Raw genomic sequence first — 57,671 nt, 5'->3', positions numbered from 1 at the left:
ACTATAAATAGTTAACCAAAGAACTTCCATACTCGCTATAAAAATACCACTTACAAAAAAGAAACCATAATATAAAGTTGAAGAAAGATTAAAAATACTTTTTGAATCACTAGGAAAATAATACTTCCCTATTACTTTCAGAATTATCAAAACTATACACCAAGAAAAAACACCATACTTAAAAGTTAGTTTAATAAGTATTGATTTAAATCTTTTACTCTTAGAAGACCTGACAAAAACAATCAAAGGGATTACGAAAAGAGACAACCAAAAAAGATTTTCAATAAACCAAAGATGGTTTACATCTAATCGAGACACAATACTAAAGTAACTTTCAAAAAATGAATTATGCTCATCATGATTTTCAAAATAGGTTTGTGGAGGAATTAATACCAATACACCAAAAATTAATGGAATTAATAATCGTAGACTTCGTTCTTTTACAAAGTGAAACCAGTGTCTTTTCGAAAAGGCAAAAATAGTTCCTACTCCTGAAATTAAGAACAGTAATGGTAAACGAAACTGTTCAAAAAAAACCATAAGATCATCAAGTAATTTACTTGATTCTTCATTCATAATATAAAAATCGTCACCATTAAAAGGCATGCAAACATGATGAACAAAAACAGTAAGAACTGAAATTACACATAACCAATCTAAATCGTATCGTCTTTTAGTTTTCATAAATATTTAATTATATCTGTACGAAACTAGCTACGATTTAGGTGTATGCAACAGGTTATTTAAGAATTGGGACGACTAACAAAAGAAATGTTATGAGTAACAAGCTAAGATTTTAAACCATTTAATTGAGCTTCAAACTTTGAAATCATAGACCTTGAAACCGGAACAATTTCAGTATGGTTTTTTAATACTATTTTATAGCCTTATGTATTTCCTTTAATCAATGCTATTTTATTCAAGTTTACAAGAAAAGAACGATGTGTTTTACAAATAAATGCAAATTCGGATAATTGGTTTTCTAAACTTTTCAATGTTAATCTCTTTAAAGACTTACCATCAGACAAGAAAATCTCTGTATAGTTTTTGTCGGATTTAGCATATAAAAAATCACTTAAGGTTAAGTCAAAATCATCACTCTTTACTGAAGTTATAATTTTTATAGTCTCATCTTCATTATGCGGTACAAATAATAAATGATGAGTTAAATTTCTACTACGCTTGTTATAGATATTCTTTAATCTCTCAATATTTACTGAAGTTATAATGAACAACAATAAACTTCCAACCAACAAGGTATTTCTTATTTCCTCAACTAAATAACTGAATGACCAATTATCGTCTTTATCATAAATAACATCCCTGATAAGAAATTGTCCTACACCAATAATGATTAGAAGAATTAATAAAAATAATAGTTCATATTTAACTAACCAATCATCACTTTTACTTCGAAACCCATTTAAAACTAAAACTAATATTAAAAAAACTATAAATGAAGCTAATGAGTGAATAAGAGAGATTATAAAGTAAGGATATTTTAGCTCTTGAAAATTAACTTCAAATGGCTCAAATAAAAAACTAAATACTGTAGAGAGTATTAAGATTACCATACCTAATACCAAAGCATTTTTGAAATTATAGTAATAGGGGTATTGATTGTTTAAAAACTTATTCACTTTATTCTTACTTTTCATGCAAAATAAAAAAAGGTGCACAAACAACATGTTGTACACCTTTTTTATATTGTAATAACTGATATACTACCAGCTTGCTTTCTTTACTCCTGGAATTAATCCTTGGTTAGCCATTTCACGGAAAGTAACACGTGAAATTCCGAACTGACGCATATATCCCTTAGGACGTCCAGTTAGCTTACAACGATTGTGCATTCTAATTGGTGATGCGTTTTTTGGTAACTTTTGTAATGCTTCATAGTCTCCAGCTTCTTTTAAAGCTTTTCTCTTTTCTGCATATTTAGCAACCATTTTAGCTCTTTTGCGCTCACGCGCTTTCATTGATTCTTTAGCCATCTTATTAATTCTTTTTAAATGGTAATCCTAATTCTCCTAATAATGATTTAGCTTCTTTATCAGTACTTGCAGATGTTACAAAAGTAATATCCATACCACTAATTTTTTTCACTTGATCAATATTAATCTCTGGGTAGATGATTTGTTCAGTAATTCCTAAATTGTAATTACCTCTACCATCAAAACCATTTGCTTTGATACCGTTAAAGTCTCTTACACGTGGTAAAGAAGCGGTAACTAATCTATCTAAAAATTCGTACATTTTATCTCCTCTTAACGTAACTTTTGCTCCAATAGGCATTCCTTTACGTAATTTGAAGTTTGCAACGTCTTTCTTAGAAATGGTAGGTACTGCTTTCTGACCAGTAATCGTAGTTAACTCATCAATAGCATATTCTATTAATTTCTTATCTGCTATAGCTGCACCAACACCTTTACTTACAACTATTTTTTGTAATTTAGGTACTTGCATTACATTGCTATAACCAAATTCATCAGTAAGAGCTTTGATAACTCTGCTCTTGTACTCTTCTCTTAATCTTGGTACGTAACTCATTGTTATATTGCTTTATCTGATTTTTTTGATACTCTTACTTTTTTATCTCCTTCCACTTTATATCCAACTCTTACAGCTTCCCCGTTTTCGGTTAAAGCTACGTTTGATATGTGTAATGGAGCTTCTTTCTTTACAATTCCACCTTGAGGATTAGCAGCACTTGGCTTAGTGTGTTTAGACACCATGTTTACACCTTCTACTACTACTCTATCCTTGTCTTTAAGAATTTGTAAAACTTTTCCTTCAGATCCTTTGTGATCTCCTGCTATAACTTTAACAGTATCTCCTGATTTAATTTTAAATTTTTTCATTTTAAAATCTGATTTTATAACACCTCAGGTGCTAATGATACTATTTTCATAAATTGTTTCTCACGTAATTCACGAGCCACAGGTCCGAATACACGAGTACCTCTCATTTCCTCTGAAGGATTTAAAAGTACACAAGCATTGTCATCAAATCTGATATATGATCCGTCTTTACGTCTAACTTCTTTCTTAGTACGAACAACAACTGCACGAGATACTTGACCTTTCTTTACAGTTCCGTTAGGAGTTGCAGATTTAACTGAAACTACAATTTTATCTCCAACGCTAGCGTAACGCTTTTTTGTTCCTCCTAAAACTCTAATCACTAAAACTTCTTTTGCTCCAGTGTTATCTGCGACTTTTAATCTTGATTCTGTCTGTAACATATTATTTAGCTCTTTCTAGGATTTCTACTAATCTCCAACGCTTAGATTTACTCATAGGACGTGTTTCCATGATCCTTACAGTATCTCCTTCGTTGCAATCGTTATTCTCGTCATGTGCAACGTACTTCTTAGTCTTTAATACGAACTTTCCGTACATTGGGTGCTTTACTCTTTTTACCTCGTTTACAACGATAGATTTCTCCATCTTGTTACTAGATACTACACCGATTCTCTCTTTTCTAAGATTTCTTTTTTCCATCTTTAAAACTGACTAGAATTATTGTAATTCTCTTTTAGTTAACTCTGTAGCAATTCTTGCTACAGTTTTTCTTAAGCTACGTAACTCTAATGGGTTTTCCAATGGAGTTATGGCGTGTGCCATCTTAAGATCAGTATAATTTTTCTTCAACGCCCCTAGCTTTTCTTGTAAGTCAGCTGTTGATAATTCTTTAATTTCTGATTGTTTCATGATCTAATAGAATTAAGCGTTATAATCAAAATCTCTTGCTATTACAAACTTCGTTTTCACAGGAAGTTTCTGCGCTGCTAAACGTAAAGCTTCTTTTGCTATTTCCATTGGTACTCCACCAATTTCAAACAAAATTCTACCTGGTTTTACAACTGCTACAAAGTGGTCTGGTGCTCCTTTACCTTTACCCATACGTACCTCTAACGGTTTCTTTGTTATTGGTTTGTCTGGGAAAATTTTAATCCAAAGTTGCCCCTCTCTTTTCATATAACGAGTTGCCGCAATACGAGCTGCCTCAATTTGACGAGAGGTAAGTAAGTTCTGGTCTAATGATTTGATACCAAACATTCCGTTAGAAAGTTGAGTACCTCTACCAGAGTTACCTTTCATATTTCCTTTCGCCTTCTGTACCTTACGGTATTTTACTCTTTTTGGCTGTAACATTGTTAATTTCTTTTAAAAATTATTTTCTTCTGCGAGGTTGACGTTTACCACCACCTTTGTTTCCACTACCTTTTTGCTTAGATAGTCCAACTAATGGAGATAATTCACGTTTTCCATAAACCTCACCTTTCATAATCCATACTTTCACACCGATTCTTCCGTATGTAGTATGTGCTTCAACAAGTGCATAATCGATATCTGCTCTGAAGGTAGAAAGAGGAATTCTTCCTTCTTTGTAATGCTCAGAACGTGCCATTTCAGCTCCGTTTAAACGACCTGATAATTGCACTTTAATTCCTTCAGCATTCATTCTCATTGCAGCAGCAATTGCCATTTTAGTAGCTCGCTTATAAGAAATTCTGTTTTCGATTTGACGTGCGATACTAGCAGCAACTAATTTTGCATCTAATTCTGGACGTTTGATTTCGAAAATATTGATTTGAACTTCTTTACCTGTAATTTTCTTAAGCTCTTCTTTTAACTTGTCTACCTCTTGACCTCCTTTACCAATAATGATACCTGGACGTGCAGTAGTGATAGTAACGGTTACAAGTTTTAAAGTACGCTCAATAATAACTCTAGATACACTTGCTTTAGATAATCTAGCATATAAATACTTTCTTATCTTATCATCTTCAGCAATCTTATCTCCGTAGTCATTTCCACCATACCAGTTAGATTCCCATCCTCTGATAATTCCTAAACGATTTCCTATTGGATTTGTCTTTTGTCCCATTTCTACTTTGATTAATTACTGTTATTTTTAGTTCCTAACTCTAAAGTTACGTGATTAGAACGCTTACGAATTCTGTGTGCACGACCTTGTGGAGCTGGTCTTAACCTTTTTAACATACCTGCGCTATCAACACAAATTGATTTTACGTATAATCCAGCATCTTCAATACTTGCATCTTCATTTTTAGCTTGCCAGTTAGCAATTGCTGATAATAATAACTTTTCTAAGTTACGTGATGCTTCTTTTGAACTGAACTTTAAGATTTGTAAAGCTTTTTCTACTTCTACTCCTCTTACTAAATCTGCTACCAAGCGCATTTTTCTTGGTGATGTAGGACAATTAGTTAACTTAGCGAAAGCTCTTGACTTTCTAGCTTCTTTTAACTGTGTTGCCATGTTATGTTTACGACTTCCCATAATTTCCTACTATTTTTTACCTTTATTTTTTGCACCAGCGTGTCCTCTAAATGAGCGTGTTGGTGAAAATTCGCCTAATTTATGACCTACCATGTTTTCAGTAACGTAAACTGGCACAAACTGACGTCCGTTGTGAACTGCAATTGTTTGTCCTACGAAATCAGGAGTAATCATACTTGCTCTAGACCAAGTTTTGATAACTGACTTACTACCTGCTTCTACGTTAGCTAACACTTTTTTCTCTAATTTATAGTGAACGTAAGGTCCTTTTTTTAATGATCTTGCCATGGTTTATTATTTCTTTCTACGTTCTACGATATACTTATTACTAGCTTTGGTCTTTGATCTAGTTTTATATCCTTTAGCAGGAATACCGTTTCTAGATCTTGGATGCCCTCCAGAAGAACGTCCTTCACCACCTCCCATTGGGTGATCAACAGGGTTCATTCTTACTGCGTTTGTTCTTGGTCTTCTTCCTAACCATCTACTTCTACCTGCTTTACCTGAAACTAATAATTGGTGGTCTGAATTAGACACTACTCCAACTGTAGCCATACAAGTTAATAAGATAAGTCTTGTTTCACCAGAAGGTAATTTAACTGTTGCATATTTTCCTTCTTTAGCAACTAACTGAGCAAAAGCTCCTGCAGAACGAGCCATCACAGCTCCTTGACCTGGGTGTAATTCAATACAAGAAATGGTAGTTCCTAAAGGAATTTCGCTTAAATACATAGCGTTCCCTACTTCTGGAGCTACTTCCTTTCCTGAAATAATTGTTTGCCCTACTTTTAATCCGTTTTGCGCAATTACATAACGTTTTTCACCATCAGCATAACTAACTAATGCAATAAATGCAGTACGGTTTGGATCGTACTCAATAGTTTTTACTGTTGCAGGAATACCTTGCTTATCTCTTTTAAAATCGATAATACGGTATTTTTGTTTATGACCTCCACCGATGTTACGTGTAGTCATTCTACCCTGGTTGTTTCGACCTCCAGATCGTTTTTTCGGAGCTAATAAAGATTTCTCCGGCTTATCAGTAGTAATGGTGTCGAACCCATTTACAACTCTAAAACGCTGACCTGGTGTTATTGGTTTTAATTTTCTAACTGACATTCTGTCTTTTCTTAAAGATTGTTATAAAAATCAATAGTTTCTCCTTCAGCTAACTGAACGATTGCTTTCTTGTATCCACTTGTTAACCCAGTAACTAAACCTTTTTTAGTGTATTTAGTTTTTCTTTGTGCTGGATAATTCATTGTTTTTACAGATTCAATCGCTACACCATAAGCAGCTTCTACAGCTCCTTTGATTTCTAATTTGTTAGCTTTCTTATTTACAACAAATGTATAACGGTTGTTTAACTCGCTATCATTTGTAGCTTTTTCTGTAATAATAGGTTTAATTAAAATACTCATCTTCTTCCCTATTTACTTAAATTAGACTCAATTCCTTCTAGAGAGCTCTCAGCAATTACCACTGTATTAGCATTTAAAACGCTGTATGTGTTAATACCTGAAGCATCTACTACTTTAGAACCTTTTAAGTTACGAGATGATAAGTAAACATTTTTACTTTCTTCACCTAATACGAATAAAGACTTTTTAGTGTCTAATTCTAAAGCTTTTAAAACATTGATAAACTCTTTAGTTTTTGGAGCTTCAAAATTGAAGTCTTCAACAACTACTAAATTGTTTTCTTTCGCTTGAATACTTAAAGCCGATTTACGTGCTAAACGCTTTAAGTTTTTATTTAACTTAAAAGAATAACTTCTTGGTCTAGGACCGAATATACGTCCTCCACCTCTAAAAACAGGAGATTTGATACTTCCTGCACGAGCTGTACCAGTTCCTTTTTGTTTTTTAATCTTTCTTGTACTACCAGCAATCTCAGCTCTTTCTTTCGATTTATGAGTACCTTGTCTTTGATTAGCCAAATACTGCTTAACATCTAAATAAATCGCGTGATCATTTGGCTCAATTCCGAATACCTCGCTAGAAAGTTCAACTTTTCTACCAGTATCTTTTCCTGTAATATCTAATACTGCTACTTTCATTATTTCTCGATAGTTACATAAGAGTTTTTGTGACCAGGAATTGCTCCTTTTACAACGATAAGATTCTTATCTGCAACCACTTTTAAAACTCTTAAATTTTGAACTTTTACTTTGTCTCCACCCATACGACCTGCCATACGCATTCCTTTGAATACTCTTGCAGGGTATGATGCTGCACCAATTGAACCTGGAGCTCTTAAACGGTTATGTTGACCGTGAGTTGCTTGTCCAACCCCGCCAAAACCATGACGTTTAACAACACCTTGAAAACCTTTACCTTTAGAAACCCCTGATACATCAACGAATTCTCCTTCAGCAAAGTGTTCAACAGTAATTGAGTCACCTAATTTGTACTCACCTTCGAATCCTTGGAATTCAACGACTTTTCTTTTAGCAGATGTACCAGCTTTTTTAAAGTGACCATCTAAAGCTTTGTTAGAGCTTTTTGCTTTTTTGTCATCGAAACCAAGTTGTAACGCGTTATAGCCGTCAACCTCTTCGGTTCTGACTTGGGTAACAACGCAAGGACCTGCTTCGATTACTGTACAAGGAATATTTTTCCCGTTTTCATCGAATAAGCTGGTCATTCCTACTTTTCTTCCTATTAACCCAGACATATTTGTTAATTTTCAGACGATTAGATATTTTTATCCAGCGCGTCTATTAATAAAATAATTTTTGAAACAAATGTTTCCTTTTTTTCCTTTGTGTTTTCAAAAAAAAAGAGCGAAAACACCTTCACTCTATGAATTTGTTTTTACCGTTTTTCCTTCGCGAAACCCTCAGGACATGTTATTTCTGAATACATTCCAGAAATTTAAACACCCCGAAACCAAAATTTCGGTGTGCAAAAGTATAAAAAACTTTCGGCTTAACAAAATTAAACCGAAAGTTATTGATTTACTTATACTTTAATCTCAACTTCAACTCCACTTGGTAACTCAAGTTTCATTAGCGCATCAATAGTTTTTGAAGAAGAACTATAAATATCTAACAATCTTTTGTAAGCAGATAATTGAAATTGCTCTCTTGATTTTTTGTTTACGTGTGGTGAACGTAATACTGTAAAAATCTTTTTATTTGTTGGTAAAGGAATTGGTCCGTTTACTACAGCACCAGTACTCTTTACTGTCTTTACGATTTTTTCAGCAGACTTGTCTACTAAATTATAATCGTAAGACTTTAACTTTATTCTAATTTTTTGACTCATCTTAATTAACCTTTAGCGTTTGCGATTACTTCTTCTGAAATGTTACTTGGAGTTTCTGCATAGTGAGAGAATTCCATTGTAGAAGTTGCTCTACCTGAAGATAATGTTCTTAAAGCAGTAACATATCCAAACATTTCTGATAAAGGAACGATAGCTTTTACTACTTTAGATCCAGCACGATCGCTCATATCGTTTACTTGTCCTCTTCTTCTGTTTAAGTCTCCAACGATGTCTCCCATGTTCTCCTCAGGAGTTAACACTTCTAATTTCATCATTGGCTCCATAATTACAGCTCTTGCAGCTTTAGCAGCAGCTTTATAACCTAATTTCGCAGCTAATTCGAATGATAATTGATCAGAATCTACAGGGTGGAAAGATCCATCCTTTAAAGTAATCTTCATCGAATCCATTTCGTAACCAGCTAAAGGACCATTTTTCATTGCTTCTTTGAATCCTTTCTCTACAGAAGGTACAAATTCTTTAGGAACGTTACCTCCCTTAATAATAGATTCAAATTGTAATCCTGTTACACCTTCTTCTGCAGGCTCCATTGTAAATACAATATCTGCAAACTTTCCACGTCCTCCAGATTGCTTTTTATAAACCTCTCTGTGATCTGCCGTAGCTGTTAATGCTTCTTTATATTCTACTTGTGGTTGCCCTTGATTTACTTCAACCTTAAACTCACGTTTTAAACGATCTACAATAATATCTAAGTGTAACTCACCCATTCCTGAGATTACAGTTTGTCCTGAAGCCTCATCTGTTTTCACTGTAAATGTTGGGTCTTCTTCAGCTAATTTTGCTAAAGCCATACCTAACTTATCTACGTCTGCCTTAGTTTTTGGCTCAACAGCGATACCAATTACTGGATCTGGGAAGTCCATCGATTCTAAAACTATTGGATTCTTTTCATCTGATAAGGTATCTCCAGTTTTAATATCTTTAAATCCTACAGCAGCTCCAATATCACCAGCTTCAATAAAATCGATAGCGTTTTGCTTATTAGAGTGCATTTGGTAAATACGTGAAATACGTTCTTTTTTGCCTGAACGGTTGTTTAACACATAAGAACCAGCGTCTAAACGACCAGAATAAGCACGGAAGAATGCTAAACGTCCTACGAAAGGATCGGTAGCAATTTTAAATGCTAAAGCCGAAAATGGCGCTTTTGCATCTGGCTTACGAGTTTCTTCCTCTCCAGTATCAGGGTTAGTACCAATGATATTATCTCTATCAACAGGAGAAGGTAAATAACGACATACAGCATCTAATAAAAACTGAACCCCTTTATTTTTGAATGAAGACCCACATACCATAGGAATGATAGACATATCCATTACAGCAGCTCTTAGTGCAGCATGCACTTCTTCTTCTGTAATTGAATCTTCATCTTCCATGTATTTCTCTAACAAGTTTTCGTCATAAGCAGCAACCTCTTCGATTAACTTACCACGTAACTCACGAGCTTCTTCTTTTAATTCTTCTGGAATATCTACAACATCAAAAGTAGATCCGTAGTTATCATCATGCCATACAATTGCACGGTTTTTCACTAAATCTACAATTCCTTTAAAATCTGCCTCATCACCAATATTTAATACAATTGGCACTGCGTTAGACTTTAACATATCCTTTACTTGCTGACAAACTGCTAAAAAGTTCGCTCCTTGACGGTCCATTTTGTTAACGAAACCGATACGAGGTACTTTGTAGTTATCTGCCAAACGCCAGTTAGTTTCAGATTGTGGCTCAACTCCGTCTACTGCAGAGAATAAGAACACTAATCCATCTAATACACGTAACGAACGGTTTACCTCTACGGTAAAATCAACGTGACCTGGAGTATCAATAATATTAAAATGGTATCCTTTAGCATCAGCAGTAGGCTTTCCATTTTCCGTTGGGAATTGCCATGTACAAGTTGTAGCCGCAGAAGTAATAGTAATACCTCTTTCAGCTTCTTGCTCCATCCAGTCCATCGTAGAAGCTCCATCGTGAACTTCTCCAATTTTATGAGATACTCCCGTATAGAAAAGGATACGCTCCGTTGTTGTTGTTTTACCAGCATCAATATGAGCAGCAATACCGATATTTCTTGTATATTTTAAATCTCTTGCCATTTCTTATTAAAATCTAAAGTGTGAGAATGCTTTATTTGCTTCAGCCATCTTGTGAGTATCTACTCTTTTCTTAACAGCAGCACCTTCTTCTTTCGCAGCAGCTAAAATCTCAGCAGCCAAACGTTGTGCCATTGTTTTTTCATTACGCTTACGCGCATAAGAGATCATCCATTTAATCGCCATAGAAACCTTACGGTCTGGACGAATTTGCATTGGAATTTGGAACGTTGCTCCACCAACACGGCGAGAACGAACTTCCACGTGAGGCATCACGTTAGATAAACCATCTTTCCACACTTCTAAAGCCGACTTTTCTTCGTCAGTTTTCTTTTCATTTACGATATCCATTGCATCGTAAAACACTTTGAACGCTACAGATTTCTTACCGTCCCACATTAAGTTATTCACAAAACGTGTAACTAATTGATCATTGAATCTAGGATCCGGTAACAAAACTCTTTTTTTAGCTCTTCTTTTCCTCATGTCTTTACATTAAAAAAGTTACTAATTATTTTTTACTTTTTGTCTTTTGGGCGTTTTGCACCGTACTTAGATCTACGTTGGGTTCTACCCTCAACTCCTGCAGTATCTAATGCTCCACGTACCACGTGATATTTAACACCTGGTAAATCTTTTACCCTTCCACCTCTAACTAATACTATCGAGTGCTCTTGCAAGTTGTGTCCCTCTCCTGGAATATACGCGTTGATTTCGTTACCATTTGTTAACCTCACCCTTGCTACCTTACGCATTGCTGAGTTAGGTTTCTTAGGTGTAGTGGTATACACACGCGTACAAACTCCACGTCTTTGTGGACATGCTTGTAAAGCAGCCGATTTACTCTTCTTAGTTATTTTGGCTCTTCCTTTACGAACTAATTGTTGAATAGTTGGCATACTAAATTATTACTTGTTTTTAATTTGTACTTAAATTACTCTAATTTTAAGAGTGTGCAAATGTACGATAATTTTCTATTTATTCAAATATCAATAAGTTATTTTTAAAATCTCCACAAAAAAAACCTTAAAATCAATCCTCCCACATTATTCCACCCTTCTATTTACACCTAAATCAGTAAGGCTTTAAAAAAAACAAACAAACTACCACATATATGTTAAAAAAATAAACATTCCCCAAAACAAAAGACACAACAATGAATTTTAAACCAAAAACAAATATCTAATTTTAAAATATTCCAATATTTTTAGAACATTTTAACAAATACCTTGTTTTTTTAAGTTTTATTTATGACTTTTGACTCAATTAATTCAAATAATTACATAATGAAAACAAAGTTTAATGGAATTTTAACGCTACTCCTAGCGTTAATTGTGCAAATATCCTTTGCACAAGAAAAAACAATTTCAGGTACAGTTTCTGATGGAACAGGACCCTTACCTGGAGTTAATGTATTAATAAAAGGTACCACGACTGGTGTAGAAACTGATTTTGATGGAAAGTTCTCTATCAAAGCAAAAACTGGCGATGTACTTGTTTTTAGTTTTGTAGGAATGAAAACTGTTGAAAAATCAGTTGGAACTTCCAACACTTTTAACATCACTATGGCTAGTGATAATGTACTTGATGAAGTTGTAGTGACTTCTTTAGGTATAAAAAGAGAGAAAAAATCACTTGGTTACGCATCACAAGAAGTAGGTGGTAAAGAAGTATCTACTGTTAAACTTAACAACGTTGTTAACTCTTTAAGTGGTAAAGTAAGCGGTGTTCAAATTAAAGCCAACAACAACTTTGGTGGATCTGCAAACTTCTTAATTCGTGGTGTAAGCTCATTCACAGGAAACAACCAACCTTTATTTGTTATTGACGGTATTCCAATGTCTAACAGAATTAACAACTCTGCAAGACAATCAGGTGGTAGTAAAGGTTACGACTACGGTAACGCAGCTTCAGATATCAACCCTGATGACGTTGAATCTATCAACATTTTAAAAGGTGCTGCTGCATCTGCTATTTATGGTTCACGTGGTGCTAACGGTGTAGTAATCATTACAACTAAAAAAGGAAAACAAGGAAAATCTAAAATTTCTATTAACTCAAGTACTACAATAGGAACTATAGACAAGAGTACTTTCTTAGAGTACCAAGATGAATATGGTGCTGGTTACGGACCATACTACGGAAGTACTGGATACTTTGAAGACATTGATGCCAACGGTGATGGGATAGCTGATTTAGTTGTTCCAACGTATGACGATGCTTCTTATGGTGCTCCATTAGACGGTAGACTAGTATACCAATGGGATGCTTTTGTTCCTGAACACAGAAATTACCAAAAAGCAACTCCTTATGTAGCAGGTAAAGCAACTCCTGCTGAATTTTTTGAAACTGCTTTTCAATACAATAATTCTGTTTCTTTTACAGGAGGTAATGAAAGAAGTACGTATAGATTAGGATATACTAATTACGATGCAACAGGTATGTTACCTAATTCAAAAATCAACAAAAATACTTTTAATGTTAATGGTACATTAAAAGTATCAGATAAATTCAATGTTGGTTCTAATGCTACCTTTATTGCACAAAGAACAAGAGGAAGAAACTCTACTGGTTATAGCGACAACTTAATGTCTCAATTTAGACAATGGTGGCAAGTAAATGTTGATGTAGATGAACTTAAACAAATCTACAATCAAACAGGAAAAAACTACTCTTGGAACAGTGAAGCTGGATTACCTACTTCAGGAGTATCTGGTGGGTCTGCATTACAGCCACACTATTGGGATAACCCATATTGGACACGTTATAAAAACTTCCAAACAGACAGAAGAAACCGTTTCGTAGGAAACGTTAACGCTACCTACTCTGTAACTGATTGGTTAGATGCAACAGTAAAAGCATCTGTAGATACTTATTCTGAATTAAGAGAAGAAAGAAGAGCTAATGGCTCAGTAGCAACTCCGTTTGGTATTTTAGGAGATGATGAAGCTTCTGGATATGACAGAATCGACATACGTTTTTCTGAATACAACTACGACTTCATGCTTAACTTCAATAAAGATTTAACTGAAGACCTGACATTAACAGGTGTATTAGGTATGAACATAAGAAGAGATAGCTACGACTACTTACACCAATCAACTGCTGGTGGTTTAACTATCCCTGGATTATATTCTTTAAGCAACTCTGCTAACCCAAATCCAAAACCTGTTGAAACTTTATCTAAAAAAGCTGTAAACGGTTATTACGTACAAGCTAACTTAGGCTACAAAGACATGCTTTTCTTAGACTTTACAGATCGTTATGACATATCTTCTGCTTTACCTGCTAAACACAATGGATACAACTATTTCGCAGTAAGTTCTAGTTTCATCTTTTCTGAATTTTTAAAAGATGCTACTTGGCTTAGCTTTGGTAAGATTAGAGGAGGTTATGCAGAGGTTGGTAACGACTTACCTGCTAATAATATTTTTGACACATACACAGTTTTAAATAACTTTGGTAGCTCAGCTTTATTCTCTTTCCCAGGAACAAAACAAAACGCCGACTTAGTTCCTGAAAGAACTAATGAAATAGAGTTTGGTTTAGAAACAAGACTTTTCAACAGCAGATTAGGATTTGACTTTACATGGTATAGAAAAAGAACTGAAGATCAGTTAATGCCAGTATCTACAACAACAGCAACAGGTTTCTCTCAAAGATGGGTTAACGCTGGTACTATGCAAAACAAAGGGTTTGAGCTTGGACTAAAAGCAACCCCTGTTTCTACTGATAATTTCAAATGGGATATCGGTGTAAACTGGGCTAAAAATGAAAACTCGGTTATTGAACTATACGGAGATCAAACAAACTTAGTATTGAACTCATTCCAAGGAGGTATTTCTATCAATGCTACTATTGGTCAACCTTACGGAACAATTAGAGGTACAGGATTTAAATACCACGACAACGGTCAGAAGATCGTAGATTCTAATGGATATTACAAAGCTGTAGCAGACCAAGTTATTGGTAACATCAACCCAGATTGGACTGGAGGTATCACAAACACGTTTACCTACAAAGACTTATCTTTAAACTTCTTGATTGATATTCAAAAAGGAGGTGATGTTTACTCTTTAGATACGCACTACGGACAAGGTACTGGTTTACCTTACTACACTGCTGGTTTAAACGAATTAGGAAATCCTAAAAGAGACCCTGTTTCAGCTGGTGGAGGTATCTTAAACGAAGGTGTATTAGAAGATGGTACTCCTAATACTACAAGAGCCCCTGCTGATTATTACGGAGGTGCATACTACTGGGGTAATGCTGACAGAAACCCTGCAGCTTTAACTATTTATGACGCTTCTTATGTAAAGTTACGTGAATTAGCTCTTACCTATAAACTACCTGTAGATAATTTATTTAATGGAGCTATAAGCAATGCGAACCTATCTTTAATCGGTAGAAACTTATGGATTATTCATAAAAACGTTCCTTTTGCTGATCCAGAATCAGGTTTAGGTGCAGGTAATGCTCAAGGTTATTTATCTGGTTCTTTCCCTACTTTAAGAACAATAGGTTTAAACTTAAACTTTGAATTTTAAAATAAAATAGAATGAAAAAATATATAATATCAGCTATCAGTTTATTCCTTGTTTTTACTTCATGTGAAGTAGATGAAGGCTTAAACATAGACACGAAAAGTCCAACTACAGTTCCTGCTAGTGGTTTATTTACCAACGGTACTAGAAACATGTTTGACTTGATGAACTCAACGAGTGTAAATAATAATGTTTTTAGACTTTACGCTCAATACTTTGCTCAAACAACATACCCAGATGAAAGCCAGTACAACCAAGTAACAAGAAATATTGGAGGAAGCATTTGGAATACTATGTACAGAGATGTTTTACAAGATTTAAAAGGTGCTAAAGAACTAGCCACTAAGGAAGCAGAAGGAGATCAAGTAGCCTTACAAGACTTGCCAGCAAAACTTGCTCAAATTGATTTTGTTCAAGTATATGCTTACTCTGTATTGGTTGATACATTTGGTAACGTGCCTTATACCGAAGCTTTAGACACAAATAACCCAACACCTGTATACGATGATGCCGCTACTATTTATACCGACTTATTAACTAGACTCGATAATGTAATAAGCGACATAAATACTGGTAATGGATTTGAAGCTACACAAGACCCTATTTACCAAGGAGACATGTCTAAATGGCTAAAAGCAGCTGTATCTTTAAAGTTAAGATTAGCAATGCGTTTAGCAGATAGCAATGCTACATTATCACAGCAAAAAGCTGAAGAAGCTGCCTCTGCAAGCCTTATCTTAGCGAATGCTGATAACTTTGGTATTAAGTACTTAGAAGCGGCTCCTAACACAAATCCTTTATGGACTGATTTAGTACAAAGTGGACGTACTGATTATATCGCTGCAAACACTCTTGTTGACGCAATGAACCCATTAAACGACCCTAGATTAGGATCTTATTTCGAACAATTAGGTGGTGTTTATGTGGGTGGTACTTACGGTAGTGCTAACTCTCCAACTGGGGGTTCAGCTATTTCTGACTTAATGAAAACTCCAGACTTACCAGGTAACATCATAACTGCTGCTGAAGTAAACTTTTTATTAGCAGAAGCTGCAGCTAGAGGGTATACAGTTTCTAATACTACTGAAGCTTACTACAATGAAGGAATTACACAATCTATCTTAGAGTGGCAAGGTTCAGCAACTGATGCTACAACGTATTTAGCTCAGGCAAGTGTAGCTTATCCAACAGCTGCCGGAGACTGGAAACAAAAAATTGCTACTCAAAAATGGATTGCAATGTATAACAATGGTTTTGAAGGATGGACAACTTGGAGAATATTTGATGCTCCAACTTTAAATGCTCCTGCAGGAATGAGCCTTAGCGACATTCCTACAAGATTTACTTACCCTGTAGTTCAGGCACAGCTTAACAACGAAAATAACGCTGCTGCTGGAGCCGCTATTGGTGGTAATTTCAAAACAACAAAGTTATTCTGGGATTTAAACTAAAAAATAACCCGCTAAAAATTAAGCTGTTAGTTTGCAAACTAACAGCTTTTTTTTTATCTTTAGTTTTTAAAATTGACTTTGTAATTAATCCCTGTTTTTATCCTAAACTTAAATATTCTTATAAAAGACCTCCATACTATAAACTAACCAAAACAGTTTTATTTCATTTTAAATCAAAAGACTGATTAACTCACAAAAACAAAAAACTTAACTATTAAATAATCACATATGAAAAAAGTAATTGCTATTCTAGTTTTAATAATATCTCAATTCTCTTTGTTTTCTCAAACAAAAAATTGGAACACATCTGCTGGTACTAACCCAAGAAGCCTAAATTTTAAAAATGGTGTTTTTAATAATAACATGGAATATTTTGCCATGGCAAAGGTTTCAGACAAAAATAGCACCGACTATTACAAAAATGCAACTGGCCAATATTACCTCAGCAAAGATTGGGAAAAATGTCGAGTAGTTACCAAAGACAATAAAGATTATGTTTTCAATACTTGTAACTACAACATATATGACAAAAGGTTTGAATATATTATAGACAACACAACCTTCTTTTTAAAAAAAGATCAGGTATCCTCTGTTTTTATCAATAAAATGAAGTTTGAACCATCAACACTGAAAATTGAGAACGATAATAACTATTATCGACTTATATACGCCTTTAACAATAACCTTAAACTTATAGAACTTTACAAGCTAAAGAAAAAAAGCATTCCCTCTTCATCTAGTTTAGGATTGTATGTTAATAAGGTAGAAAAGAAAGTTAAAAAATTTATACTAAAAAATGATGAACTTATTCTTTTACCTAAGTCTAAAAAGAAAATATTAAGCTTGCTTGGTAAAAAATATGAGAAAGAAAAACACAAAAAACTAAATATTAACAAAGAAGAAGATCTTATCACACTAATAAAGTCATAAAATCGCACCTAAATTTAAACGAATATATAGTTACTGAGTACGTTGTTTTATTTTTCTTGTACTAACTAAGGCAACTATGATTCCTTTAATATTTTTTAATTCCTTAAGAAAAGGTACACTTTTATAGTAATATCTTCTTATAAAACCACAAGTGTTATTAATATCTATTCTAAAAATGAACTTCTTTTGTGTTAAAAAATTGTTTATTTAAGATATATTTATGATTTTAGCGCTTAATTAATTCAAATAATTACATAATGAGAACAAAGTTTAATGGAATTTTAACGCTTCTTTTGGCGTTAATTGTGCAAATATCCTTTGCACAAGAGAGAACGATTTCAGGTACTGTTTCAGATGAATCTGGTCCATTACCGGGGGTTACGATTTTAAAAGAAGGTACTACACAAGGTACTGAAACAGATTTTGATGGAAATTATTCTATTCAAGCAAAGACAGGAGATATTCTTGTTTTCAGTTTTGTTGGTATGAAAACTACCAAAAGAACTGTTGGAGCTTCAAATCAAATTAATATTGTATTAGAAACAGACAATTTACTAGAAGAGGTAGTTGTTGTAGGTTATGGTACCACAACTAAAAAAGCTTATGCTGGTACAGCTGCTGTTATTGATACAGAAAACCTTGAAGCTAAATCATTTTCAAACGTATCTCAAGCTTTAGCGGGTGAGGTTGCTGGTGTAACTGTAATTAACACATCTGGTCAACCAGGTACCGTTGGTACAGTTCGTATTCGTGGATATGGTTCTCCTTTAGGAAACAGAAGTCCTTTATACGTTATTGACGGTGTTGCATTAGGTAGTCAATTTAACTTAAACTCAATCAACCCTGCAGATATTAAAAGTACTACTGTTTTAAAAGATGCAACGGCAACGGCTATTTATGGGTCGAGAGGAGCTAATGGAGTTATCTTAATTACTACTAAGTCTGGAACTTCTTCGGCTGAATCATCTTACATTGAAGCTGATGTAAAAACAGGGGTTAACTTTCAGTCTATAGCTAGATATGATGTTGTTCAAAGCCCAGAAAAATATATTGGTTTAGTATGGGAAGGATTATACAACAGAGGTGTTGGTGCAGGAGAAGCTGATCCAGTAGCCTATGCTAATGGATTATTATTGTCTGATAATGGTATTGGTTCTGGTTACAACATGTGGGATGCTGCAACTGCGGCTGACTTAATTGACCCAAGTACGAGAACTGTAAGACAAGGAGTTAACAGATTATTCACTCCTGAAAAATTTGCTGATGAGGCTTTTGGTACTGGAATCAGAACTGAAGCCAACTTAAGATTAGGTGGTGGTTCAGAGAAATCTAAGTACTTCTTCTCTATGGGATATTTAGATGACGCTGGGTACTCTATAAACTCTGATTATAACAGAATCACTACTAGATTAAACTTAACTTCTGATATCAAAGATTGGTTAGAAGTAGGGGTTAACATGGGATATGCTTATTCAGAAACTAATAACAACGGACAAACTGTTGGTTCAGAGAACTTATTTGAGTTTGCTGATAAAATGGCTCCAATTTATCCAGTTTTTGCTAGATACCCTAATACTGGTGACTTAATCCCAGATCCTGTTTATGGAGGTGCTCAATACGATTATGGTACGCCAACGGGTACTACCAATGGTTTTACAAGAGCAAGACCTAACGCAAACTTATTAAACCCTATCGGTTCGGCTGTTTTAGATATTAACAGAGCTGAAACTCATGCCTTAAATGGTAATGTTAATGCTAAATTTAAATTATCAGATGAGTTCACTTTTGAAACTAGATATGGTGGACAGTATTCATTTGATAGATTTGCTTCTGCTGATAACCATGTATATGGTACAGGAGCTAATAATAATGGAAACTTATTCTTGAGAGATCGTATCAGATGGTCTCAAACATTCACACAGTTATTACGTTTTGAGAAATCTTTTGGAGATCATAATTTCGATGCTTTAGTTGCACATGAAACTTTTGAATACAGATTTGAAGAATCTGGTCAAAATAAACAAGAAGTTATTGTTCCTGGTTTATTAAACTTAGATAACTACTTAATCTCTGCTAGTCCTGCTTATGGTTATAAAAATGGTTCTGCTATAGAATCTTACTTTGGTCAGGTAAACTATAACTACTTAAACAAATATTACTTAACTGGTTCATTAAGAACTGATGGTTCTTCTCGTTTCATTAAAGATAAGTGGGGTGTATTTGGTTCTGTAGGTGCTTCTTGGGTAATTAGTGAAGAGGACTTTATGTCTAACAGTATTTTCTCTTACTTAAAAGCTAAAGTTTCTTGGGGTGTTACTGGTGATCAAGATGGTGCTGATGCAACTGACGCATTTAATGTGTTTGGTTCAGACGTTGCAGGTGGTAGACTAGCATTATTCGAAACTACACCTGGTAGAGATGAGTTAACTTGGGAAACTTCAAGAATGTTACAAGGAGGTATTGAAGCTTCTTTAGGTAACTATTTAGACGCTAATTTTGATTACTATAGAAAAAATACAGATAACCTTTTCTTTAACCAAAGAGTTGGTCCTTCTGCTGGATTTTCTTCAATCTTAGTAAATGATGGTGAATTATTAAACGAAGGTTTTGAATTTGATGTTACAGGTCACATTATTAACAAACAAGATTTTAAATTAGATTTATCTGTTAATGGAGAAATCTTAAATAACGAGTTTGTTACGTTACCATTAGACCCTACAACTGGTAAGCAAAAAATCATTGATGAAAACTCTAGTTTAGATGGTGCTTATGCATATGCTCCTGGAAGATCTATGTTTGATTTCTATATGAGAGAATGGGCTGGTGTTGATCCTGCTGATGGTGCTCCAATGTGGTACCAATACTATGATGATAAAAATGATAACGGTGTCTTAGATGCTGGTGAAGGAGATTTTTCAACTCTTGAAAATGGAGACGCTTCTTCTACAAGTTCATTATATGAGTATGAGAAGTTATCTTCAAATACGAATATTAAAAGACAAGTTACCAAGACTTATGCTGATGCAACTCAAGTATACTTAAACAAGTCTTTTATTCCAGACTTAAGAGGTTCTTTTAGATTATCAGGTAAAGTTAAAAGCTTTGACTTCTCTACTCAGTTTACTTATAGCTTAGGTGGATATGCTTACGATGGTCAATATGCTGAATTAATGAGTGATCGTTTTGGTGCCGCTGGTAATAATTTTCATAGAGATATATTTAACAGATGGCAACAACCAGGAGATGTTACTGACGTTCCTGCTTTAACAGATAACTTTATTACAAACGGTACATCTCAATCTTCTAGATTTATTACTAGTACAGATTATATTGCTTTAAACAATGCTAGAGTTGGTTATACAGTTCCAAGTAAGTTTATGGGAGAATCTGGAATTGACAATATCAATATCTGGGTTTCTGGAGATAACTTGTACTTAAATAGTGCAAGAAAAGGATTTAATCCAAGTGTAAGAGAAAATGGTAGTTCTGCTAGACGAATTTATGCTCCAGCAACAACCGTTACTTTGGGGGTAAGAGTTAAATTTTAAAAAATTTACAAAATGAAAAAAATATTAAATATAACTTTATTAGCAGCAGCTTTAAGCATCTCTTTTAGTTGTAGCGATGAATTATTACAAAACAATGGAGTTTCAGGTGAATCTCAGCCTACTGATGAATTCACTAATGCTCAATTAGAGCAAGGAGCTTTAACAAACGAAGAAATACCAGCAGCATTCATTACTGGTATATATGCCCAAATGTTCCAAACTGGTACAGGTGGTACTAACTTGAACCATGATGATTTTGGTCAAAAGGGATATGATATTTACGGAGATATGCTTTGTGGTGACATGGCTTTAAGTGTAAGTACTTATGGTTGGTACCGTTCAGAAATCACTGAATTTCAAGCTCCTTTAGACTTCACTAGAGGTAGAAACAGAATGGTATGGAGATATTACTACAGACTTGTTAGATCTGCTAACAACGTAATTCAAACTTTAGGAGGTAATGATTTTACTCCTGAGACTGATTTTAACAAGCATGCAATGGGACAAGCTTTAGTAATGAGAGCACACTCTTATTTCTACTTGACTCAATATTTCCAAAAAGAATATAATGCAACTGAAGAGATTTTACCTTTATACATTGAACCTATCGGATCTAATCTTCCAAAATCTACTGCTTCTGAAGTATATGATTTAATGGAGAAAGACTTAACAGATGCTATTACTTTATTAAATGGATTTAATAGAACTGATAAAGTTCAAGTTAACCAAGATATTGCTAAAATGATGTTAGCTTATGTTCTTGGTGCTAAAGGAGGTAGAGATGCAGAAGTAGCTACATTAACTCAACAAGTTATTAACTCAGGAAACTATACAATGTTAGCTTCAGGTGAAGTTACTAACGGTTTTAGTGACTACGCCTCTCCAAGTTGGATGTGGGGTGTAGATCTTACTGAGACAAACGAACTAGATTTAGTTTCTTGGTGGGGGCAAATTGATGCTTTCTCATATAGTTATGCTTGGGCTGGAGATTATAAAGCTATTGATTCTGACTTATATGCTGCTATCCCTAATGACGATACTAGAAAAGGTCAATTCTACAATGTTTCAACTAGTGGAAGATACTTACAGCCATTATTCAAGTTTTTTGCTTCTAGCGAAATTGGAGGTACATCAAGAACTGTAACTGCTGACTACGTATACATGCGTATTGAAGAAGCTTACTTATTAAATGCTGAAGCAAATGCAAAGAGTGGTGCTGAAGGAGCTGCTAGAACATCTTTAAAAGCTTTAGTGGAAAGAAGAGTTCCTGATGCTTCTTATATCGATGGATTAACTGGTCAAGCTTTATTAGATGAAATTTACTTACAAACTCGTATAGAATTATGGGGTGAAGGTAAGAGTTTCTTAGCAATGAAGCGCTTCAAAGCTACCACTTCAAGAGGTGCTAACCACCTTTCTTTTGTAGGTGAAGCTATACCATACAATGATGAGAGAATGCAATTTGAGATTCCTTTAGATGAGATTCAAAACAATCCATTTATCTCAAACCAAAACCAATAAACAACTTTTTTTAAAAGCCACTAATCCTAATAGGGTTAGTGGTTTTTTTATTTCTCAAACCAATAACTATAAAACTCAATAATTATGAAAAACATAAAATTACTATTTCTAGCTATAGCTGCTAGCTTTTCTTTAACTAGTTGTGAAGACGAGGTTGAACCTCTAAATACGAACTACATTACTTTTAGCAAACCTTCTTATTCTACAGGTGTTGATGTTGGTTCTACTACTACTTATGATGTGACCATTTACACAGCTAATCTCACTAGTTCTGATAGAACTTTTACTGTTTCTGTAGATATGGAGGCTACTAATGCTGATGCTGGTTCTTATACTGTACCTAGCTCAATAACTATTCCTGCAAATCAAAATGAGGCTACATTACCTGTTCAATTATCTGATGTTAATCTTGGTATTGGAGTTAATAAATTAGTTTTAAACTTTGGTACTGAAGCTGGACTTTCAAACGGTGGCTCAACAACAATTAATTACATACAAAATTGTACTGAAATAACAGGAACATTAGATATTGTTTTTGATGGATACGGTAATGAAACTAGTTGGGAAATTTTAGACTCATTAGGAGGTGTTGTTGCCTCTGCTGATTTAGGAACATATAGTGAAGGACAAGCTTCTGCCTCTATACCAGTAACACTATGTGCTGGAAGAAACTTTACCTTTGTTATTAATGATGACTACGGTGATGGTTTAAGCTATCCTGCAAATGGTACGTATACACTTACTATAGGGGGTGTTGTTAAGGCTTCAGGTGGAGGAGATTTTGGTTCTTCTGAATCTACAGACTTTGACACTAACTAATAGTTAAGTTATTTTAAAATAAAAAAACCACCTCACTTGAGGTGGTTTTTTTATACCACAAAATCAACTACATTTGCAGTATGGAACAAAACACAAACATTTTTGGTATTAGAGCCATTATAGAAGCCATAGAAAGTGGTGCTTCTATTAACAAAGTATATCTTCAAAAAGGCTTAAGAGGTGATTTATTTTTTCAATTAGACAAACTTCTTAAAAAAAACAAAATATCTACTAGTGTAGTTCCTACTGAAAAACTTGATCGCTTATCTAAGCATAATAATCACCAAGGTGCAGTAGCCAAAATTTCTCCAATAGAATTTTGTGATTTAGAAAGTTTAATAGAAGAAACTTTAAATGCTAAAACTACTCCTCTTTTCTTATTACTAGACCAAATTTCTGATGTAAGAAATTTTGGTGCAATTATTAGAACTGCTGAATGCACTGGTGTTAACGGAATTATCATCCAAAAAAGCGGCAGTGCTCCTGTAAATGCTGAAACTATTAAAACTTCTGCTGGTGCTGCATTCAAAGTACCTATCTGTAAAGTAGATCATATTAAAGATGCTATTTTTCAATTGAAAGCCGCTGATATTAAATTAGCTGCTGCAACTGAAAAGACAGAATCTTCTATTTTTGATGTCGATTTCAATCAACCCATAGCTATCGTAATGGGATCTGAACACAAAGGTGTAAGTAATTCTGTGTTAAAAATGGTGGATTACAAGGCTAAACTACCTCTTTTAGGAGAAATAGAATCGTTGAATGTTTCAGTAGCCTGTGGTGCTTTTTTATATGAAACAGTAAGACAACGCTTATAAGTTAAGAATCCTGCTTTTAGCAGGTTTTTTTATTCTTCCTCTTTGTAAACATAGTTATACCTTATTTCTTGTAACTCTACTTCTTCTTCAATTGGTGGTATATAATTTCCATGTTCATCAAACATCTCATCAAACTCCGTTTTAGAAAACTCAAACTTTTCTCTTACGATTCCTTTTCTTCTATACAATAAAGAAAGAACAAAACCGGTTATTAATCCAGATAAATGCCCTTCCCAAGACATTCCTTCTTTTATTGGAAGTACATACCACACCATACTTCCATATAAAAAAATGGTAATAAAAGAAACAGCTACTAATCTGTAATTCCTTTTTATAATTCCACTAAAAAGCACAAAGCTAAAAAGTAAATATACTATGCCACTTGCTCCAATATGATATGACTCTCTAGCGATGATCCAAGTTAATAATCCAGTCACAAGCCCTCCATATATCAAAACTTTTGCTGCTACTTTAGTATAAAAATAAAAAAGGCATGCAGAGAGCACAAATAAGGGAACAGAATTGTTAAAAAGATGATTGGTATCACTATGTATAAAAGGCGAGCAAAAAACCCCTTTTAAACCACTAAAATTTCTTGGAAATATTCCTAATTTATTAAAATTCCATCCAACTTTTATTTCCAACCAGTAAACAAACCATATTGTAAAAACAAATAGTAGAGGAATGGTAAAAACAGCCGGAGAAAATTTTAAATGTTCTTCAGTTTTCATACAATTGAAAGTAACAAAAATAAATCCAAAGTAGCATTTCTGAAGTTCTGTCATAAATCTTTGTTATTTTTACATTATGAATCAACCTTTGGCAGAAAGAATCCGTCCACAAAATTTAACTGATTATATCAGTCAACAGCATCTAGTAGGTGAAAATGGTATTTTAACCAATCATATAAAACAGGGAATTATTCCTTCTTTAATTTTATGGGGACCTCCAGGAATTGGTAAAACAACCCTAGCAAATATTATTGCAAATGAATCTGGACGTCCATTTTATACTTTAAGTGCTATTAGCTCTGGCGTAAAAGACGTTCGTGAAGTAATTGAAAAAGCGAAGAAAAGCGGTGGACTCTTTACACAGAAAAACCCAATTTTATTTATTGATGAAATTCATCGTTTTAGTAAATCACAACAAGATTCTTTATTAGGAGCTGTAGAAAAAGGCTGGGTAACTTTAGTTGGTGCTACTACTGAAAACCCTAGTTTTGAAGTAATACCTGCCCTACTCTCTCGCTGTCAGGTGTATATTTTAAATTCTTTTGATAAAAATGATTTAATTGCCCTATTGCATAGAGCTATGGAGAGAGATGAAATTATTTCTCAAAAAAAAATCAGTTTGAAAGAAACAGATGCACTACTGCAAGTTTCTGGAGGTGATGCTCGAAAGCTCTTAAATATTTTTGAGTTATTAGTTGCCGCTGAGGATAAAATCGAAGTTACCAATGAATTGGTACTATCTAAAATTCAGAAAAATACCGTTCGATATGATAAAACTGGTGAACAACATTATGATATTATTTCTGCCTTTATAAAGTCTATAAGAGGTAGTGATCCCAACGCTGCTGTTTATTGGTTAGCTAGGATGATTGAAGGAGGAGAAGATGTGAAGTTTATTGCTCGTAGAATGCTTATTGCTGCTTCTGAAGATATTGGTAACGCTAATCCCACAGCGTTGATTTTGGCCAACAATACATTTCAAGCTGTTTCTGTTATTGGCTATCCAGAATCTCGGATTATTTTGAGTCAGTGTGCTGTATATTTAGCGAATTCAGCAAAAAGTAATGCCTCGTATATTGCAATAGGTGAAGCACAAAATTTGGTCAAAACTACAGGAGATTTATCAGTTCCCTTACACTTAAGAAACGCCCCTACCAAATTGATGAAAGATTTAGCATATGGAAAGGAATACCTTTATTCACATAACTATGCGGGAAATTTTATAAATCAAGAATTCTTACCAGAGGAAATTAAAAACACAAAACTATACGAACCGGGTAACAATGCAAGGGAAAATCAGTTCAGAGAATTACTAAAAAAACGTTGGAAAGATAAATACAATTATTAAAAAAAGAGAGTTAGGCAACTCTCTTTTTGTATTTTCAATTAAAACTTTATTTGATATTTCTTAGTCGTTTTTATACCGTTCTTATAACATTCTACATACCAAGAATCTCCATTTTTGTATAAGATTCCGTTTTTATCTTCAATCACAAATACGTTTTTCACATTAGTTTCTAATACTTTGTAAACAACTTCTGGTTTGATATTTACTAACTGAAACCCATTAATTATAGATTGAGCATATAATGTGCTTTCTGAAGTCTTTTTTTCTTCAAGATCAATGTTTTTAGGCTCCATAACTTCAACAGTAGGAGCTAACTGAACTTTTTCTTTACTTTTTACTATATCTACATCTTTTGAAGGAGTATACTTATACTGTAGCTCTCGTATAGACTTAAATGCATTACGAATGGCTTCGTGATATGCTTTTTTATATTCCTTCTCTTTACTTTTACCCATTTGAGATCTGAATACTACTTTATTATAACAATCTCTTAGTTCTACAATGTTTTTTGTTATAAACATACCCGAATCATCTTTAACAACACCTGTCAATGCCAAACATCTATTATCTACTACATCTGCTGGTAAGCTTTCATCTTCTAAAAAAGCTGTAAACCCATATTTATTAAATAAGAATTTTGTTAATGAGCTTATTTGGTATTTATCTCTTCCTTTCACAAAATCAAACTTAGTAGGTACTATAACGTACTTATAGTTATGAATAGGTTTTTGAGCAAAACATGTGGTTGTTATAAATAATGCTATAAAAAGTATTTTTTTCATTCTATTCTATTTATTAAGTGTAATTGTTCTATTTGTTTATAAACATTTCTTTAATTCTGTCAGGGTAGCTACTTGTTGAATTTCTTTTGCTTTTTTTTCTTTTGAAAAGTGTATTGCCCACATTCCAGCATTTATGGCTCCTAACACGTCCGCTTCATAACTATCTCCAATCATTACTGATTGTTGGGCCTCTGCTCCTGCCTTATGTAGTGCAAATTCAAAAACTTTGGGGTTGGGTTTTTTAACCCCAACGCACTCAGAAGTAATTATTTGTTTGAAAAATTGATGAATTCCCGATTTTTTTAATTTTAAGTTCTGTATTTCTTTAAAACCGTTTGTAATAATATGCAAATGATACTTCTTTTCTAAATACTGTAACACCTCTATCGCCCCTTCAAACAAGTAGTTATAATTCGGTAAATAACAAATATAATCTTCTGATATTTCGCTAATTAAACCATCTGAAATTGTATAATTTAAACAATCAAATGTTTCTTTTAACCTACGATATCTTAATTCTGATTTTTCTATTCTATCCTCTCTGTACAGTCTCCAATACTTTAAATTTACAGGAACATACGCTTCTAAAAACTCATCTATTGCAATGATTATTTTTTTTTCTTTAAAAATTTGTTCAAATGTAAGTTTAGAATTCCTATCAAAATCCCATAGTGTATGATCTAGATCAAAAAACAAATGTTGTATTCCTTTTTCTTCGTTATACATTACTTACTATTTTAAGTGTTGAATTGTATAACCTACTCCATCCCCTCCATCTTAAATAGTTACTCAAACTTTCATTATGGAACACTGTAATAAAAGTACCATTTACTGATTTTACCTCATTTTTTAAATCCCTAACTTTTCCTAAAGACTGTTTAGGTGTTAGCTTCATATAATCGTTTAATGTTGCATCCATTAGTGCAAAAGGGAATATTTTTAAAGGGGTTTGAATTTCAAAATCTAAGTCATAAAAATAAAATGGAGTACAAGTGCTGGCACGAAATCCTACATGTGTTGCATATCCCATTGAGTAGTCTTCCTCTATTTCTAAATCTATTAATTGTTGATAGGTTTCGGGTAGCGATACTCGTAAATAATGTTGTCTTGAACGCTTGATAGGCATATTGGTTATTGTTTCTAAACGTTCTTTTTCTTTTTTTAACATTACAGAATCATTCATGGTGTAATATGAAGGGTGCAACCCTACCCTAGCATAATCAACCATGTCTTTTATTAGTAATTTAAATTTTCTTTTGGAAGCAGACACATTGGTATCAAATGTTGTGTAATCGCCTATGAGAAAGAAAAAAATAGTTTTCACATCATGGGTTCTCTTCAACTCAAGAATTTTCTGAAAGGTATCGAAAGGGTCTTTTTTAATATTAAAAAGTACAGCAAATCGATCCCAAATAGTAAAAACCTTTAATTGGGAAACATCTTTTAAAAAGCCACCTATTGTTCTTACAAAACTTTTATGTCTATATGCGTAGGCATTATCAACATCAATCGTTGATAGGTATTGAAATGTTCTTGTTGTATGTTCAAAATCAGGAAACTTTTGTTTTAGAGTCTCTAAAAATTTAAATGCCCAAATATCAACCAAAGGTTTTTCTAAGAAATTATTTTGATAAGCGATACTCTCACTTGCAGTGAATCTTCCATGTTTGTCTTTTATGTGTGGTAAATATTCTTCATATCGTGAAATTAAAAAGAAACTGGCAGCAAAAATATCAAATGGAATTTCTGAAGCTTCTACAGTAGCAAAGAAGCAGGGAACTTCATCCCATTTTTGAATAATTATCTCTACATCTTTTATCCCTTGCTGAAACAACAACTCATTACTCTGAACAAAAAACTCCTTACCCAAAGGTACATTTGTATATGAAAACTTAGGTCCATTATAAGCTACAAACTCTTCTACCTTACCTGTAAAATCGATTTGAACTTGTAAAATACGGGTGAAAATGTGTTTGAAAATATAACGTACTCTCGGAGTAACTTTATGGGTATAAATAAGTATCATAAACAGTAAATAGTAATCGTAATACGATTATAAAATTCCTTCATCTGCAAAGCTAAAATACGCTTTTTCAGTAATTATTAAGTGATCTAATAATTTAATCTCTAAAGTTACTCCTGCTTGTTTAATCTTCTCCGTAATCTCAATGTCAGATTTACTAGGCGATAATTTTCCTGAAGGATGATTATGACAAACAATCACTCCTACTGCTGAAAGCTCTAATGCTCTTTTATACAACAGCCTTACATCTACTAAAGTAGCGGTGAATCCTCCTTTACTCAATTGATGCTTTGCTAACACTTTGTTTGAGTTATTAAGATATAGTACCCAAAACTCTTCATATTGTAAATCACCGATAAGAGCTTGCATAATTTTTACAACATCAATGGAACTCTTTATTTTAGACACACTTGTTCTCTCTTCAAATAGCCTTCTTTTACCAAACTCTAGGGCAGTTACTACAGAAATCGCTTTCGCCTCGCCTATTCCTTTAAACTTCATCAACTCTTCCACCGATAGTTTTGCTAAAGCATTAAGATCATTATTTACCGACAACAATATTCTCTTAGCTAAAGCCACTGCACTTTCATTTCTATTTCCTGAACTTATTAAAATTGCGATTAGCTCAGCATCAGACAATACTGTTTTTCCTTTAGACATTAGTTTTTCTCTTGGTCTATCATCTAATGCCCATGACTTTATAGATATTTTTTCCATCTTTTTCCTTTTTTATAGCTCGATACATTATTTTATTACGTTACAGTTCGTTAATTACTTTTTCTTATAGACCTATAAATATAATTCATTTTTTGCACAACCAAAAGAAGCACAGTATCTTTGCACTCTATCTTTTTTAATTTTTAATATGAAGATTATCATAGCCGGGGCTGGAGACGTTGGTTTTCATTTGGCTAAACTCCTTTCTTACGAAGCGCAAGACACATATGTAGTCGATTTTGATGGTGAAAAATTAGAATATCTAAACAATCATTTAGATGTTATCACCAAAAAAGGAGACGCTACCTCTATAAAATTATTAAAAGAAATAGGGGTAAGCTCTGCCGATTTGTTATTAGCAGTTACTGAAAGCCCTAATACAAACTTTACAATTTCTGTAATAGGTAAAGCTTTAGGTGTAAAGAAGACAATTGCTCGAATTAGCAATCCTGAATTTTTAAACAACCCTTGTATTAACTTCAAAGATTATGGTGTGGATTTTATGATTTCTCCAGAAGAATTAGCTGCAGAGGAAATAAAATCCCTACTTAATCAGTCTTCATTTAATGATACTGTTGCTTTTGAAAATGGAGTTTTCAATATCATGGGAACCACACTTGGGTATAAGTCTCCTATTCTTGACCTTACAGTTAAAGAAACTAAAGAAAAGTTTTGTTTAGTTGACTTCATTACTATAGCCATAAAACGTGAAGGAACTTCTCAAACAATTATCCCACGTGGAGATACAGAATATAAAATAAACGACCAAGTATATTTTTCTGTACCTAAATATAGTATAGACAAGCTCTACCCTATCATAGGTAAAGAATATATCGACATTACAAATGTGATGATTTTAGGTGGAAGTCGGGTTGGTAGAAAAACAGCTAGAAAACTTTGTAAAGATAATTTTAAAGTAAAGCTTATAGAAAAAGATAAAGATAAAGCCTTACAACTTGCTGAAGACCTCCGCAATACTTTAGTTATTTATGGAGATGGTAGAGATTTAGAGCTGTTAGAAGAAGAAAGCATTAGAGAAATGGATGCCTTTGTGGCAGTTACAGGAGACTCTGAAACCAATATTATGTCTTGTTTAGTTGCAAAATCTAAAGGTGTTAAGAAAACAGTAGCTTTAGTTGAAAATATGGATTATATCAATATCTCTCAAACTATTGGTATTGATACTTTGATTAACAAAAAGCTAATCGCAGCAAGTAACATTTTTCGCCATATTAGAAAAGGTGAAATTGTAGCTTTAGCAAATTTACACAATGTTGATGCCGAAGTTTTTGAATTTGAGGTACATCCGGGTGCTAAAGTAACCCAAAAAATAATTAGAGAATTACGTTTTCCTAGAGAAGCCATTATTGGTGGTGTGATTAGAAACGGAGAAGCATTAATGTCTTTTGGTGATTTTCAAATGCAAAGTGGTGATAAAGCCATTGTTTTTTGTTTACCAGAAGCCATTAGTATTGTAGAAGATTTATTCAAATAATGGGAAGCCTTAATCTTAAATTAGTTTATCGTTTTTTAGGAGTTACAGCCATCCTTAACGGACTGTTTATGTGGCTTGCCTTACCCATAAGTTTTTATTACGACGAATCCGCTAAATTGGGAATTCTAAATGCCGGAATCATTACCATAGCAATTGGTTCATTATTATTTTTTTTTAATAAACCCGATAACAAAAACATTCACAAAAAAGAAGGCTATCTTATTGTTACTTTAGGTTGGCTTACCTTATCCTTTACAGGTATGCTCCCTTACTTGCTTACAGAAAGCATTCCTAGTGTTGCCAATGCTTTTTTTGAAACAATTTCTGGATATTCAACCACGGGTTCCTCTATTTTAACTGATATTGAGTCTATGCCTAAAGGTATTTTGTTTTGGCGCAGCTGTACTCATTGGATTGGGGGAATGGGAATTATTGTGCTAACTATTGCTATTTTACCATTACTAGGCATTGGAGGAATGCAACTTTTCATGGCAGAAGCTCCTGGGCCTTCAGCTGATAAGTTACATCCTAGAATTACTGATACTGCTAAACGTTTATGGTTAATTTACGTTTTATTAACTGCTCTTGAGTTTGTATTGCTGAAGGTGGCAGGAATGACTTGGTTTGATGCCATTAATCATGCCATGGCAACTGTGAGTACTGGTGGATTTTCTACTAAAAATGCTAGTGTAGCTCATTGGAATAATGCTCCATTAATTCAATACATTATCATCTTTTTTATGTTTATTGCCGGTACCAATTTTGTACTTACCTATTTCGCTTTAAAAGGAAAGGTTAAGAAAGTAATACAAAGTGAAGAATTTAAGTACTACTTCTTTGGAATTATTGGAATTTCTACCATTGTGGCCTTAATGATTATCTTCTTTCAAGACCCCAATTTACAAACCAGTATTGAGCATCCTAAAGTATGGGGAGAAGTGGAAAGTGCTATCAGACACTCTTTATTCTCTGTTATATCTGTAGTAACCACGACAGGATTTGTTACCGCCGACTTTACAATGTGGAGCTTTTTTGTTACTGCAATATTCTTCTCTTTATTTTTCTTAGGAGGATCTGCAGGGTCTACATCAGGAGGAGTAAAAATTGTTCGCCATATCATTATGTTGAAGAATAGCTTTTTAGAGTTTAAAAAATCACTCCACCCAAATGCAATAATACCAGTACGCTATGATGGAAAAGCAGTAAATCAAACGATTATTTTCAATATACTTTCCTTCTTTGTGCTTTATATGTTAATTTTTATAATAGGCACTGTAGTTTTAGCTCTTTTAGGTTTAGACATAAAATCTGCCTTAGGAGCCTGCGCCTCCTCTCTAGGTAATATAGGTCCCGCTATTGGTAGTGTAAGTCCTGTAGATAATTTTAATCATTTATCAGTAGGAGCAAAATGGTTTTGTTCCTTTTTAATGTTAATTGGACGTTTAGAGCTTTTCACTGTGTTAATTTTATTAACCCCTTTCTTCTGGAGAAAGAACTAACTGAGCTAACATACTACCAGTAAAGAACTTTTCTATGTAAACGGATATACCTTAAAAATATACGTTTACGTACTAATCGAGCACACTTAAACAATAGAACTAAAGTTTAGTTTGGTTTGTTTTTAAATTTGGTTTAGAAAACAAATATTCAACATTTAGCAATTTCACAAACTTGTGACAGACACTGTAATAAACAAATAATTAAACAGTTACACAAAGCATATTGTTTTTTTTACTAAATTGTTGTTCTTAACATTAACTACTAAACTTTTTATTTATGGAACCATTTTTAGGTCAAATTACGATGTTCGGAGGAAACTTTGCTCCAAGAGGTTGGGCATTTTGCGATGGACAATTACTGGCAATTTCACAAAACTCTGCTTTATTTTCAATTTTAGGAACCACGTACGGAGGAGACGGAAGAACAACTTTTGCTTTACCCGATTTAAGAGGTAGAGCTCCAATAGGCCCTAGAAATGGCCCTGGCTTAAGTGATTATAGATTGGGTCAAAGAGGAGGGGTAGAAACGGTTACCTTAAACATTACTCAAATGCCAAGTCATAATCATGCAACTCAAAACAATACAGCTGCTGACCAACATATTCAATTAAGTGCTGATGCTGGTATTCGTAGTACTCCTCAGGCAGGAGATGTTCCTGCTGGAGCAAGTTTTGGATCTGGTATTAGTGCCACACCTGTAAATGCTTATGGACCAGCTAACAATACTGTTAATGGACAAACTATTAGTGCTAATGCTGGTTTGAATATACTTAATACAGGTGGAAACCTACCACATACTAATGTACAACCTTACTTAGCTGTTAATTATATTATTGCTTTGGTAGGTGTTTTTCCTTCTAGAAATTAACTTATTTGCTATAATTCATTTGATAAAATAAAACTCTAGTGAAAATCATTAGAGTTTTATCTGTAAAATTATTTAACCAATCATATACTAAATAAAAATGAAACATCGTTACTTTAAATTCTTATTGAATATACTTGTTTATTTTGTGCTTATTTTTTCTAATAAGCAATTGAACGCTCAGACCCCTAGTACTATGGAATTTGGTTCATCAACTGTGGTTTTAGCAACTGGTACAAATCCTAGTGCTGATCAATCAGTTAATTCTCTATTAAATAGCTTTGATATCTCTAGTACATCTAGTGGTAACATTGTTCTTGCCTTTGCCACAAATGGGAACGGAGTAGGTACTGATGCAATTGGTGGAGCCTCGGATGCTGTATTAGCTTGGGCAGGAAACGGTACTTTTTCTGTTAGTTCTGGAACACTATCAACAGATAGTGGTGGGGAAATAGGTATTACATCAATGCAATTTGCTTACCAACAAGCTATAGGTGGTAGCACACTTGATTTCACATTCATTGGTAAAAAAGATGGTGCAACAGTTGGTACACTTGTCTTAGTAGACCCTGCTCATAACTCTGCTATAAATATAAACTTAGCTTCACCTACTACAGGTTCTTTTTCAGATATTGACGAAATAGTTATAACACCTGCTACTCCTATTTTTGGGGGATTTTCAATAGATGGTATGGTAGTTACATCTGCTTTTTCCAATACAGCACCTGTAATTGGAGGAACAACCGCTGATCAAAGTGTAAATGATAATAGTACTCTTTCTCCTTTTTCAAGTATCACAACTACAGATGCAGATGGAGATAACTTATCTGCTACCATTACATTAGATAATAATGCAAAAGGAATATTAACAGGTACGGGACTTTCTGGTACTGGTCCTTATACTATAGCTAGTACTACACCTGCTGATTTACAAACAAAACTAAGAGCTTTATCTTTTAATCCAACTGATAACAGAACAGCTACTTCAGAAACAACTACTTTTACAGTTGTAATAAATGATGGTACTACTGATGATACAGATAATACAACAACAGTAATTTCAAATGCAGTTGCACCTGCTGTTTCTAGTGTGAGTGTACCTGCCAATGCTACTTATGTAACAGGACAAAATTTAGATTTTACCGTAAACTTTGATGAGAACATAACTGTAAATACTACAGGTGGAATACCTCAAATAGCTATTACTATTGGTGCTACCACACGCCAAGCAACCTATATTAGTGGTAGTGGGACAAGTGCTTTGGTTTATAGACATACGGTGCTTTCAGGTGATTTAGATACTGATGGTATTGCTGTTGGAACTTTAGCTGCCAATGGGAGTACTTTAAAAGATGCTGGAGGAAAAGATGCTATCCTAACTTTAAACAGTGTTGGGGCTACAACTTTTGTTCTAGTAGATGCTGCTTCTCCAACCGTTACAAGTGTTAGCGTACCATCAAACAATAATTACCTTACAAGTCAAAACTTAGATTTTACCGTAAACTTTAATGAAAATGTAACTGTAAATACTACAGGAGGAACTCCTCAAATAGCTATTACTATTGGAGCTACTACGCGTCAAGCAGCTTATTTAAGTGGAAGCGGAACAAGTGCCTTAGTTTTCAGGTATACAGTACAATCAGGTGATTCAGATACTGACGGTATAGCTGTTGGTACTTTAGCAGCAAATGGAGGAACGTTAAAAGATGCTGCTTCTAACGATGCTATTTTAACATTAAACAGTATTGGTAATACCACCAATGTTCTTGTTGGTATAGAAACCGTCACTTGGTCTGGATCTACTGATAACGATTGGAATACAGCATCGAACTGGAGTCCTAGTGTAGTTCCTCCTACTAATGCTAATGTTATTATCCCATCTAGTTTAACAAACTACCCAACAGCTTCATCAGCTGTGACTTTTAACTCTTTAACAATTAATAACGGTGCTTCTTTTATACCACAAAGTACTGTTACTGGTACAGTAACTTATAAAAGAAGTTTACCAACTACAAACTGGTACTTAGTATCACCTCCTGTTGCTGGTGAAACTTTAGAGGATATTATTGCTAACCATACCTTGGCTTCTGGAACTGGTGGTAATTTAGGATTAGCTCCTTATAGCAATATTACTGGACCTGCATGGTTATATGTCCAAAGTGGTAATACAGGAACAGTAACTAATGGAACAGGTGTTTCTATTAAGTTAGCTACTCCTGGAGAGGTTTCAATTAGTGGAACAGCTAATACTTCTAATATTGCTAAAGCTATTTCTACAGGTAGTAGAACTAATTACAACCTTGTAGGGAACCCGTATACATCATATATCAATTCTGCTAGTTTTACAGCTGCAAACTCATCTATACTTACTAGTGAGACTATTTGGTTATGGAATGGTACGCAATACATCACCCGAAATGCAGTTAACCCAATTGAAATTGCTCCAGGGCAAGCTTTCTTTGTAGAAGCTGCATCAAGCAACAATGTTATTTTTGCTTTTTCAAACCAAAGTCATCAAAATTCAGATACATTCATGAGACAGGAACCTATTCCTTCAATTGAATTATCTGTTAATAATAACGATATCAAGAGGTCTACACAAGTCTTTTATGTATCAGGAAAAACTACGGGATATGATAGAAGTTATGATTCAAAAATGTTTGGTGAGGACTCTTCTGATTTAACTATTTTCACAGAGTTACTTACTAATAATCAAGGAGAAAAATTAGCAATTCAAACATTGCCAAATACTGATCATGAGAATATGGTTATTCCTGTTGGTATACATGCCAAAACTGGTAAAGAAGTAACGTTCTCTATCAATGCTAAAAACTTACCTACCAATGTAAATGTATATTTAGAAGATAGAGTTAATAACCTCTTTACTAACTTATCTGAAGAAAACTACACTGTTATGCTTGCAAATAAAACCAATGGTATAGGTCAGTTCTATTTACACACCAGTGCTAAAAAACCAACAGAAATTGATTCTTCTATTGACAACATCAGTATTTACGGTTCTTCAAATAATGAAATTACAATAGTTGGCTTACAATCAAAAGCAAATGTAGCCATCTACTCTGTTTTAGGTAAAGAAGTTTTAAATCAAAATATAACATCTAACGGTGTTAGTAAAATAAGTGTTCCTGGTATAGTTACTGGTGTGTACATTGTGAAGTTAACATCTAATTTAGGAGAAACTTCTAAAAAAGTAATTTTAAAGTAAACAAACTACTAAAGCCGAAGAATCATGAAAAAAAATATAGAAAATAACGACACAAAAAAGAACGAGATTACTCGTAAAGAAGCGATAAAAAAAATAGGGAATTACGGTAAATATGCAGCATTAACTGCTCTAGGTACCTACATGATATTAAACCCTAAAAAAGCACAGGCACAAAGCCCTGAAGACCCTGGTCAAGATTTCTAATTTTATTTAATATTTATATTAAAAACCTCGATAGTCTTATCGAGGTTTTTATTTAACATTTAACTAATACAAGCCACTTATAAACAGTTAATTAATTTTGTACTTTGTACTCTACAAAAAAGATTACAAAATGAGACAAAATTACTTTTTGATAGTATTTTTACTATCATTCTTTTCTATTCATGGGATATTTTCTCAAGAAATTTTCAATGCAGATTTTTCTAACGACGGTGATGGCTTTCCCGATCATACCACATCAAATCCACCCGCAACAGGTCCACAAACAACAGCTAATTTTGGCACGTCGCCAAATCAATGGTATTTATCATATGATACAGCTCCTAATTCTGATACCTCTGCTAATTCTTTTAAAGTAATGAGTGGTGCTTTAATTTCAAGTGATTGGGGAGGACAAGGTATATTTACGAGCCAACCCATTGACATTTCTTCTACCTCTGTAATAAGCATATCTGCAATAGGTGAAAATGTTGGGGCAAACGATAACTCGTTTAAGTACTTTTACATTCTTGATGGAGGAACTAGAGTTGAAACTGAAGTAAGTCCAACAACTAATGGAGACCCAGTAAATTACTCTATTATCAACCTTGACGTTTCTGGAAGTTCTACCTTACAAGTTGGTTTCGAATTTAGCGAAAATGGTAGTGGAGATGGGTACTCTATATCCTCTTTCACTGTTTCTGAAACCTCCGATCCTTCGGTTGGATTTGACAATGCTTCAAGTTCTGAAAATGAAACTAACATTCCTTTTAATACTTTGATTCCTGTAACTTTTTCTAATTACTCTTCAGATGTAACAATAGGTGTAAATATTAATAGTTCAAGTACAGCAGAAGTTAGTGATTATACATTAAACACACCTTCCTTAACGTTTACTAGTAATGCTACCCAAAACATATCAATAACTATTAATGATGATATAGACTATGACAGCGAAACTATCATTTTAGATTTGGTGATTACTTCTGGAACAGCTAACATTACCATTCAACAACACACAATAACAATTAATGATGATGACATACCAATTGTTATCAATGAAATTAATGCAGACCCAGATGTAACCAACGGAGATGCAAACGGTGATGGAACTGTAAATACTTCTGAAGATGAATTTGTTGAAATTTATAATATCAGCGGAGTTGATCTAGATCTTTCAGGTTGGATTTTGGCAGATGCTGTTAGCGATAGACATGTTTTCCCAAATACAACTATTTTACCTGCTAATGAAGCTATTGTTATTTTTGGAGGAGGAACTCCCATTACAGTACCTGGGTTGGTTCAAGTAGCTTCTTCAGGTATATTAGGACTTAATAATGGGGGCGATTCCGTTATTATTAAAAACAATTCTGGTAATGTCGTTTTAACAGAAACATATGGAGCTGCTGGAAACAATCAGTCAATTGCAAGAAATGAAGATTTTACGGGTTCTTTTATAGAACACTCAACAATAACATCTAATCCAGTATTGTTTTCTCCAGGGAGAAATAATACTGACAATACTCCCTTTTCATCAACAATAAAATGGACAGGAACGACAAGTAATGATTGGAGTACTGCTACCAACTGGTTAGACAACTCTTTACCCGTAGCGACAAGCAACATTGTTATTCCTTCTAATTTAACAAAATACCCAACAGCTTCATCAGCAATTACTTTTAACTCTTTAACAATTAACAATGGGGCTTCTTTTGTATCCCAAAACACCGTTACGGGTACAGTCACTTATAATAGAAACTTGGCAACCAATAACTGGTACTTAGTCTCTTCTCCTGTAAATGGAGAAACAATAGAAAACCTAATTAGTAATAATACTTTTGATACTGGTACAGGAGGCAATATAGGTATAGCTCCTTACAACAATAATGGCACTGCATGGAACTATAAAAATATAAGTTCTACTGGAAGTGCTACTTCTGGTAAAGGTTTCTCTGTTAAATTAGCCACTCCTGGTGATCTTAATTTTACAGGAACCATAAATAATAACAATATTACCTACCCTATCACTCAAAATACAACTAATTTTAACCTAATAGGAAATCCATTTACATCGTATATAAACTTAGGTACCTTTCTAACCGATAATAATATGGCTTTAACAGAACAAACTATTTGGTTATGGAATCAAGCTACTGGAAGCTATGATTTAAAAATGTCTGGAATAGATGCTGCTTTCCAAATTGCTCCTGGTCAAGGTTTTTTTGTTAGTGCAGCCTCTAATACAAATATTACTTTTAATGCTTCAAACCAAAGTCATCAAACAGATTCTTTCCAGCGAACACCAAGGACTACAATTAATTTAATTGCTACTAAAAACAAGGTCTCTAAAAGCACCAAGCTATATTACATAGCTGGTACTACTACAGGATTTGATAATGGTTTTGATGGTACTATGTTTGAAGGCACTACTGATAAATATACTCTTTTCACACAGTTAGTAACCAACAACAAAGGTAAAAATTATGCGATACAATCATTACCAAGCAAGAAAATGGAAAGCACCATTGTACCTATTGGGCTTACGGCCTTGACTGGGCAAACAATCGAATTTTCAGCTCAAAGCAATAATTTACCAGCCAACATTAAAGTATATTTAGAAGATAGAGTTAACAATACGCTAATTAATTTATCAGAAAATAATTACAATGTTACTCTTACAAGTGATGCCAATAATATTGGACAATTTTATTTACACACTAGCTCTAAGGTTCCTGAAGTTAAAGACATCAATACTTCTTTAGATAAAATTAGCATTTATAATTCTTCACATAACGAAATTACAATAGTTGGGCTTCGAACTAAAGTTAAAATAACGGTGTACTCAGTTTTAGGTAAAGAAATCCTAGCCCAAAACATAACCTCCAACGGGGTTAGTAAAGTAACGCTTCCCAATATATCTTCCGGAGTATATATTGTTACATTAAAAACTGATTTAGCGGAAGTTTCTAAAAAAATAATTTTAAAATAACCTATCAAGCTATTAATAATCATGAGGAAAGACATGAAAAACACGAATACAAACTCTGAAGATATTACTCGTAAAGAAGCTCTAAAAAAAATAGGAAATTATGGTAAGTATGCTGCATTAACTGCATTAGGTACTTATATGATTTTACTACCTAAAAAAGCACAAGCTCAAAGTCCGGAATCTCCGGGTGATGGCTTTTAAAAACCATTAAATAATTTTACCAAAAACCTCGATAGTTTTATCGAGGTTTTTTACTTTTAGAAACTATGAATTATATCGTACTAAAGCAAAATATTGAAAATAAAAGCATTGTTTGGTTTGAAGACAATAACCAATATATCGTTATGGAGCCTTTAATGGCAGAAATAATTTTGCTCTTACATAAAAAGACGGAAAAGCAAAAAATAATTAATCAACTATTAAAACAAGTTACGATTCCTTACCCAGAAGCAGTTAACCTTATAAATGATGTTGAAATTTTACTTACTTCTTCTAAAAGAACAACTTTAACAGAGTTACCTCCAGTTACAAAACCTAAAAAATTCAGTAGTATAAAATACTATCATATTCATAATTTACTCTTTAAGGTTAATTATGCTTCTGAACTAGAAACCTCTTTGGTACATCCTAAATTTGCGCATCTAGAAGTTAAAGCACAACCAATATTTCAACACGAATTAAAAATATACAGTAATGACAAATCTATTTCTTTTACAGTTGATGATTCACTTATTGGAACATGGTCATTAAAAGAGATTCATTACTTTCAAGGTAAATTTTCTATGGAATTGGTGCAGAAAATTCATAAAAAAGACGAACATGATTGGATGGGGGTTTTTCATGCATCAGCAATTGGTAATAATAATAGTTCTATATTATTTTTAGGTGACTCTGGTAATGGAAAAAGCACTTCACTGGCATTATTACAAAATAGTGGTTTTACTTGTTTAGCTGATGATTTTGTTCCTGTTGATAATAATTTAAATGTACATAGCTTTCCTTCTGCTATATCTATCAAAAAAAACAGTTTAGAAACCCTATTTCCTATTTATCCTGAGTTAAAAACATCTGCTGAATATCATTTTAAAAGACTAAATAAAATTGTTCGCTATCTTCCTACAAACAATCATGATTACTCATTAAACCTCCCTTGTAAAGCTCTAATTTTTATTAAGTATCAAAAAAACAGTGATTTAATCATTGATAAAATTTCAAATATTACAGCTTTTGAACAGTTAGTTCCTGATTCTTGGTTGTCTCCAATATCTCAAAATGTGGAGCTTTTCTTAGATTGGTTTGAAAAGTTACCATGCTATCAATTAACCTATTCTGATAATCAAAAAATGATTACAACTGTCAAAAAAATCTTTGCTGATGAATTATAAAGAAACCTTATTTTTTATTGGAAAATGTTTAACAATCACTCATGAAAAACATAATCGTGAATTAGTTGAAAAAAAAATAAAAAACAACGCGGTTGATTGGGACGCTGTAGTTAAAGTGAGTACAGCTCAGTATGTGTTTCCCGCTTTGTACTGCAACTTAAAACGTGCGAACTTTTTACAGTACCTTCCTAATGATTTGGTAGAATACATGCAACATATTACTAACCTCAACAGAGAACGAAATGAACATATCATAGCAGAAGCGAATGAAATTAACAAGCTCTTGCTCTCAAATAACATCACTCCTATTTTTTTAAAAGGAACTGGTAATTTACTAGAAGGAATATACATAGATATTGCCGAACGTATGGTGGGTGATATTGATTTTTTAGTCAATCCAGAAAAATTTAAGATTACTGTTAATATTCTCAAAGAAAATGGATATAAAGAGAAGACTTCTGATTATTTAGATAATACAGTTTTAAATAGACATTATCCCAAAATAACCAAAAAAGAAAAAATTGCTGCCATTGAAGTGCATTATAAAATGATTACAAACGAAAAAGGATTCGACTATAATTTTATTGAAAATAGCCTAAAAAAACTGACGAATAACATAAATATCCTTTCGTATGAAAATCAAATTCTTTTAACTTGTTTTAACAAGCAAATTAACGAGAAAGCTCAATGGACTAAAACAATCTCTCTAAGAAACTCTTATGATCTTTATATGTTATCTAAAAGAGCTTCAATTAAGACGGTTTTAAACAAGTTTTATCATTCTAAATCTGACTATTTAAAAAACTTTCTTGCTATTACTAACTACATTTTTGGTTCTCCTGAATCACTCGTATATATAAAAACACATAAGACTGAGAGCTACATCAAAAAAGTACTTTTTTTCATTAACAACCCAAAAGAAAGTGCTAATAACAAAAAAAAATGGGACCTATATTTTTTAAATAAACACCGCTTTTCTGTTATTTTAAAATCTTTTTACTTAAAAAAGTATAGGAAATATTTATTTGATAAGTTTTTTTAATCAACCAAAGCCCTAACCTCATCAAAATCTAACCCTCCGTAGTTACCTGAACTCATTAACAACAAAGCGGTGTTTTCAAGGTTTTGGCTAAATAAAAATTCTTTAAACTCTTGTGGATTTGTATATATAATTAAATCATTGCGTTCAAACGCTTGGGCTATTTGCGCCTCAGATACTTCTTTTAACTGTTTAATTTGTACTGCGTGTGGAGAATAAAACACTACTGCTATATCTGCCTTATCTAAAGCTCCTTTATATTCTGATAAAAACTCAGCATTCAAGCTCGAATAGGTATGCAACTCTAAACAGGCAAACAAAGTATTATTTGAATATTGATTTTTAACCGCTGCTGTTGTAGCAGCCACTTTTGATGGTGAATGCGCAAAATCTTTAAACACCACTGTTGAAGAATTTTCAGCTATTTTCTCTAAACGCTTGCTTGCTCCTTTAAAACTAGCTATTGCCTCATAAAACTCATCTTCATCAATTCCCATGTGCTGACAAATCCATTTTGCCCCTGCCAAGTTTTGTAAATTATGTTCTCCAAAAATTTCCAACGGTAAATCTCCTTCTTCCGTTTCCAAGTAGGTAATTTCGTTATCAATAAAATAATCTGGGGTTTTATAAGGATATTTTTTTATCGGGTGATTAGAGCTTTCAACAACTTCTTTTAGAACTTTATCTTCCTCATTATACACCATAATACCACCATTGGTCAAAGAATTTGTAAAAATTGAAAACTGTTCTACATAATTTTCAAATGTTGGAAATACATTGATATGATCCCAAGCAATTCCACTAAGCAACGCTATATTGGGTTTGTACAAATGAAACTTTGGTCGCATATCTATCGGAGAACTCAAGTATTCATCACCTTCCAAAACAATAAACTCATTTTCTTCGGTTAAATGTACCATTGTATCGAAACCATCTAACTGAGCTCCTACCATATAGTCTACTTCTCTATCATGATAATTCAACACATGTAAAATCATAGAAGTAATCGTTGTTTTTCCGTGAGAACCACCTATAACCACACGAGTTTTATCTTTAGATTGCTCATATAAAAATTCTGGGTAAGAATAAATTTTCACTCCAAGCTCCTGTGCTCTTTGTAACTCTGGATTGTCTTTTTTCGCATGCATTCCTAAAATTACTGCATCTAAATCGATCGTTATTTTTTCTGGAAACCAACCAAACTCATTCGGTAATAAACCCTTATTTGCTAAACGAGTGTTTGAAGGATCGTGAATCGTATCATCACTTCCTGTTATTTGGTATCCTTTTTGTTGTAATGCGATTGCTAGGTTATGCATTGCGCTACCTCCGATAGCTATAAAGTGAATTTTCATAGTGTTCTTATCTGTGATATTGGCATCAAAAATACAAAACCAAGCGAGAATTTTAAGTATCTTTAAATCGAAACTCTTTAAATAGCTATGTTCACTCACTCAAATAGCACCTTTACAAACTTCAACTTGTAAAAAACTGCTGTTTTTAAGTGTTTTGTTCATATAAACTTACGATTAGTGTCAAAAAAATAAGACTATAGAACTATTCAAAAAATATAGATAAATGAAAAGAATAACCCCCATTTTGCTAATGATTTTATTTTCAACCTTAGCACACGCCCAAGAAAACTATACCAACCTTTGGGAAAAGGTGCACAAATTTGAAGCTGAAGACCTACCTAAATCTGCTTTAAAAATAGTAAACACCATTTACGATAAAGCTGAAAAAAGCAACAATGCTCCTCAAGTTATAAAAGCTCTGTTTTATAAAAGCAAGTACACTCTTACATTAGAGGAAAACGCACAATTAAAAATTATTAATGAGTTCAAACAACAAATTAATCAACATAATTTTCCTACAAAAAACGTACTGGAAAATGTATTAGCGAACTTATACTGGCAATATTTTAATCAAAACAAGTGGAAGTTTTACAACCGTACCCAGACACAAGAAAAAGTAGATGGAAATGATTTTAGAACATGGGACTTAAATACGCTGTTTTCAGAAATTCATTGTCACTATCAAAATTCTTTAGAAAATGAATCTGAACTACAAAAAACAGCTATTCATACTTTTAAAGATATTCTTCAAACAGAAAAAGATGCTAAAAAATACCGTCCTACTCTATTTGACCTCCTAGCTCACAATGCCTTAGCATTCTATAAAACCACAGAAACTAACATTGTAAAGCCTACTTATCAATTTAAAATCGATGACGCAGCATACCTAAGTGAGGCTAACAAGTTTTCTGTATTAAACCTTAGCACAAAAGATGATTTATCATTACAGTTTAATGCCTTAAAAATTTATCAAAAATTAATTAACTTTCATTTAAAAAGCAAGCACCTTGATGCACTTGTTGATGCTGATATTCAACGATTACAGTTTGTTAAGCAGCATATAACTTTAAATAACAAACAAGAGTTATTATTACAAACACTGAAAACATCAGTTCATAATTATAAAAACAACAAAATTTCTGGATTGTACAGTTATGAAATAGCTAGAATTTATAATCAACAAGCTGGATCTTTTAAGACAAAAAAAAACGAAGACTTTCGTTTTAAAAACAGCGAAGCACTTACTATCTGTAAAAAGGTTATTAAACAATTTCCTAAAAGTTTAGCCGCTGAAAAGTGTGCCCTTTTACAACAACAAATTACAGCTACATCACTCAGTATTCTTTCTGAAAAATTTGTACCCATCCAATCTCACTCAAGGTTACTAATTACTTACAATAATATTGAGAAACTGTACTTCTCTGCTTATCAAATTGATCATAAACAATTAGAAGAGCTTCAAAAGATTTACAAAGAAGAAGAACGCTTTAACTTTATAAAAAAGCTTACAAAAACTACTTCATGGAATAGTAACTTACGAAACGAAAAAGATTATTTATTACACACAACTGAGGTAGTAGTTCCTCAATTAACTCAAGGAAATTATTTAATTGTAGCGCATCAAAATGCTACTTTTAACTCTGAAGACTTATATGCTACTGCTCATTTGCAAGCAACCAATTTAGTTTTAGTAGAAAATAATAATGATGGTGTAAAAACGTATCAAGTTGTTGATAGAAACAATGGAAAACCAATTAAAAATGCTGAATTATTATTACAAAACAAACAGCACAGATATGGAAAATCGATTCACAAAAAACTAACAACTGACAAAAACGGATTTGCTTCTTTTAAAAGTGACGCCAGTTATGGTAATGTGTATGTTACAGTGACATACAAAAACGATACTGCTATTTTTGGTAACTACTACCTGAATAAATATCAAAAGCAAGTCTCTCCAACTGCAAATGATAGTTATACCTCTATAAAGCCCTTTATTTTTACAGATAGAAGCATTTATCGCCCGGGACAAACGGTATACTTTAAAACTATTTTTATTCAAGAAACAGAAGACAAATCAATACCTTTTACCAATGAGTTTGTACAAGTAACATTAAATAATGTTAACGGAGAAGTAGTAAAAACACTAGATTTAAAGCTAAACGAATACGGATCGGCTTCAGGAGAAATTATACTCCCCAGTACAGGATTAACTGGAGAGTATTGGTTCTCAATTGATAAGAGTGAAAAGCAAAAAAGTACCTTTTATGATACTATAGATTTTGATTTTGAAAGAGAAGATCATATCACGCGTATTTCAGTGGAAGAATACAAACGACCTAAGTTTGAAACAGAATTTAAACCTGTAACAAAAACCTATAAGTTACATGATAGTATTACCGTAAACGGGTTTGCAAAAGCTTTCGCTGGATCAACTATTACAGATGCTAAAGTAAAATACCGTGTACATCGTAAAGTACAATATCCTATTTGGTGGTACTGGCGTAAACCTCAGTTTACTTCAGAAGCACAAGAAATTACACACGGTGAATTAATAACTGATGCACAAGGTAACTTTTCAATTACATTTAAGGCTTTACCCGATGAAAGTGTAAACAAAGACAACTTACCTGTTTTTGAATATGAAGTTACCGCAGATGTAACTGATGTTAATGGCGAAACTCGCTCAGCAACTGCTATTGTAAAAGTAGGATATCACGCATTACTTGCTACAGTACAAATTCCTTCTACAATACATAAATCGGATAACGAAACAACAATTGAAATATCAAGTAAAAACTTAAACGGTGAGTTTGTTCCTTCTAAAGGAAACATTAAAATATACAAATTACAAGCACCTAAAAATCCGTTACGTAAAAGACCATGGGATACTCCAGATTACCAAGATATCTCAGAAAGTGAGTTTAGAAACTTATTTCCTCATGACGCTTATACTTCAGAGGAACAAAATTTTGTAAATTGGAAAAAAGGGAAACTGGTATTTCAACAAAACTTCAACACAGAAGACTCTAAAAAAATTAGATTTAACAATTATAAAAAATGGGATTCTGGAAAGTATATTGTTATTCTAGACACCAACGATGAGTTTGGTCAAAAAGTTACTGACAAAGCTCTTTTTACAGTAATTGATAACAAAGAAAAAAGTGTAACAGACAATCAATTATTCACGTATAACACAAACAAAACGACTTACAAACCAAATGACATTGCTGAGTTACAAATTGGTTCTGCTTCAAAAGATGTTACGGTTATAGTTCAAATAGAAAAGAATCATACCATCGTAAACTCAGAGCTCATTCATTTAAACAACAAAACCAAAACAATTAAAATCCCTGTTACGAAGCAAGACATTGGCGGATTTGTTATCAAGTATTATTTTGTGAATTACAATAGTTTTGTAAGTGGAACAATTCCTGTTTCTGTCCCAAATAAACAAGATAGCATTAGCATAGAAACCAATACGTTTAGAGATAAATTACAACCTGGAACTCAAGAAACGTGGAGTTTTACCATTAAAAACGATACAAATAACAAAGTAGCTGCAGAAGTGTTAGCGAGTATGTATGATGCTTCTTTAGATGAGTTTAAGCCTCATAATTGGGAGTTTTCACCTATCTCAACTTCTACATATTACTCACTCAGTGGTAATGCTAATGCGTATCAAAGTTTTGGTAACGAACGTTTCAGAGTTTTTAACAATACCTATCCTAATTCGTTTAAAACTCAGCGATACGACCAATTAAACTGGTTTGGTTTTTATTTCGGAATGAATAGAAATATTCGTTTAAGAGGCTTAGCTATGAGTGCTAAAATACAACCTTCTCCAGAAAGAGAAATGATTGTTGAAGAGAAAGAACTTATGGAAGATACTCAAGCAAATTTACTAGATGAAATGGTTGTTGTTGCTTTAGCTGAAAAGAAAACAGAGGAAGAGAAAACTTCTTTAGACGGCGTACAAATTCGTAAAAACTTACGAGAAACCGCCTTTTTCTATCCGCATTTACAAACCGATAAAGAGGGTAATATTACCTTCAGCTTTACTACTCCAGAAGCTTTAACTCGTTGGAAACTGCAGCTGCTAGCACATACAAAAGAATTGCAATCTGCTACCAAAACAGTAACTACTGTAACTCAAAAAGAGTTGATGGTAATGCCTAATACTCCTAGGTTTTTAAGAGAAGGAGATCAAATTACTTTCAGTACTAAAATTGCTAATATCTCTGATAAAAAATTACAGGGTACGGCACAACTTGTATTGACCAATGCTATTACAGGAAAGGAAATCAACTTGTTAAACAATTCAACAAAGAATCAGTCTTTCAGTGTTAATGCCAATGGAAATACCAATGTATCTTGGAACTTATCAATTCCTGATACGTATCAAGCAATTCAATATAAAGTAGTTGCCAAGGCAGGAGATTTTTCAGATGGTGAACAAAATGTGTTACCAGTATTATCAAACCGAATGTTGGTTACAGAAACGCTACCTATGTGGGTTCGTTCAAATCAATCTAAAACATTTACCTTAGATAAACTAAAAAATCAGACTTCGACTACACTCAGTCACCATAAATTAACATTAGAAGTTACCTCTAACCCAGCATGGTACGCTGTACAGGCTTTGCCATATTTAATGGAATACCCGTACGAGTGTAGTGAACAAACCTTTGCACGTTATTATGCAAATACCTTGGCAAGTCATATCGCAAATTCAAATCCGAGAATACAAGAGGTATTCAATGCTTGGAAATCTTCAGATGCTTTATTGAGTAACTTAGAAAAGAATCAAGAGTTAAAATCGTTGATTATCCAGGAAACCCCTTGGTTACGTGATGCTCAATCAGAAACTGAACAAAAAAAGCGCATTGCTTTGTTGTTCGATTTAAACAAAATGAAAAACGAGCAACAAAACGCTATTAATAAGCTCTCACAATTGCAATTAAACAATGGAGGGTTCCCTTGGTTTAAAGGAAATGATAATCCTAATGCATATATCACGAATCATATTGCTACCGGTTTTGGACATTTACAAAAATTAGGTATTGATAATAAAGATGATTCTTTACAGAAAATGCTTGTGGATGCTATCCACTTTTTAGATGCTGAAATTGAACATACCTACAAGAAGTTATTAGAAAGTGCTGAACGTATTAAAGCTGAAAAAGGTCAAAAAAAACATACTGAGTACTTAAAGAAAAACCATCTTAACTATTTCATTATTCAGTATTTATACATGCGTTCTTTTTATAAAGATATCGATGTTAATAGTACAACTAAAACCGCTATTGAATACTACAAAAATCAAACAGCAACTTACTGGAAAGAATTTAGTTTATACGGAAAAGGACAAATTGCCTTACTACAGTTTAGAAACGGTAATACACAAATTGCTGATAAAATTTTAAAATCTTTAAGAGAAAACAGTATTACTTCTGATGAATTAGGAATGTACTGGAAAGAAAATCAACCGAGTTGGTATTGGTACCAAGCACCTATTGAAACACAATCGTTGTTAATTGAAGCTTTTTCAGAAATTGAAAATAACACTGAAACGATTGATAACCTAAAAATATGGTTACTAAAAAATAAGCAAACCAATCGTTGGAAAACAACCAAAGCAACTACTGAAGCTGTATATGCTTTATTATTACGAGGTAGTGATTGGATTTCGGTAACTGATATGGTAGATGTAACAATTGGAAATCAAACCATCAATCCTTCTAAATTAGAAGACACCAAAATTGAGGCGGGTATTGGTTATTTTAAAACCTCTTGGAATGGTTCTGAAATTACTCCTAATATGAGTACCGTTCGTATTACTAAAAAAGGAAACGGTATTGCTTGGGGTGGATTGTATTGGCAATATTTTGAAGACCTAGATAAAATTACCTCTGCTAAAACTCCTTTACAGCTGACTAAAAAACTGTTTAAAAAAGTAAATACTAATACGGGTAAACAACTTCAAGAAGTTACAGAAAACACACAATTAAATGTAGGAGATTTAATGACTGTTAGAATTGAACTTCGCTCTGATAGAGATATGGAATTTGTACACATGAAAGATATGAGAGCCAGCGGAGTTGAACCTATTAACGTATTATCTCAATATAAATGGCAAGATAACCTAGGATACTATGAAAGTACAAAAGATGCTGCAACAAATTTCTTTTTTGAGCGTTTACCTAAAGGAGTCTATATATTTGAATACGATGTTCGTGTAAATAATACCGGAAAATTTAGTAATGGAATTACTACTATACAAAGCATGTATGCTCCTGAATTTACTAGTCATTCTAAAGGGAAAAGATTACTAGTAAAATAAAATAACTATCTTAGCAATACATAACATTAAATTAAAAATTATGAAAAAAATCTTTTTATTTATCGGTTTTTTAACCCTTTCCTTTTTCACTGCCAACGCGCAGGATATTTCTAAAAATGCTATTGGTCTTCGTTTAGGAGATAATGATGGTTTTGGTGCTGAAATTTCTTACCAACGTAGATTAAGCGACAACAATCGTTTAGAGCTTGACTTAGGTTTAAGAAATGGAAGTGGCTATGACGGATTTAAAGCGACTGCCTTATACCAATGGGTATGGCAATTGGAAAACCGTTTTAACTGGTTCGCAGGTGCTGGTGGTGGTTTAGGTCACTGGAATGCAAAGAATGTAGATGCATCAGAAACCTACATTTTTGTTTCAGGTGTAATTGGAATCGAATACAATTTTGATATTCCATTAATGATTTCTTTAGACTACAGACCTGATATTGGATTTGGTGATTATTATAAAGATTTTAACTCTGATTTTGGATTAGGTATTCGTTACCAATTCTAAAAAGACATAAAATTTCTTAAAAGCCTTCAAAATAATTTTGAAGGCTTTTTTTGTTTGCAAACTCATAAAATTAAATACCTACTATTTTTTTAAAGTAATTTCTATATTAAATAAAAAAGACTAAAACATTACAAAAACCTCAATTAGTTAACATATAATCAACCTTATACATATGTTTTAATAATTTTTTACTAACAAATTTGAAATCTAATTCCTAGTTATCATAAATAATTTCGCCGTGGATAATTCACTAAAGATTTCAAAATGAAAAAATTAATTTTAATTGCTCTTTGCTTTATAAGTGTTTTAGGATACTCACAAAGTAAATCAGGATTAAAAGGAAGGGTTTTAGACGAAACAAACCAACCTTTACCAGGAGCTACAATCAGTATTCCTTCTCTACAAATTGGGATTTCTACTAATTCTAATGGAAACTATGAGCTTTTAGACCTTCCAAAAGGAAGTTATGAAGTACTAATATCATTTTTAGGTTATCAAACCCTAACAGAAACCATTACGCTTACAAGCAACATACAATCTAAAAACTTTTCTTTAACTCCTAAAATAGATAGGTTGGATGAAGTTGTTATTAAAGGAAGTATTGGTAAAGGACAAGCCAAAGCCTTAAACCAACAAAAAAACAAGGAAAACATAACCAATATTATTTCTGCTGATCAAGTAGGAAAGTTTCCTGATGCCAATATTGGAGATGCCTTAAAACGTGTTCCTGGTATTTCTATGCAAAACGACCAAGGTGAAGCTAGAGATATTGTTATCCGTGGGCTAGCCCCTCAATTAAACTCAGTAACCTTAAACGGTGACAGAATTCCGTCTGCCGAAGGTGACAACCGTAGAGTTCAAATGGATTTAATTCCTTCAGATATGATTCAAACCATTGAGGTTAACAAAGCTGTTACCCCTGATATGGAAGGAGATGCCATTGGTGGTTCCGTTAATTTAGTTACACGCTCTGCTCCTACTACTTTTAGAGCTTTCGTTGCAGGTTCTTACGGACAAAATCCTGTAAGAAATACACCTAACTATAATGTTTCTGCATTAGTTGCTAACAGAGCTTTTAAAGACAAACTAGGCTATGTAATCAATGCTTCATACAACTCTAACGATTATGGTTCAGATAATGTCGAGTTTGAATGGGAAAAAGAAAACGATAAAACTTACATTGGAGAACACGATATTAGACGTTACGATGTAAAAAGAAACAGAATGAGTGTTGCTGCCAACTTAGACTGGACACCTGACAACAACAATACACTTTTCTTTAAATCAATGTACAATCAGAGAAACGACTATGAAAATCGTTATAGAGTGCGTTTTAGAAAAATAGACGAACCAGATGCTACAGGATTATCAAAGGCTGAAGTACGTCGTCAAACTAAAGGAGGCATCAACAATGATACCAACGACAACACTCGTTTAGAGCGTCAAAGCACTTACAACATATCTGTAGGTGGAGAACATATTATTTTCGGAAACATTAAACTAAACTGGAAAACAGGAACTGCCAAAGCTAAAGAAGAACGTCCAGACGAACGTTATATCAGTTTTGAAAACGATGATATTGAAGTTATGCAAGACTTCTCGCGAACAAACTTCCCAGTATTACGACCAACAAATAACGATTTTAACGATCCTTCAACTTTTGAATACAATGAAATAACGCAACAACAAGGATTTACACAGGAACGTAAAATCAACTCTAATTTTGATGTTTTGGCTCCTATCAATGCTACTGGAACTTATAAAAACTCTTTAAAATTTGGTTTTAAATACAAGTACAAAGAAAAAGTAAGAGACAATAGCTTTTATGAGTATGATTTAGAAAATCAATTTCCAACTATGAATACTACCACTACTAATGACTATACTATTAATGGTTATTTAGCGGGTGACGATTATAAATCAGGCCTTTTCGTTTCAAAAGAATTCTTAGGAAGTTTAAACCTAACAGGTGGTGAACTAGTGCTTGATGAGTTTGTTCCTGAAAACTACGATGCTAATGAAAATATTTATGCAGCATACGGAATGTTACAACAAAATTTAGGTAACAACTTTTCTTTTATTGCTGGGGTAAGAGTTGAAAAAACAACAATAGATTATAATGGTTTTGCTATTGATGTTGAAACGGCTAATGATTTAAGTGATGTAACTAAAACATCAGGAGCTCGAAACTATACCAACTGGTTACCTAACCTACAAGCTAAATACAATATTAACAAAAACACCATTGTTAGAGCTGCTTGGACCAACACAATCGCAAGACCAAACTATTACGATTTAGTACCTTACAGAAATATTAATAGTGATGATATTGAAGCTGAGTATGGAAATCCTAATTTGGATCCTACTGAAGCGATGAACTTTGATTTAATGTTTGAGCACTACTTTAGCAACGTGGGTATCCTATCTGCTGGAGCATTTTACAAAAGCTTAGATCAATTTATTTACAATTCTATTACTGAAGAACCAATTACTATCGGAGGTGTTACAGAAACTTATGATGTCACAAGGCCTTTCAACGGAGGTACTGCCGAAATTTATGGTTTTGAAGTAGCTTTACAACGTAAACTAAACTTCTTACCTGGCTTCTTAAGAAACTTAACTGTATATGGTAACTACACCTATACAGATTCTAAAACAGATGGTATTGCAGACAGAGAAGATGGATTGCCTTTGGCGGGAGCTGTTAAAAATATGTTTAACGGATCATTAGCCTATGAAAGCTCTAAACTATCAATTAGAGCCTCTTTAAACTTTGCTGATGATTATATTTTTGAATACGGAGACGATACCTTTACGGATGTATTTTATGACGAGCAATTGTTTGTAGACCTAAATGCTTCTTACCGTATTACTAAAAACTTACAAATCTTTGCAGAAGCAAAAAACTTAACCAATCAAGAATTGCGTTTTTACCAAGGTACAAAACATCAAACTATGCAGGCTGAGTTTTATAACTATAACTGGAATGCTGGTTTAAAATACAATTTTTAAGAATGAATAATGCATACAGAATAATACTTACTTGCCTTATTCTAAGCGCTTGTAAAGTTGAAAAAATAGTACATCAAAACCCACAAGCGAAACCAGTAGTAGCTTTGGTTGCTGACGCTGAAACAGCACCTGTTACTTCTTTTGACGATGCTGCAGATGACCCGTGCGTGTGGATAAATCCCGCTGATGTAACAAAATCAACCATAATTGGCACAAACAAAAAAGAAGGTTTAGAAGTTTATAATTTAGAAGGAGAACGTTTGTATTCTTATAAAATAGGACGTGTAAACAATGTTGATATTCGTGATGGATTCTTATTAAACGGAAAAAAAGTTTCGGTTGTTACTGCTAGTAATAGAACCTACAATACTATTTCTATACTGATTGTAAAACCTACAGGAGAATTAGAAGACGCTGCTGCACGAAAAATAACTTCTAACTTAAAAGAAGTATACGGTTTAGGAATGTATAAAAGCCCTAAAACTAACAAATTTTATGTTTTTATGGTTGGTAAAAAAGGCGGTGTTGAACAATGGGAATTGTTTGAAAACAACACTCAAATTGATGCCAAGTTAGTCCGTGAATTTTCATTAGGAAGTCAAGGAGAAGGTATTGTTGCCGATGATGTACATGCCAAAGTATATATTGGAGAAGAGAACAAAGCTTTGTGGAAGTACGATGCAGAACCCAATGCTGAAAACAACCGTATAAAGGTTATCAGCACCAACGATTTGAATATGAAAGATGATTTTGAAGGCGTTACTTTATACGATGCTGGGAACGGAAAAGGATATATTATTTTATCCTCACAAGGAAATAACAGTTATGCTGTTTTCGATAGAGTTAGCAATCAATACCTAGGAAGCTTTTCATTAAAAGATGGTGCTATTGACGGTACCTACGATACGGACGGAATTGATGTAACCTCTGTTAATTTTGGCGCGAAATATCCTAAAGGATTCTTTATTGCACAAGATGGTGCCAATACCCAAGGTAAAGACAGTTTACATCAAAATTTTAAGATCATTGACTGGCAAAAAATTTCTAAAAGTCTACATTTAGATTCGTCAAATTAGTGTATTTGTTGTGTAATTTGAAAAGCCTCTAAGTAACTTAGAGGCTTTATTTATTTGTATACATAAGTTATTTTTTAAGAAATAGATAACACTTTTTCACATTTTATTTCCCAATGATAATGTTTTTTTTCTAGGTAAATAAGTGTTGAAATACCATCTAGTTTTTCAAAAATTACCCCAACAGATATCAATGCTTTAGTATAACCTTTATTAAAGGTTATGTCAGAAAAACTTAACAGTACATCTATTTCATCAAACCCTCCTCCTAACATTTCTTTATGCTTTTCAGTATAATAAATTAAAGAGTCTTTCTTTGAATTGGCTACTTTGTTTATGTCTATCTTAATATTATTTCCCGACTTTAAAAATGATGTTATTAGTTGGTTATCATTTGTACATTCATTTATTATTTGTAACTCTTTTTCTTTATATTTTTCTTTCGAAACAGAAATCTGAGGCCAAAAAGCTATTGTTTTTTTTCTTACTGTTTGTTTGTAAAAATATTTATAACTCCGAAGACTATCCTTAGTTGTAAAATTATAAACACTACCGTCTGGTGGTGGTGGAAACCCCGGAGGTAATACCATTGATCCTCTTAGGTCACTTAATAATAGCCCAATAACTTGATACGTATTTTCTTCTTCTATAGTACTAGCTTGTTGTTTTTCTTTACATGAAAACAAAAGAAGGGCTATAATTAAAAAATAGTTTACTTTCATTTATCGTGCAATTACTGTTCTAACTACTTTAAACTTCAAATATTTATCCTTTTCAATCCTTAATAAAAAATATAAATCTTTAAATAATATATTTGGATTGTTTTCTTTCCAACTATTTTGAATTAACCAATCGTAATCTACTAAATTTAAAAAATGTGTATCACAATGATTTATATAACTTATTTTATTATTATAAGCTTTACTAAAAACCATTGTTTCTATAAGTTGGTCATAATAAATATAGCCCTTAAATTCCCCTTCTTTTTTATCTTTTTTAATCTTTTCTTGTCTTTCTTCATACAGTTTTCTATCATAAAACTTAAACGTACTAATATTAGTATAATTTTTCACCCCTTTTATCTTTGAAATTTTATTAGTTTTTAAAATATAATCTTTATGGTTATCATTTAATATATAATACGCATCAATTTTATTGGTTTGCGAAAAACTGACAATAGATACTAGAAATAAGTAAAAAGTTAATTTAATTACATTCATTGTTTCCTGAGTTGCTAAATTCTTCAGAGACCTTTATTTTTCTATTAAATCTGTATTCCATATAACAGGATATTTGATCATTTTATCTTCAATAACTTCAATTAAATAAAGTTTATCAAATACAGAATTTTTAAAGAAACTAACATTTTTAGCTTTACTACGTTTTTTCTCAATACTTTCTAGTGTTTCAAACTTTATTTTTTTTAAGAAACTAACACTACATGTATCTATTTTTTGTTTTTTGTCTAGAACAAAAGATTCTTTGCAAATAAAGAATGTAACTTGATCATCTCTTTCTTTTTTCGTATACTTCTTTACAAATTCAATTCCTTTTTTATTTCTAGCTGTTTGTTCTGTAAAAACCTTACATTTTTCTTTACTTTTCTTATCAAAAAATAAGTAGCCTGTTTCTTTTTTATCTTGGCTAAAAGTATAACTGTAAACACATAAATTAATAAGTAAAAAAATAAACTTTTTCATTATTGACAGTTTTGATTTTTGTTAGCATTAATATAATCATCAATAACCTTTCCAATTCTATCTTTTTCTTCTTGAGATAAATTAGACCAAGTACTAATGTTAGAATACTTCAAACCTTCCCAAGCCAAATCCATATAAAATGGATGAGAATGTTGGTTGTTATCAAAACTTTGCAAAATATCGGCTATTGTTTCTCTATAATGGGTAGCCATTTGTTGATGTTGAGTGTTATTTGGAGTAGATGTATTCCAGTTATATCTTGTATAATAGTCATAAATTCCAGGAAAATTATCTTTAATACTCATAATGTAGTTTTTTTGTTCTGCTGCAGTCCAGCCTGTAAAATTCAAGTTTCCTTGTTTGGCTAGAGATAATAATTTTCTAAACATTTCAGCATGAATTACCTCATGAGTTATAGTCTTTGCTGTTATTAAATCTGGACGATACCCTACCCCATGAATATTAGAGTTATTATTTAAAGCAATAGTTATAACATAATCCGGAGAAGTTCCTGCTCCATCAGGGGCTCTAGTTACACCTCTTGTAGTTCCTAAATCTTCCATTATTAACTTCAAATGACTTACAGGAAACTCACCATCAAACTTTTGTATCATGCTTTTAAAATCTGTACTCATAGCTTTTAGTTTCTCATAAACACAAAGTGCTTTACCTGTAAGTTTGTTAATAATTTGGTCATCAAAATCTACTTCACCACCATTTGCTAACGCTTTAATGGCTTGTTTAGCAAATGTTTTGACTTCTGAGGTTGTATTTTTAAATAAGAAAGCTTCTACCTCTTTAGTGGTGTTTAAATTATTACTGTCTGATAAAAAGTTGAGTTCCGACAGTGATAAGCTGTTATCTAAAATTCTATTAATATTATTCGCTCTAATTTGTGCTTCTGTATAAGTATTTCCATCAGCATCTTCTACAAGGCTTGTTACTATAGGGGTTCCTGAGGTATTATCTTCTGCAATATCACCGCCACCTCCGGTAACATCACCTCCTACCATACCATCTTCTGGTTCTGGTAAGTCGTTACTTG

50 protein-coding genes and 1 pseudogene (1 of these 51 running past the window's edge) are annotated in these 57,671 nt (G+C 33.1%); 21 read left to right on the top strand and 30 right to left on the bottom strand.

Annotated elements, in window-relative coordinates; genetic code table 11:
* The 20 genes from V1T75_RS13500 to rpsL form a co-directional block, all read right to left on the bottom strand.
* Positions 1-684, bottom strand: the 5' portion of a protein-coding gene (locus tag V1T75_RS13500; protein ID WP_330489040.1) for an acyltransferase family protein. 435 nt of this gene lie to the left of the window's left edge; only the first 684 of its 1,119 coding nucleotides appear in the window; its start codon is at positions 682-684; the stop codon falls past the left edge of the window.
* Positions 685-887: 203 nt separating this feature from the next.
* Positions 888-1,658 (bottom strand): LytTR family DNA-binding domain-containing protein, encoded by a 771-nt coding sequence (locus V1T75_RS13495; RefSeq protein ID WP_330489039.1) that lies wholly within the window; start codon positions 1,656-1,658, stop codon positions 888-890.
* Positions 1,659-1,724: 66 nt separating this feature from the next.
* On the bottom strand, positions 1,725-1,994 hold the full coding sequence (gene rpsN / locus V1T75_RS13490) for a 30S ribosomal protein S14 (RefSeq protein ID WP_028890738.1): 270 nt from the start codon (positions 1,992-1,994) through the stop codon (positions 1,725-1,727).
* A gap of 4 nt (positions 1,995-1,998) precedes the next feature.
* Entirely contained in the window at positions 1,999-2,550 is a 552-nt protein-coding gene (gene rplE / locus V1T75_RS13485; protein ID WP_047789827.1) for a 50S ribosomal protein L5, read from the bottom strand.
* 2 nt (positions 2,551-2,552) lie between these two features.
* Positions 2,553-2,861: a 50S ribosomal protein L24 gene (gene rplX / locus V1T75_RS13480; RefSeq protein ID WP_125068409.1), complete on the bottom strand. Its 309-nt coding sequence runs from the start codon at positions 2,859-2,861 to the stop codon at positions 2,553-2,555.
* Between the two features lie 14 nt (positions 2,862-2,875).
* A complete protein-coding gene (gene rplN / locus V1T75_RS13475; protein ID WP_047789829.1) occupies positions 2,876-3,244 on the bottom strand; it encodes a 50S ribosomal protein L14 in 369 nt (122 codons plus the stop codon).
* A gap of 1 nt (position 3,245) precedes the next feature.
* Positions 3,246-3,503, bottom strand: a complete 258-nt coding sequence (rpsQ, locus tag V1T75_RS13470) for a 30S ribosomal protein S17 (RefSeq protein ID WP_099215304.1) — start codon at positions 3,501-3,503, stop codon at positions 3,246-3,248.
* An 18-nt stretch (positions 3,504-3,521) separates the two neighbouring features.
* Positions 3,522-3,713 (bottom strand): 50S ribosomal protein L29, encoded by a 192-nt coding sequence (gene rpmC, locus V1T75_RS13465; protein WP_028890733.1) that lies wholly within the window; start codon positions 3,711-3,713, stop codon positions 3,522-3,524.
* Positions 3,714-3,725: 12 nt separating this feature from the next.
* Positions 3,726-4,157 (bottom strand): 50S ribosomal protein L16, encoded by a 432-nt coding sequence (rplP, locus tag V1T75_RS13460; RefSeq protein ID WP_330489038.1) that lies wholly within the window; start codon positions 4,155-4,157, stop codon positions 3,726-3,728.
* A 19-nt stretch (positions 4,158-4,176) separates the two neighbouring features.
* Positions 4,177-4,893, bottom strand: a complete 717-nt coding sequence (rpsC, locus tag V1T75_RS13455; protein ID WP_099215303.1) for a 30S ribosomal protein S3 — start codon at positions 4,891-4,893, stop codon at positions 4,177-4,179.
* 11 nt (positions 4,894-4,904) lie between these two features.
* Entirely contained in the window at positions 4,905-5,309 is a 405-nt protein-coding gene (gene rplV / locus V1T75_RS13450) for a 50S ribosomal protein L22 (protein ID WP_115900428.1), read from the bottom strand.
* Positions 5,310-5,318: 9 nt separating this feature from the next.
* Complete coding sequence (gene rpsS, locus V1T75_RS13445) at positions 5,319-5,597, bottom strand: 30S ribosomal protein S19 (RefSeq protein ID WP_028890729.1); 279 nt, start codon at positions 5,595-5,597, stop codon at positions 5,319-5,321.
* Positions 5,598-5,603: 6 nt separating this feature from the next.
* A complete protein-coding gene (gene rplB / locus V1T75_RS13440; RefSeq protein ID WP_330489037.1) occupies positions 5,604-6,428 on the bottom strand; it encodes a 50S ribosomal protein L2 in 825 nt (274 codons plus the stop codon).
* 11 nt (positions 6,429-6,439) lie between these two features.
* Positions 6,440-6,730 carry a 50S ribosomal protein L23 gene (gene rplW / locus V1T75_RS13435; RefSeq protein WP_330489036.1) on the bottom strand — a complete coding sequence of 97 codons (291 nt, stop codon included), beginning with the start codon at positions 6,728-6,730 and terminating at the stop codon, positions 6,440-6,442.
* Positions 6,731-6,738: 8 nt separating this feature from the next.
* The gene (rplD, locus tag V1T75_RS13430) at positions 6,739-7,368 is read right to left on the bottom strand and encodes a 50S ribosomal protein L4 (protein ID WP_330489035.1); all 630 of its coding nucleotides are present in this window, start codon (positions 7,366-7,368) and stop codon (positions 6,739-6,741) included.
* Positions 7,368-7,985, bottom strand: a complete 618-nt coding sequence (rplC, locus tag V1T75_RS13425) for a 50S ribosomal protein L3 (protein ID WP_047789835.1) — start codon at positions 7,983-7,985, stop codon at positions 7,368-7,370. Before rplC ends, rplD begins: the two co-directional genes overlap by 1 nt.
* A gap of 287 nt (positions 7,986-8,272) precedes the next feature.
* Positions 8,273-8,578 (bottom strand): 30S ribosomal protein S10, encoded by a 306-nt coding sequence (gene rpsJ, locus V1T75_RS13420; protein WP_024740605.1) that lies wholly within the window; start codon positions 8,576-8,578, stop codon positions 8,273-8,275.
* A gap of 5 nt (positions 8,579-8,583) precedes the next feature.
* Positions 8,584-10,701: an elongation factor G gene (gene fusA, locus V1T75_RS13415; protein ID WP_330489034.1), complete on the bottom strand. Its 2,118-nt coding sequence runs from the start codon at positions 10,699-10,701 to the stop codon at positions 8,584-8,586.
* Positions 10,702-10,707: 6 nt separating this feature from the next.
* A complete protein-coding gene (rpsG, locus tag V1T75_RS13410) occupies positions 10,708-11,184 on the bottom strand; it encodes a 30S ribosomal protein S7 (RefSeq protein ID WP_028890723.1) in 477 nt (158 codons plus the stop codon).
* A 32-nt stretch (positions 11,185-11,216) separates the two neighbouring features.
* Positions 11,217-11,597 carry a 30S ribosomal protein S12 gene (rpsL, locus tag V1T75_RS13405; protein WP_028890722.1) on the bottom strand — a complete coding sequence of 127 codons (381 nt, stop codon included), beginning with the start codon at positions 11,595-11,597 and terminating at the stop codon, positions 11,217-11,219.
* A 387-nt stretch (positions 11,598-11,984) separates the two neighbouring features.
* Between rpsL and V1T75_RS13400 the strand changes: the two genes are divergently transcribed.
* From V1T75_RS13400 to rlmB, 7 genes are all read left to right on the top strand, one after another.
* Entirely contained in the window at positions 11,985-15,245 is a 3,261-nt protein-coding gene (locus V1T75_RS13400) for a SusC/RagA family TonB-linked outer membrane protein (RefSeq protein WP_330489033.1), read from the top strand.
* A gap of 11 nt (positions 15,246-15,256) precedes the next feature.
* Complete coding sequence (locus V1T75_RS13395; protein ID WP_330489032.1) at positions 15,257-16,693, top strand: SusD/RagB family nutrient-binding outer membrane lipoprotein; 1,437 nt, start codon at positions 15,257-15,259, stop codon at positions 16,691-16,693.
* A 228-nt stretch (positions 16,694-16,921) separates the two neighbouring features.
* A complete protein-coding gene (locus tag V1T75_RS13390) occupies positions 16,922-17,623 on the top strand; it encodes a hypothetical protein (RefSeq protein ID WP_330489031.1) in 702 nt (233 codons plus the stop codon).
* A 257-nt stretch (positions 17,624-17,880) separates the two neighbouring features.
* On the top strand, positions 17,881-21,171 hold the full coding sequence (locus V1T75_RS13385; protein WP_330489030.1) for a SusC/RagA family TonB-linked outer membrane protein: 3,291 nt from the start codon (positions 17,881-17,883) through the stop codon (positions 21,169-21,171).
* Between the two features lie 12 nt (positions 21,172-21,183).
* Positions 21,184-22,692 carry a RagB/SusD family nutrient uptake outer membrane protein gene (locus tag V1T75_RS13380; RefSeq protein WP_330489029.1) on the top strand — a complete coding sequence of 503 codons (1,509 nt, stop codon included), beginning with the start codon at positions 21,184-21,186 and terminating at the stop codon, positions 22,690-22,692.
* An 84-nt stretch (positions 22,693-22,776) separates the two neighbouring features.
* Complete coding sequence (locus V1T75_RS13375; protein WP_330489028.1) at positions 22,777-23,511, top strand: hypothetical protein; 735 nt, start codon at positions 22,777-22,779, stop codon at positions 23,509-23,511.
* Positions 23,512-23,591: 80 nt separating this feature from the next.
* Positions 23,592-24,329: a 23S rRNA (guanosine(2251)-2'-O)-methyltransferase RlmB gene (rlmB, locus tag V1T75_RS13370; RefSeq protein ID WP_330489027.1), complete on the top strand. Its 738-nt coding sequence runs from the start codon at positions 23,592-23,594 to the stop codon at positions 24,327-24,329.
* A gap of 29 nt (positions 24,330-24,358) precedes the next feature.
* Here the strand turns inward: rlmB and V1T75_RS13365 are convergent, their stop codons facing one another.
* Positions 24,359-25,060 carry a rhomboid family intramembrane serine protease gene (locus V1T75_RS13365; protein WP_330489026.1) on the bottom strand — a complete coding sequence of 234 codons (702 nt, stop codon included), beginning with the start codon at positions 25,058-25,060 and terminating at the stop codon, positions 24,359-24,361.
* Between the two features lie 76 nt (positions 25,061-25,136).
* On the opposite strand from V1T75_RS13365, the gene V1T75_RS13360 reads away from it, so the two are divergent.
* Positions 25,137-26,408 carry a replication-associated recombination protein A gene (locus V1T75_RS13360; RefSeq protein ID WP_330489025.1) on the top strand — a complete coding sequence of 424 codons (1,272 nt, stop codon included), beginning with the start codon at positions 25,137-25,139 and terminating at the stop codon, positions 26,406-26,408.
* A 38-nt stretch (positions 26,409-26,446) separates the two neighbouring features.
* Here V1T75_RS13360 and V1T75_RS13355 read toward each other — a convergent pair whose 3' ends face one another.
* The 4 genes from V1T75_RS13355 to radC are packed head-to-tail and all read right to left on the bottom strand — an operon-like array spanning position 26,447 to position 29,930.
* Entirely contained in the window at positions 26,447-27,190 is a 744-nt protein-coding gene (locus tag V1T75_RS13355) for a hypothetical protein (RefSeq protein ID WP_330489024.1), read from the bottom strand.
* Positions 27,191-27,226: 36 nt separating this feature from the next.
* Positions 27,227-27,916: a YjjG family noncanonical pyrimidine nucleotidase gene (locus tag V1T75_RS13350; protein ID WP_330489023.1), complete on the bottom strand. Its 690-nt coding sequence runs from the start codon at positions 27,914-27,916 to the stop codon at positions 27,227-27,229.
* On the bottom strand, positions 27,909-29,216 hold the full coding sequence (locus tag V1T75_RS13345) for a polysaccharide deacetylase family protein (RefSeq protein WP_330489022.1): 1,308 nt from the start codon (positions 29,214-29,216) through the stop codon (positions 27,909-27,911). Before V1T75_RS13345 ends, V1T75_RS13350 begins: the two co-directional genes overlap by 8 nt.
* A gap of 27 nt (positions 29,217-29,243) precedes the next feature.
* Positions 29,244-29,930 carry a RadC family protein gene (gene radC, locus V1T75_RS13340; protein ID WP_330489021.1) on the bottom strand — a complete coding sequence of 229 codons (687 nt, stop codon included), beginning with the start codon at positions 29,928-29,930 and terminating at the stop codon, positions 29,244-29,246.
* A 148-nt stretch (positions 29,931-30,078) separates the two neighbouring features.
* On the opposite strand from radC, the gene trkA reads away from it, so the two are divergent.
* From trkA to V1T75_RS13295, 9 genes are all read left to right on the top strand, one after another.
* The gene (trkA, locus tag V1T75_RS13335; protein WP_330489020.1) at positions 30,079-31,425 is read left to right on the top strand and encodes a Trk system potassium transporter TrkA; all 1,347 of its coding nucleotides are present in this window, start codon (positions 30,079-30,081) and stop codon (positions 31,423-31,425) included.
* Positions 31,425-32,924: a TrkH family potassium uptake protein gene (locus V1T75_RS13330; protein WP_330489019.1), complete on the top strand. Its 1,500-nt coding sequence runs from the start codon at positions 31,425-31,427 to the stop codon at positions 32,922-32,924. The genes trkA and V1T75_RS13330 overlap by 1 nt, the downstream gene beginning before the upstream one ends.
* A 277-nt stretch (positions 32,925-33,201) precedes the next feature.
* The gene (locus tag V1T75_RS13325; protein ID WP_047789854.1) at positions 33,202-33,792 is read left to right on the top strand and encodes a phage tail protein; all 591 of its coding nucleotides are present in this window, start codon (positions 33,202-33,204) and stop codon (positions 33,790-33,792) included.
* A 97-nt stretch (positions 33,793-33,889) separates the two neighbouring features.
* A complete protein-coding gene (locus V1T75_RS13320; protein WP_330489018.1) occupies positions 33,890-37,015 on the top strand; it encodes a T9SS type A sorting domain-containing protein in 3,126 nt (1,041 codons plus the stop codon).
* A 24-nt stretch (positions 37,016-37,039) separates the two neighbouring features.
* Complete coding sequence (locus V1T75_RS13315) at positions 37,040-37,219, top strand: hypothetical protein (RefSeq protein ID WP_330489017.1); 180 nt, start codon at positions 37,040-37,042, stop codon at positions 37,217-37,219.
* Between the two features lie 130 nt (positions 37,220-37,349).
* Positions 37,350-40,205: a lamin tail domain-containing protein gene (locus V1T75_RS13310; protein ID WP_330489016.1), complete on the top strand. Its 2,856-nt coding sequence runs from the start codon at positions 37,350-37,352 to the stop codon at positions 40,203-40,205.
* 33 nt (positions 40,206-40,238) lie between these two features.
* Positions 40,239-40,406, top strand: a complete 168-nt coding sequence (locus tag V1T75_RS13305) for a hypothetical protein (protein WP_330489015.1) — start codon at positions 40,239-40,241, stop codon at positions 40,404-40,406.
* A 65-nt stretch (positions 40,407-40,471) separates the two neighbouring features.
* Positions 40,472-41,590, top strand: a complete 1,119-nt coding sequence (locus tag V1T75_RS13300; RefSeq protein WP_330489014.1) for a hypothetical protein — start codon at positions 40,472-40,474, stop codon at positions 41,588-41,590.
* Positions 41,580-42,632: a nucleotidyltransferase domain-containing protein gene (locus V1T75_RS13295; protein ID WP_330489013.1), complete on the top strand. Its 1,053-nt coding sequence runs from the start codon at positions 41,580-41,582 to the stop codon at positions 42,630-42,632. Before V1T75_RS13300 ends, V1T75_RS13295 begins: the two co-directional genes overlap by 11 nt.
* Here the strand turns inward: V1T75_RS13295 and V1T75_RS13290 are convergent.
* Positions 42,629-43,984 carry a UDP-N-acetylmuramate--L-alanine ligase gene (locus tag V1T75_RS13290; protein ID WP_330489012.1) on the bottom strand — a complete coding sequence of 452 codons (1,356 nt, stop codon included), beginning with the start codon at positions 43,982-43,984 and terminating at the stop codon, positions 42,629-42,631. The genes V1T75_RS13295 and V1T75_RS13290 overlap by 4 nt on opposite strands.
* A 223-nt stretch (positions 43,985-44,207) precedes the next feature.
* Between V1T75_RS13290 and V1T75_RS13285 the strand changes: the two genes are divergently transcribed.
* The 4 genes from V1T75_RS13285 (at position 44,208) to V1T75_RS13270 (ending at position 54,929) form a co-directional block, all read left to right on the top strand.
* Positions 44,208-50,327 carry an alpha-2-macroglobulin family protein gene (locus V1T75_RS13285; protein ID WP_330489011.1) on the top strand — a complete coding sequence of 2,040 codons (6,120 nt, stop codon included), beginning with the start codon at positions 44,208-44,210 and terminating at the stop codon, positions 50,325-50,327.
* 40 nt (positions 50,328-50,367) lie between these two features.
* Positions 50,368-50,841 (top strand): hypothetical protein, encoded by a 474-nt coding sequence (locus V1T75_RS13280; RefSeq protein WP_330489010.1) that lies wholly within the window; start codon positions 50,368-50,370, stop codon positions 50,839-50,841.
* A 264-nt stretch (positions 50,842-51,105) separates the two neighbouring features.
* A complete protein-coding gene (locus tag V1T75_RS13275; RefSeq protein ID WP_330489009.1) occupies positions 51,106-53,853 on the top strand; it encodes a TonB-dependent receptor in 2,748 nt (915 codons plus the stop codon).
* Positions 53,854-53,855: 2 nt separating this feature from the next.
* Positions 53,856-54,929: a phytase gene (locus V1T75_RS13270; RefSeq protein ID WP_330489008.1), complete on the top strand. Its 1,074-nt coding sequence runs from the start codon at positions 53,856-53,858 to the stop codon at positions 54,927-54,929.
* Between the two features lie 74 nt (positions 54,930-55,003).
* Here V1T75_RS13270 and V1T75_RS13265 read toward each other — a convergent pair whose 3' ends face one another.
* The 4 genes and pseudogenes from V1T75_RS13265 to V1T75_RS13250 all read right to left on the bottom strand — a co-directional run.
* Positions 55,004-55,648 (bottom strand): hypothetical protein, encoded by a 645-nt coding sequence (locus tag V1T75_RS13265; RefSeq protein ID WP_330489007.1) that lies wholly within the window; start codon positions 55,646-55,648, stop codon positions 55,004-55,006.
* On the bottom strand, positions 55,649-56,146 hold the full coding sequence (locus V1T75_RS13260; RefSeq protein WP_330489006.1) for a hypothetical protein: 498 nt from the start codon (positions 56,144-56,146) through the stop codon (positions 55,649-55,651).
* A 33-nt stretch (positions 56,147-56,179) separates the two neighbouring features.
* Positions 56,180-56,626, bottom strand: a complete 447-nt coding sequence (locus V1T75_RS13255) for a hypothetical protein (RefSeq protein WP_330489005.1) — start codon at positions 56,624-56,626, stop codon at positions 56,180-56,182.
* Positions 56,626-57,671, bottom strand: a pseudogene (locus V1T75_RS13250) (hypothetical protein); the annotation flags it as partial. The pseudogene V1T75_RS13250 and the gene V1T75_RS13255, both read right to left, overlap by 1 nt.

This window comes from Tenacibaculum sp. FZY0031 (assembly GCF_036350695.1).
GTDB lineage: Bacteria > Bacteroidota > Bacteroidia > Flavobacteriales > Flavobacteriaceae > Polaribacter.
Note: the sequence above shows the minus strand (reverse complement) of the source record. Positions and strands in the feature narration are given on the sequence as shown.

Coding starts and splice junctions, on each gene's coding strand:
- rplC (WP_047789835.1), bottom strand. CDS start 7,985: ATGTCTGGGTTAATAGGAAGAAAAGTAGGAATGACCAGCTTATTCGAT.
- rplX (WP_125068409.1), bottom strand. CDS start 2,861: ATGAAAAAATTTAAAATTAAATCAGGAGATACTGTTAAAGTTATAGCA.
- rplN (WP_047789829.1), bottom strand. CDS start 3,244: ATGTTACAGACAGAATCAAGATTAAAAGTCGCAGATAACACTGGAGCA.
- V1T75_RS13270 (WP_330489008.1), top strand. CDS start 53,856: ATGAATAATGCATACAGAATAATACTTACTTGCCTTATTCTAAGCGCT.
- V1T75_RS13345 (WP_330489022.1), bottom strand. CDS start 29,216: ATGATACTTATTTATACCCATAAAGTTACTCCGAGAGTACGTTATATT.
- rplE (WP_047789827.1), bottom strand. CDS start 2,550: ATGAGTTACGTACCAAGATTAAGAGAAGAGTACAAGAGCAGAGTTATC.
- trkA (WP_330489020.1), top strand. CDS start 30,079: ATGAAGATTATCATAGCCGGGGCTGGAGACGTTGGTTTTCATTTGGCT.
- rplD (WP_330489035.1), bottom strand. CDS start 7,368: ATGAAAGTAGCAGTATTAGATATTACAGGAAAAGATACTGGTAGAAAA.
- V1T75_RS13295 (WP_330489013.1), top strand. CDS start 41,580: ATGAATTATAAAGAAACCTTATTTTTTATTGGAAAATGTTTAACAATC.
- V1T75_RS13265 (WP_330489007.1), bottom strand. CDS start 55,648: ATGAAAGTAAACTATTTTTTAATTATAGCCCTTCTTTTGTTTTCATGT.
- rpsJ (WP_024740605.1), bottom strand. CDS start 8,578: ATGAGTCAAAAAATTAGAATAAAGTTAAAGTCTTACGATTATAATTTA.
- rpsS (WP_028890729.1), bottom strand. CDS start 5,597: ATGGCAAGATCATTAAAAAAAGGACCTTACGTTCACTATAAATTAGAG.
- V1T75_RS13255 (WP_330489005.1), bottom strand. CDS start 56,626: ATGAAAAAGTTTATTTTTTTACTTATTAATTTATGTGTTTACAGTTAT.
- rplB (WP_330489037.1), bottom strand. CDS start 6,428: ATGTCAGTTAGAAAATTAAAACCAATAACACCAGGTCAGCGTTTTAGA.
- V1T75_RS13400 (WP_330489033.1), top strand. CDS start 11,985: ATGAAAACAAAGTTTAATGGAATTTTAACGCTACTCCTAGCGTTAATT.
- V1T75_RS13305 (WP_330489015.1), top strand. CDS start 40,239: ATGAAAAACACGAATACAAACTCTGAAGATATTACTCGTAAAGAAGCT.
- V1T75_RS13280 (WP_330489010.1), top strand. CDS start 50,368: ATGAAAAAAATCTTTTTATTTATCGGTTTTTTAACCCTTTCCTTTTTC.
- V1T75_RS13315 (WP_330489017.1), top strand. CDS start 37,040: ATGAAAAAAAATATAGAAAATAACGACACAAAAAAGAACGAGATTACT.
- V1T75_RS13325 (WP_047789854.1), top strand. CDS start 33,202: ATGGAACCATTTTTAGGTCAAATTACGATGTTCGGAGGAAACTTTGCT.
- rplW (WP_330489036.1), bottom strand. CDS start 6,730: ATGAGTATTTTAATTAAACCTATTATTACAGAAAAAGCTACAAATGAT.
- V1T75_RS13380 (WP_330489029.1), top strand. CDS start 21,184: ATGAAAAAAATATTAAATATAACTTTATTAGCAGCAGCTTTAAGCATC.
- V1T75_RS13375 (WP_330489028.1), top strand. CDS start 22,777: ATGAAAAACATAAAATTACTATTTCTAGCTATAGCTGCTAGCTTTTCT.
- V1T75_RS13310 (WP_330489016.1), top strand. CDS start 37,350: ATGAGACAAAATTACTTTTTGATAGTATTTTTACTATCATTCTTTTCT.
- rplV (WP_115900428.1), bottom strand. CDS start 5,309: ATGGGAAGTCGTAAACATAACATGGCAACACAGTTAAAAGAAGCTAGA.
- V1T75_RS13355 (WP_330489024.1), bottom strand. CDS start 27,190: ATGAAAAAAATACTTTTTATAGCATTATTTATAACAACCACATGTTTT.
- V1T75_RS13330 (WP_330489019.1), top strand. CDS start 31,425: ATGGGAAGCCTTAATCTTAAATTAGTTTATCGTTTTTTAGGAGTTACA.
- V1T75_RS13365 (WP_330489026.1), bottom strand. CDS start 25,060: ATGAAAACTGAAGAACATTTAAAATTTTCTCCGGCTGTTTTTACCATT.
- rpmC (WP_028890733.1), bottom strand. CDS start 3,713: ATGAAACAATCAGAAATTAAAGAATTATCAACAGCTGACTTACAAGAA.
- V1T75_RS13495 (WP_330489039.1), bottom strand. CDS start 1,658: ATGAAAAGTAAGAATAAAGTGAATAAGTTTTTAAACAATCAATACCCC.
- rplP (WP_330489038.1), bottom strand. CDS start 4,157: ATGTTACAGCCAAAAAGAGTAAAATACCGTAAGGTACAGAAGGCGAAA.
- V1T75_RS13300 (WP_330489014.1), top strand. CDS start 40,472: ATGAATTATATCGTACTAAAGCAAAATATTGAAAATAAAAGCATTGTT.
- V1T75_RS13275 (WP_330489009.1), top strand. CDS start 51,106: ATGAAAAAATTAATTTTAATTGCTCTTTGCTTTATAAGTGTTTTAGGA.
- rpsQ (WP_099215304.1), bottom strand. CDS start 3,503: ATGGAAAAAAGAAATCTTAGAAAAGAGAGAATCGGTGTAGTATCTAGT.
- V1T75_RS13390 (WP_330489031.1), top strand. CDS start 16,922: ATGAAAAAAGTAATTGCTATTCTAGTTTTAATAATATCTCAATTCTCT.
- V1T75_RS13320 (WP_330489018.1), top strand. CDS start 33,890: ATGAAACATCGTTACTTTAAATTCTTATTGAATATACTTGTTTATTTT.
- V1T75_RS13385 (WP_330489030.1), top strand. CDS start 17,881: ATGAGAACAAAGTTTAATGGAATTTTAACGCTTCTTTTGGCGTTAATT.
- fusA (WP_330489034.1), bottom strand. CDS start 10,701: ATGGCAAGAGATTTAAAATATACAAGAAATATCGGTATTGCTGCTCAT.
- V1T75_RS13260 (WP_330489006.1), bottom strand. CDS start 56,146: ATGAATGTAATTAAATTAACTTTTTACTTATTTCTAGTATCTATTGTC.
- rpsC (WP_099215303.1), bottom strand. CDS start 4,893: ATGGGACAAAAGACAAATCCAATAGGAAATCGTTTAGGAATTATCAGA.
- rpsG (WP_028890723.1), bottom strand. CDS start 11,184: ATGAGGAAAAGAAGAGCTAAAAAAAGAGTTTTGTTACCGGATCCTAGA.
- rlmB (WP_330489027.1), top strand. CDS start 23,592: ATGGAACAAAACACAAACATTTTTGGTATTAGAGCCATTATAGAAGCC.
- V1T75_RS13395 (WP_330489032.1), top strand. CDS start 15,257: ATGAAAAAATATATAATATCAGCTATCAGTTTATTCCTTGTTTTTACT.
- V1T75_RS13360 (WP_330489025.1), top strand. CDS start 25,137: ATGAATCAACCTTTGGCAGAAAGAATCCGTCCACAAAATTTAACTGAT.
- radC (WP_330489021.1), bottom strand. CDS start 29,930: ATGGAAAAAATATCTATAAAGTCATGGGCATTAGATGATAGACCAAGA.
- rpsN (WP_028890738.1), bottom strand. CDS start 1,994: ATGGCTAAAGAATCAATGAAAGCGCGTGAGCGCAAAAGAGCTAAAATG.
- V1T75_RS13290 (WP_330489012.1), bottom strand. CDS start 43,984: ATGAAAATTCACTTTATAGCTATCGGAGGTAGCGCAATGCATAACCTA.
- rpsL (WP_028890722.1), bottom strand. CDS start 11,597: ATGCCAACTATTCAACAATTAGTTCGTAAAGGAAGAGCCAAAATAACT.
- V1T75_RS13350 (WP_330489023.1), bottom strand. CDS start 27,916: ATGTATAACGAAGAAAAAGGAATACAACATTTGTTTTTTGATCTAGAT.
- V1T75_RS13285 (WP_330489011.1), top strand. CDS start 44,208: ATGAAAAGAATAACCCCCATTTTGCTAATGATTTTATTTTCAACCTTA.